42 protein-coding genes, 2 tRNA genes and 1 pseudogene (1 of these 45 running past the window's edge) are annotated in these 57,671 nt (G+C 38.0%); 30 read left to right on the forward strand and 15 right to left on the reverse strand.

Annotated elements, in window-relative coordinates; all coding sequences use genetic code 11:
• Positions 1–127 precede the first annotated feature (127 nt).
• Positions 128–203, reverse strand: a tRNA-Phe gene (locus ACFILU_RS06885).
• 397 nt (positions 204–600) lie between these two features.
• On the opposite strand from ACFILU_RS06885, the gene ACFILU_RS06890 reads away from it, so the two are divergent.
• The 3 genes from ACFILU_RS06890 to ACFILU_RS06900 all read left to right on the forward strand — a co-directional run bounded on the left by ACFILU_RS06890 (position 601) and on the right by ACFILU_RS06900 (position 5,096).
• On the forward strand, positions 601–1,764 hold the full coding sequence (locus ACFILU_RS06890) for a phosphoserine transaminase (RefSeq protein ID WP_375630981.1): 1,164 nt from the start codon (positions 601–603) through the stop codon (positions 1,762–1,764).
• 384 nt (positions 1,765–2,148) lie between these two features.
• On the forward strand, positions 2,149–3,438 hold the full coding sequence (locus ACFILU_RS06895) for an adenylosuccinate synthase (RefSeq protein WP_273790353.1): 1,290 nt from the start codon (positions 2,149–2,151) through the stop codon (positions 3,436–3,438).
• A gap of 236 nt (positions 3,439–3,674) precedes the next feature.
• Positions 3,675–5,096 (forward strand): hypothetical protein, encoded by a 1,422-nt coding sequence (locus tag ACFILU_RS06900; RefSeq protein WP_375654418.1) that lies wholly within the window; start codon positions 3,675–3,677, stop codon positions 5,094–5,096.
• 201 nt (positions 5,097–5,297) lie between these two features.
• Here the strand turns inward: ACFILU_RS06900 and rpoH are convergent, their stop codons facing one another.
• The 3 genes from rpoH to ACFILU_RS06915 form a co-directional block, all read right to left on the reverse strand.
• Positions 5,298–6,182, reverse strand: coding sequence for an RNA polymerase sigma factor RpoH (gene rpoH / locus ACFILU_RS06905; RefSeq protein ID WP_273790355.1), 885 nt, complete (start codon positions 6,180–6,182; stop codon positions 5,298–5,300).
• Positions 6,183–6,331: 149 nt separating this feature from the next.
• The gene (locus ACFILU_RS06910) at positions 6,332–7,336 is read right to left on the reverse strand and encodes an RluA family pseudouridine synthase (RefSeq protein ID WP_273790356.1); all 1,005 of its coding nucleotides are present in this window, start codon (positions 7,334–7,336) and stop codon (positions 6,332–6,334) included.
• A gap of 29 nt (positions 7,337–7,365) precedes the next feature.
• On the reverse strand, positions 7,366–8,796 hold the full coding sequence (locus tag ACFILU_RS06915; protein ID WP_375675355.1) for an aldehyde dehydrogenase family protein: 1,431 nt from the start codon (positions 8,794–8,796) through the stop codon (positions 7,366–7,368).
• 476 nt (positions 8,797–9,272) lie between these two features.
• Between ACFILU_RS06915 and ACFILU_RS06920 the strand changes: the two genes are divergently transcribed.
• Both ACFILU_RS06920 and ACFILU_RS06925 read left to right on the forward strand, forming a co-directional pair.
• Positions 9,273–11,846 (forward strand): DNA translocase FtsK, encoded by a 2,574-nt coding sequence (locus ACFILU_RS06920; RefSeq protein WP_375675356.1) that lies wholly within the window; start codon positions 9,273–9,275, stop codon positions 11,844–11,846.
• 828 nt (positions 11,847–12,674) lie between these two features.
• The gene (locus ACFILU_RS06925; RefSeq protein WP_375675358.1) at positions 12,675–14,381 is read left to right on the forward strand and encodes an ATP-binding protein; all 1,707 of its coding nucleotides are present in this window, start codon (positions 12,675–12,677) and stop codon (positions 14,379–14,381) included.
• Between the two features lie 18 nt (positions 14,382–14,399).
• On the opposite strand, the gene mscL is transcribed toward ACFILU_RS06925, so the two are convergent.
• Entirely contained in the window at positions 14,400–14,807 is a 408-nt protein-coding gene (gene mscL / locus ACFILU_RS06930) for a large conductance mechanosensitive channel protein MscL (RefSeq protein WP_375675360.1), read from the reverse strand.
• 1,206 nt (positions 14,808–16,013) lie between these two features.
• Here mscL and ACFILU_RS06935 point away from each other — a divergent pair.
• The 11 genes from ACFILU_RS06935 to ACFILU_RS06985 all read left to right on the forward strand — a co-directional run bounded on the left by ACFILU_RS06935 (position 16,014) and on the right by ACFILU_RS06985 (position 31,483).
• Positions 16,014–17,096 carry a quinone-dependent dihydroorotate dehydrogenase gene (locus ACFILU_RS06935; RefSeq protein ID WP_375630988.1) on the forward strand — a complete coding sequence of 361 codons (1,083 nt, stop codon included), beginning with the start codon at positions 16,014–16,016 and terminating at the stop codon, positions 17,094–17,096.
• Between the two features lie 137 nt (positions 17,097–17,233).
• Positions 17,234–17,310: transfer RNA gene (locus ACFILU_RS06940), tRNA-His, on the forward strand.
• Positions 17,311–17,711: 401 nt separating this feature from the next.
• Entirely contained in the window at positions 17,712–17,921 is a 210-nt protein-coding gene (locus ACFILU_RS06945; RefSeq protein WP_375675362.1) for a hypothetical protein, read from the forward strand.
• A 2,207-nt stretch (positions 17,922–20,128) separates the two neighbouring features.
• Complete coding sequence (locus ACFILU_RS06950; RefSeq protein WP_375675364.1) at positions 20,129–20,548, forward strand: hypothetical protein; 420 nt, start codon at positions 20,129–20,131, stop codon at positions 20,546–20,548.
• 813 nt (positions 20,549–21,361) lie between these two features.
• The gene (locus ACFILU_RS06955; RefSeq protein ID WP_375675366.1) at positions 21,362–21,490 is read left to right on the forward strand and encodes a DUF2924 domain-containing protein; all 129 of its coding nucleotides are present in this window, start codon (positions 21,362–21,364) and stop codon (positions 21,488–21,490) included.
• 328 nt (positions 21,491–21,818) lie between these two features.
• The gene (locus tag ACFILU_RS06960; protein WP_375675368.1) at positions 21,819–22,052 is read left to right on the forward strand and encodes a hypothetical protein; all 234 of its coding nucleotides are present in this window, start codon (positions 21,819–21,821) and stop codon (positions 22,050–22,052) included.
• Positions 22,053–22,480: 428 nt separating this feature from the next.
• Positions 22,481–24,418: a site-specific DNA-methyltransferase gene (locus ACFILU_RS06965; RefSeq protein ID WP_375675370.1), complete on the forward strand. Its 1,938-nt coding sequence runs from the start codon at positions 22,481–22,483 to the stop codon at positions 24,416–24,418.
• Positions 24,419–24,446: 28 nt separating this feature from the next.
• On the forward strand, positions 24,447–27,644 hold the full coding sequence (locus tag ACFILU_RS06970; protein WP_375675372.1) for a DEAD/DEAH box helicase family protein: 3,198 nt from the start codon (positions 24,447–24,449) through the stop codon (positions 27,642–27,644).
• Positions 27,645–27,959: 315 nt separating this feature from the next.
• A complete protein-coding gene (locus ACFILU_RS06975) occupies positions 27,960–29,210 on the forward strand; it encodes an MFS transporter (RefSeq protein WP_375675374.1) in 1,251 nt (416 codons plus the stop codon).
• A gap of 931 nt (positions 29,211–30,141) precedes the next feature.
• Entirely contained in the window at positions 30,142–30,570 is a 429-nt protein-coding gene (locus ACFILU_RS06980; protein WP_375675376.1) for an MATE family efflux transporter, read from the forward strand.
• Positions 30,563–31,483: an MATE family efflux transporter gene (locus ACFILU_RS06985; protein WP_375675378.1), complete on the forward strand. Its 921-nt coding sequence runs from the start codon at positions 30,563–30,565 to the stop codon at positions 31,481–31,483. The genes ACFILU_RS06980 and ACFILU_RS06985 overlap by 8 nt, the downstream gene beginning before the upstream one ends.
• A gap of 332 nt (positions 31,484–31,815) precedes the next feature.
• Here ACFILU_RS06985 and ACFILU_RS06990 read toward each other — a convergent pair whose 3' ends face one another.
• From ACFILU_RS06990 to ACFILU_RS07010, 5 genes are all read right to left on the reverse strand, one after another.
• Positions 31,816–31,962: a hypothetical protein gene (locus ACFILU_RS06990; RefSeq protein WP_375629819.1), complete on the reverse strand. Its 147-nt coding sequence runs from the start codon at positions 31,960–31,962 to the stop codon at positions 31,816–31,818.
• A 561-nt stretch (positions 31,963–32,523) separates the two neighbouring features.
• A complete protein-coding gene (locus ACFILU_RS06995; protein ID WP_375631524.1) occupies positions 32,524–32,646 on the reverse strand; it encodes a hypothetical protein in 123 nt (40 codons plus the stop codon).
• A gap of 96 nt (positions 32,647–32,742) precedes the next feature.
• Positions 32,743–33,963, reverse strand: coding sequence for an MFS transporter (locus ACFILU_RS07000; protein ID WP_375675380.1), 1,221 nt, complete (start codon positions 33,961–33,963; stop codon positions 32,743–32,745).
• A gap of 10 nt (positions 33,964–33,973) precedes the next feature.
• The gene (locus ACFILU_RS07005) at positions 33,974–34,795 is read right to left on the reverse strand and encodes a hypothetical protein (protein WP_375675382.1); all 822 of its coding nucleotides are present in this window, start codon (positions 34,793–34,795) and stop codon (positions 33,974–33,976) included.
• A gap of 217 nt (positions 34,796–35,012) precedes the next feature.
• Positions 35,013–35,384, reverse strand: coding sequence for a hypothetical protein (locus ACFILU_RS07010; RefSeq protein ID WP_375675384.1), 372 nt, complete (start codon positions 35,382–35,384; stop codon positions 35,013–35,015).
• 558 nt (positions 35,385–35,942) lie between these two features.
• Between ACFILU_RS07010 and ACFILU_RS07015 the strand changes: the two genes are divergently transcribed.
• The 7 genes from ACFILU_RS07015 (at position 35,943) to edd (ending at position 44,254) form a co-directional block, all read left to right on the forward strand.
• Positions 35,943–36,407, forward strand: a complete 465-nt coding sequence (locus ACFILU_RS07015; RefSeq protein WP_375675385.1) for a hypothetical protein — start codon at positions 35,943–35,945, stop codon at positions 36,405–36,407.
• A 196-nt stretch (positions 36,408–36,603) separates the two neighbouring features.
• On the forward strand, positions 36,604–36,840 hold the full coding sequence (locus ACFILU_RS07020; protein ID WP_273790442.1) for a class I SAM-dependent methyltransferase: 237 nt from the start codon (positions 36,604–36,606) through the stop codon (positions 36,838–36,840).
• Positions 36,841–37,295: 455 nt separating this feature from the next.
• Positions 37,296–38,723, forward strand: coding sequence for a glutamine synthetase family protein (locus ACFILU_RS07025; RefSeq protein WP_273790377.1), 1,428 nt, complete (start codon positions 37,296–37,298; stop codon positions 38,721–38,723).
• A gap of 11 nt (positions 38,724–38,734) precedes the next feature.
• Complete coding sequence (locus ACFILU_RS07030) at positions 38,735–40,018, forward strand: NAD(P)/FAD-dependent oxidoreductase (protein ID WP_375675422.1); 1,284 nt, start codon at positions 38,735–38,737, stop codon at positions 40,016–40,018.
• Positions 40,019–40,138: 120 nt separating this feature from the next.
• Positions 40,139–41,611, forward strand: coding sequence for a glucose-6-phosphate dehydrogenase (zwf, locus tag ACFILU_RS07035; protein ID WP_375675386.1), 1,473 nt, complete (start codon positions 40,139–40,141; stop codon positions 41,609–41,611).
• A gap of 10 nt (positions 41,612–41,621) precedes the next feature.
• A complete protein-coding gene (gene pgl, locus ACFILU_RS07040; protein ID WP_273790379.1) occupies positions 41,622–42,374 on the forward strand; it encodes a 6-phosphogluconolactonase in 753 nt (250 codons plus the stop codon).
• 56 nt (positions 42,375–42,430) lie between these two features.
• Entirely contained in the window at positions 42,431–44,254 is a 1,824-nt protein-coding gene (edd, locus tag ACFILU_RS07045; RefSeq protein WP_375675387.1) for a phosphogluconate dehydratase, read from the forward strand.
• A gap of 65 nt (positions 44,255–44,319) precedes the next feature.
• Here the strand turns inward: edd and folD are convergent, their stop codons facing one another.
• Positions 44,320–45,219 (reverse strand): bifunctional methylenetetrahydrofolate dehydrogenase/methenyltetrahydrofolate cyclohydrolase FolD, encoded by a 900-nt coding sequence (folD, locus tag ACFILU_RS07050; RefSeq protein ID WP_273790381.1) that lies wholly within the window; start codon positions 45,217–45,219, stop codon positions 44,320–44,322.
• Positions 45,220–45,541: 322 nt separating this feature from the next.
• Between folD and ACFILU_RS07055 the strand changes: the two genes are divergently transcribed.
• Entirely contained in the window at positions 45,542–47,422 is a 1,881-nt protein-coding gene (locus ACFILU_RS07055; RefSeq protein WP_375675388.1) for an AsmA family protein, read from the forward strand.
• A 315-nt stretch (positions 47,423–47,737) separates the two neighbouring features.
• On the opposite strand, the gene ACFILU_RS07060 is transcribed toward ACFILU_RS07055, so the two are convergent.
• Complete coding sequence (locus ACFILU_RS07060) at positions 47,738–47,881, reverse strand: hypothetical protein (protein WP_273790383.1); 144 nt, start codon at positions 47,879–47,881, stop codon at positions 47,738–47,740.
• A gap of 235 nt (positions 47,882–48,116) precedes the next feature.
• On the opposite strand from ACFILU_RS07060, the gene ACFILU_RS07065 reads away from it, so the two are divergent.
• A complete protein-coding gene (locus ACFILU_RS07065; RefSeq protein WP_375675390.1) occupies positions 48,117–48,860 on the forward strand; it encodes a 16S rRNA (uracil(1498)-N(3))-methyltransferase in 744 nt (247 codons plus the stop codon).
• Between the two features lie 68 nt (positions 48,861–48,928).
• Positions 48,929–50,302 (forward strand): glutamate--cysteine ligase, encoded by a 1,374-nt coding sequence (locus ACFILU_RS07070; RefSeq protein WP_375675391.1) that lies wholly within the window; start codon positions 48,929–48,931, stop codon positions 50,300–50,302.
• A 984-nt stretch (positions 50,303–51,286) separates the two neighbouring features.
• Here ACFILU_RS07070 and ACFILU_RS07075 read toward each other — a convergent pair.
• Positions 51,287–51,873: pseudogene (locus tag ACFILU_RS07075) on the reverse strand (type ISP restriction/modification enzyme); the annotation flags it as partial.
• A gap of 796 nt (positions 51,874–52,669) precedes the next feature.
• Between ACFILU_RS07075 and ACFILU_RS07080 the strand changes: the two are divergent.
• On the forward strand, positions 52,670–54,025 hold the full coding sequence (locus ACFILU_RS07080) for an L-cystine transporter (protein ID WP_375675393.1): 1,356 nt from the start codon (positions 52,670–52,672) through the stop codon (positions 54,023–54,025).
• 7 nt (positions 54,026–54,032) lie between these two features.
• On the opposite strand, the gene ACFILU_RS07085 is transcribed toward ACFILU_RS07080, so the two are convergent.
• On the reverse strand, positions 54,033–54,911 hold the full coding sequence (locus tag ACFILU_RS07085; RefSeq protein ID WP_375631010.1) for a methyltransferase: 879 nt from the start codon (positions 54,909–54,911) through the stop codon (positions 54,033–54,035).
• Between the two features lie 196 nt (positions 54,912–55,107).
• Between ACFILU_RS07085 and ACFILU_RS07090 the strand changes: the two genes are divergently transcribed.
• Positions 55,108–55,893 (forward strand): ComF family protein, encoded by a 786-nt coding sequence (locus tag ACFILU_RS07090; RefSeq protein ID WP_273790388.1) that lies wholly within the window; start codon positions 55,108–55,110, stop codon positions 55,891–55,893.
• A gap of 47 nt (positions 55,894–55,940) precedes the next feature.
• Positions 55,941–56,195 carry a glutaredoxin 3 gene (grxC, locus tag ACFILU_RS07095; protein ID WP_375675394.1) on the forward strand — a complete coding sequence of 85 codons (255 nt, stop codon included), beginning with the start codon at positions 55,941–55,943 and terminating at the stop codon, positions 56,193–56,195.
• A gap of 20 nt (positions 56,196–56,215) precedes the next feature.
• Here grxC and ubiG read toward each other — a convergent pair whose 3' ends face one another.
• Positions 56,216–56,959, reverse strand: coding sequence for a bifunctional 2-polyprenyl-6-hydroxyphenol methylase/3-demethylubiquinol 3-O-methyltransferase UbiG (gene ubiG / locus ACFILU_RS07100; protein ID WP_375675396.1), 744 nt, complete (start codon positions 56,957–56,959; stop codon positions 56,216–56,218).
• 189 nt (positions 56,960–57,148) lie between these two features.
• On the opposite strand from ubiG, the gene ACFILU_RS07105 reads away from it, so the two are divergent.
• On the forward strand, positions 57,149–57,671 hold the 5' end (the start) of the coding sequence (locus ACFILU_RS07105; protein WP_375631013.1) for an aspartate kinase. The gene runs 734 nt beyond the window's last position; only the first 523 of its 1,257 coding nucleotides appear in the window; the start codon lies at positions 57,149–57,151; its stop codon lies beyond the right edge, outside the window.

A 57,671-nucleotide genomic window follows, 5' to 3' on the forward strand; every position in this document is an offset into this window, starting at 1 on the left:
AAATAAGGAGCAAATAAGAACAAATTAGGTAAAATTATATAAACTGTAGAAGGTGGTCTAAAAGGTGGCCTTAAAATAGCTATTTAAAGAAAAAATCTATATATTTCAATATGTTCAACACAAAAAGTGGTGCCCAGACGCGGATTCGAACCACGGACACGCGGATTTTCAGTCCGCTGCTCTACCAACTGAGCTATCTGGGCATGCTTCATAAAAAACATAAAGCGTTTGCGGTTATAACATTAAAATTTTCTCTGTCCAGTCATCAAAAGAAAAATAATTGATTTTTTAATAAGTTTATCTCCCTATTCTAGAGCGTTATCAATGAATATTTATCATAAAATAAATTTGATAGGTATATTGGACACTTTAGTGTATTGTTATTAGAATGCTGTCTTATCGTGGTGGTGATACGAAAAAAAATTAAAAGAATCAATCGAGAAGCATGATTAAGAAAGATTTTTTTATAAAGTTTCCGTGAATTTTAAGCATACGAAATAATAGACAACATTTTTGACTTTTTCTAAAAAGATTGTTGATTAGTCTTTATAATAATTTGTTTTTCTTTATAAAGAAAAAAACATCTAAAAGGGGAGAATAATGATAATGTTACAAAAACCAAGTAGTCGTCCCAATAATACTAATTTTTCTTCAGGTCCTTGTAGTAAACGGCCTGGTTGGACTCTTGATGTTCTTAAAAATGCATTAGTTGGGCGTTCACATAGATCTAGAGAAGCAGAATTAAAACTTGCTGAAGTTGTTAATTTAACCCGTGAGATTCTTGAGGTTCCTTCTGATCATCGTATAGGAATTATGCCCGGTTCAGATACCGGTGCTGTTGAGGCTGCTCTATGGTCTCTATTAGGTGAGCGTGGCATTGATATGGCGGCGTGGGAAAGTTTTGGATTTGGGTGGAATAAAGATGTTGTCGAGCAATTAAAGCTTTCTGATGTGCGTCGTTTTGAAGCTCCTTATGGTGAAATACCAGATTTAACACAACTTGACTTTGATCGGGATGTTGTTTTTACATGGAATGGGACAACTTCTGGTGTGCGTATTCCTAATGCGGATTTCATTCCGCATAAACGGGCTGGATTGACCATTTGTGATGCAACATCGGCAGCTTTTGCGCAATATCTTGATTTTTCAAAATTAGATGTTGTTACTTTTTCATGGCAGAAAGTTTTGGGAGGTGAGGCTGCACATGGTATGGTGATTTTAAGTCCTCGTGCTGTTGAGAGGCTTGAGAATCATGTTCCAGCTTGGCCTATGCCTCAACTTTTCTATATGACAAAAAATGGAAAATTGAACGAAGATATTTTTAAAGGAAAGATAATCAATACACCTTCTATGCTTTGTGTTGAGGATTTTCTTGATGGGTTGAAGTGGGCAAAGTCTCTAGGAGGTGCAGCGGCATTAAGAGCACGGGTTGAGAAAAACTTTTCTGTACTTGATGCTTTTGTTCGCAAAACGCCATGGTTAGAATATTTGGCAAAAGATCCTGAAGTGCGTTCTAACACCGCTATTTGTTTAGATATTGTGGATCCAGTGATTACTGCTTTGGATACGGAAAAGCGAGTATCTTTTATAAAAGCGGTTGTGAAACGTCTTGATGAGGAAGGGGTTGCTTATGATATCGGTTCGTATCGCGATGCTCCTCCTGGGCTTCGAATTTGGGCGGGTATAACAATTGAGGCTTCCGATCTTGAAATTTTGACACAATGGCTTGAGTGGGCGTTCCAAGTTGAAAAAGCACAGCTTTAAATAATTACTGGTGATTTTCACAACGTATTTTTAAACAAAAAAGGATACGAGAGATTATGATGATCTTTCGTATTCTTGTATCAGACAGACAGCATCTAAATATTACGTGAATTGTAAAAGATTAAGAGAGAGAATGAATGCTCTGTCAGGTGTTGGATACGCACAAATTAAAATCTCTATTTTTTTTACTTTGTTGTAGCAAAAATAACAGATTTAAAATATTTTGGTATTTGCTTATCTTTATTATCATAAATTTGAAAATTTAATCACTTGAAGATTGAGAAAAATCTGAAATGAGGAGTCGCACTTGCTCTAAGGTTTCGTTATAAAGAAGTGTTTGTTTTTGAATGCTGGTTTTTTTAACCAAACACGACGGAGAAAGTTATGGCCAATGTAGTTGTTGTCGGTACACAATGGGGTGATGAAGGCAAAGGTAAAATTGTAGATTGGTTATCTGAGCGAGCAGATATCGTGGTGAGGTATCAGGGGGGGCATAATGCTGGCCACACATTGGTTGTTGATGGAGTCAGTTATAAATTATCACTTTTACCGTCTGGTTTAGTGCGTGGCAAGTTATCAATTATAGGCAATGGTGTTGTTGTTGACCCTCATCATTTTGTTGCAGAAGTAAAAAAACTATGTGATCAGGGTGTAAAAATCACACCAGAAATTTTGCGTATTGCTGAAAATGCTCCTTTGATTCTTTCTTTGCATCGTGATCTTGATGCAATTCGAGAAAGCGGTTTATCTGGTTTAAAAATTGGTACAACAAAGCGTGGTATTGGACCGGCTTATGAAGATAAGGTGGGACGTCGTGCTATCCGAGTGATGGATTTAGCAGAAAAAGATACACTTATGGCTAAGATTGAGCGGCTTTTGAGGCATCATAATGCCTTGCGTCGTGGGATGGGTGTTGCAGAGATTGATTCTCGAGCACTTTATGATGAATTGATGCAAGTTGCGGATAAAATTTTGCCCTTTATGGATTGTACGTGGCGTCTTTTAGATGAAGGTTATCGAGGAGGGAAACACATTCTTTTTGAAGGTGCGCAAGGTGCTTTATTAGATAATGATTTTGGAACTTATCCTTATGTAACGTCATCTAATACAGTTGCTGGGCAAGCATGTACAGGTTCGGGGATGGGACCTGATGCAATTCATTATGTTTTGGGTATTGCAAAAGCTTATACTACACGCGTTGGAGAAGGGCCGTTCCCGACAGAGCAGATAAATGATATTGGTGAATTTCTGGGAGTGCGTGGACATGAATTTGGTGTTGTAACGGGTCGAAAGCGTCGATGTGGTTGGTTTGATGCTGTCTTAGTACGTCAGATGGTAACAATTTGCGGTGTTCAAGGTATAGCATTGACAAAACTTGATGTTTTAGATGGTTTGGATGAAATAAAAATTTGTATTGGTTATGAGCTTGATGGTAAAAGAATTGATTATTTACCTTCTTCCATGGGAGCTCAGGATCGGGTGAAGCCTGTTTATGCAACATTAGAAGGTTGGAAGGAAGAAACAGCACATGCATTGAGGTGGGAAGATTTACCAGTGCAGGCTATTAAATATATACGCTATATTGAAGAACTGATTAATACAAAAGTGGCTTTATTATCCACAAGTCCAGAGCGTGAAGATACTATTCTTATTACGGATCCCTTTGTTAATTGATTATTATTTTTAGATTTCTATATATGTTCTCTGTGCGTTTTTGTCTCTTTTTACAAAAAAGTTTTTAAGAGCACGTGAGAGAAAGGTGCAAAATAGCATTGTTTATTTTTCATATTCATTTTACATTATTGCGATAGTTGTACCAATATTAAGTGGCAATCAATTTAGAAGGCTAAAATAAAGTTTTTTGGCTTTACTATTGATTTTTTCTCAGTTTAAGAGAGATTATAGAGGAAATGGTAGATTTCGTTGGAATCTTAAAAAAGACAATTAATGCACAAAATAATATTACACCACAAGTGCGTAAGCGGATTTATAAGCGTGCTACCGAAACACTAGAACATCAATTTTTAACAGCAAAAATACCACAAGCAATAGCGGATGAACAGAGAAAGATTCTTCAAAGTTCTATTGCAACTGTTGAAGGAGAATATTTAGCAGTTGAAAAGAAGCGGCTTTCTTCAGTTATTGGGTGGAATCCCACAAATATAAATGAAGATAAGAAATATACAAAAAAAACTATATTACCAAAGAATAATGAATTTTCAGAGATAAATATAAAAAGAAAACAGGATTTTGTTACGCGTTCAAAGGATAACAAGGTATTTGATGAGCTTTGTGTATCAGATATACCAGATGCAGAGCCTGTTAATATGGAGGCTGATGTGCCTTCTCAGCATGTTAATAGCAGTGTGTTAAAGATTTCTCCTTCGCAGGAAGATAATCCGCATATTGTTTCGCACATTTTTTCTCAGGCTTTACGTCGTGCTAATAAATCGTTAGTGCAAAGGCGTATTGTAATAAGTGCTGTTTCTGTTGTTAGTTTTGTTGTTTTAATTGTTGGTATTTTTTTTGTTGGTGAGCGTGTATTTGTATCAAATGATCATCAGTTTTTAGAAGAGAATCTTCAAGCTTCTCACAGAGTACCAAAGGCATTTCCAATTAAGAGAAAGTTAACACAACGCTTATTAGAGGATGGAAGTGAAATTGATGTTGGTTTAAAACAAGCGATAGATTCTTCGGATGAAGAAGTACTCTCAACAGTTGTTGATAGCAATTTGCAATCGCTTGAAAAATCAGGTGAAGCTGTTTTCTATCAAGCACGTACAAATTATGATGCAGAAAAGATAGCAACGGGAAGTGCTCGCTGGACGCTTATAAAAGAATCTCAAGTGAAGGGGGCTCCAGAAGAAACAACTATACAAGGTGATATAACAATTCCTGATGAAGGGGTATCATTACGGTTAATTTTACGTCGTAATACCGATCAGTCATTTCCTGCTGCATATATTATGGACCTTGTTTTTATTCTTTCTGATAAATTTTCAGGTAAAGCTATAAGCAATGTTCAAGCATTAACCTTTAAAGCAAGTGAACAATCCATTGGACAGGCTTTAACAAGAACCATTGCTGCAAAGATTAACGATGACTTTTTTCTTGTCGCATTGAGTGGTAATCATCCATTTCTTGATCGAAATTTACAATTGATGCGAGAATTAGATTGGATGCGTTTGGTGTTAACGGATAAAAACGGGCGTATAAGTGAATTAACCTTTGCAAAAGGACCAACAGGTAAGTCTATTTTTAATGAAGTTATTGGACAATGGCTTGCACAACAAGATAAGTTAACAGTTCTTGGTCAAAAAAATAAAACATAGATGCAAAAAAATAAACGGCTGTGAAGAATTTTCTACGACCGTCTTTATCAATTATATACCAAATATATTCAATAAAGCTTTACATATCAATAACTTAAAGAATTCGATAGGCTAATTTACAAGTATAAAGCCAAGGCATGCTTTTTTTCATTTTCACATTTAAAGAATGTGCAAACCATTGGCTTTATTTAACTCTAGGTTTTATACTTGACTTTGAGATAAAGTAGAATCTTTGATAGAGTTTTGCACTTTTTCAAATGCACGCATTTCAATTTGTCTTACTCGTTCTCGACTAATATTAAATTCACCAGAGAGTTCTTCTAGGGTTAGTGGTACATCGTTTAAACGACGCGCTTTAAATATACGCTTTTCGCGTTCATTGAGATTGTCCATGGCATTTATGAGCATGGAACGGCGATTTTCTAATTCACTTTTTTCAATTAAAATTTGTTCTTGATCGTTAGATTCATCCACCAACCAATCTTGCAACTCACTGTTTTCCCCTTCTTTTGTTCGAATTGGTGCGTTGAGTGAAGTATCACCACCAAGCCTACGATTCATTGATACAACTTCATCTTCTGTGACATTCAACTGGATTGCAATTTTTTTCACTTGTTCTGCATTGAGATCGCCACTATCAAGTGCTTGAAGTTTACTTTTTAACTTACGAAGGTTGAAAAACAAACGCTTTTGATTAGCTGTTGTCCCCATTTTCACCAAACTCCAAGAGCGCAATACATATTCTTGGATTGATGCTTTAATCCACCATATTGCATAGGTCGCAAGACGAAAACCCCGCTCTGGTTCGAAACGTTTAACAGCTTGCATGAGTCCAACATTGCCTTCTGAAATGACTTCCCCAATGGGAAGTCCGTAGCCCCGATATCCCATCGCGATTTTAGCTACGAGACGCAAATGGCTGGTTACTAGCCTATGCGCAGCTTTTAGATCATTATGCTCACGGTAACGCTGAGCTAACATATATTCTTCTTTTGGCTCAAGCATTGGAAAACGACGCACTTCTTCCAAGTAACGGTTTAAACCACCATCACCTGTCATTACTGATAATAAATTCATATGGGCCATATAGCACCCTCCTTTTGTTTGAATTCCCTGATAAGGCAAATTCTATGTTTTAGATAGCTAACTATCCTCATAACCTCACTCTAGCATATTTTTCAATTTTGTTCAAAAAAAGATATTTTATTGTGAAATCTTGCAGAAGGGGAAAAGTTTCAATTCATTTTTTTAAAAAGTTTAATAAGTTTAGCCATATCTTGAGGCAGTGGTGCGGAAAACGACATAACTTTACCGGTAGAAGGATGTTCAAAAGTAAGACTTGCAGCATGGAGTGCATGTCGGTTGAATTGATCGATTGCATTTCTAATAGTGGGGTTGAATGTGTTTGATTTTGTTTTAAAAGCGTTTCCATAAACTGTATCGCCTATGAGTGGATGCCCAATATGAGTCATATGAACACGGATTTGATGGGTGCGTCCAGTTTCCAAGCGACATTCCAGAAGGCTAGCAAAAGATGTTGAGTCTGCATGAGAGCCATATTTTTCAAGCAGAGAAACATGTGTAACAGCATGACGAGCATAAGGGTTTTGGTTATGGATGACAGCTTGCTTTGTCCGGTTATGGGGCGAACGGCCAAGTGATGCATCAATTGTCCAGACATTGCGCTGAGGTGTTCCCCAAATCAAGGCATGGTAGCGTCGATCTAATGCGCAGGTACGTCCATGATCAGAAAATTGAGCACTGAGACTTTTATGAGCTAGATCATTTTTTGCAACAACCATAACACCGCTTGTATTTTTATCAAGACGATGGACAATGCCAGGGCGTTTAACACCACCTATACCAGATAAACTATTCCCACAGTGGTAAATAAGGGCATTAACTAATGTACCGGTCCAATTGCCATTCCCAGGATGAACAACAAGACCAGCTGGTTTGTTAATAACAATGACATGATCATCTTCAAAAAGAATGTCCAATGCAATGGCTTCAGCGCTAGGTTCTGCATCACGAAGGTCAGGCATTTCCAATTCAATTATTTGGTTAGGTTTTAATTTTGTTTTTGGTTCCTTTATGAATTGACCATCAATTTTAAGACAGCCTTCACGGATGAGGGTTTGCAAACGCGAACGTGAGAGCACATCATGATATTGTTTTGCGAGCCACTGATCAAGACGTTGCCCAAGAGCACCTTCATCCGTTATTTTCTGTATTACCATACGATTCCTATTAAGTTTTTAATAAGATTTTACCAGTACGAAATTGCTTTACTATCAAGAAATTCTTTAATTCCCCAATGTCCTCCTTCACGAGCGCGCCCAGAAAATTTTACACCTCCAAAGTAGCTTCCACTGGGTAATCCATGTCCATTAACTTCTACCATACCAGAGCGTACTTGTGCCGCAATACGACGACATTTGTTGCGATCTTGCGATTGAATATAGTTTGTAAGACCATACTCAGTCTCATTCGCTAAAGCGACGGCTTCTTCTTCTGTACTAAAAGAAAGAATCGAGAGAACTGGACCAAAGATTTCTTCTTTAAAAATACGCATATGAGGTTTTACATCAGCAAAGACTGTTGGACGGACATAATAACCGCGTTCCATTCCTTTTGGTAAACCAGTCCCGCCTGCAACAAGAGTTGCACCTTCATCAATTCCCGATTGGATAAGATCTTGAATTTTATCATATTGTTTTTTTGAAACGACAGGTCCAATATGATTTCCTTCTTGGCAGTTTGGTCCTACTTTTGTTGTTTCTGCAATATCTTTGGCTATTTTTATGGCTTTGTCATAGATGCTCTGTTCCACAAGCATACGAGTCGGTGCATTACAACTTTGTCCACTATTATAAAAGCAATGTCGTGCACCACGTTGAATAGCATCTGAGTCGGCATCAGCAAAGATAATATTCGCTCCTTTTCCACCAAGTTCCAGACAGACTCTTTTTAAAGTAGCGCTGGCATTTTTAGAAATATCTTTTCCTGCTCTAGTTGAACCAGTAAAGCTGATCATTTCTAAATCTGGATGTGCAGAGAGGTAAGAGCCGACAGTCTCACCATCACCATTGATTAAATTAAAAACACCGGCTGGAAGTGCGGCTTCATCTAAAAATTCAGCAAAAAGCATAGCAGAAAGAGGCGCAATTTCAGAGGGCTTTAACACCATGGTACAGCCAGCCAAGAGAGCAGGAATAACTTTAAGAGTTACTTGATTCATGGGCCAATTCCATGGCGTAATTAATCCTACGACGCCGATAGGATCGTAGTGAAGGATTGCTTGCTCATTTCCCTTTATTAAAGTTTCTTGGAACGAAAACTCTTTATAAGCTTCGATAAAATTGCGAATATGGGAACTTCCGGTTGCAGTTTGCGCATTAAGCGCCATATCAATTGGTGCTCCCATTTCCATTGAAATGGTTTTTGCCATGTCTTTGGAACGTTTTTCGTAGATCTCTAGAATTTTTTCAACAAATCCAAGACGCTCATTTGGTGACGTTGTTTTCCATTTTTGAAACGCTTCTTTAGCCGCATTAATTGCTTTATCGGCATCTTTTGTACTTCCAAGGCTAATGACAGCACAAGCCTCCTCTGTTGATGGATTAATGACGTCAAAATCGTGAGGAATGCTTGGCTCATCCCATAGACCATTGATATAAAATTTCCGTTTATTAAACATAATTCACTCCCTTTTTTCTATTTGTATTTATGTAATTATGATTGTCTTAGTCTAAGCCTTTTTAAACGAGGATAACAAGGGTAATCTTATAAAAACGCGAGAAATTAGATTATATCGTGATAATTGAGCATGGAGAATTCAATAGAGCAATGCTCATTGTATTATTGAGACTAGGTATTATTGAGACTAGTTTCTCTTATGCAAAGGGAGAGAAAGAGAGGCATAGACAATTTTCTTGAAGCTTTTTTATCATGAAGTTTTCTTCAAAACAAATGAAATACAAGCTCTATGACACCATAAACTGAGCAATTTATATCGTAAATATGCAAAAGGCAGATTATGAATATGTATTATGGCATTATTTTTTTCATTAAAAAGTAACCATCAGCAAAAGGTTATTAACCTTCGTATGATAGTTTCTACGAATTCTTTTTGAAAAGGTTATTTTTCTCATTGCTATAAATTTGTTGGGTGCCATGCATAATTCGAAAACAAAATCTATTTCTACGTCTTCTTTTTCTGATGATAGTACGGAAGGTGCATCAAGAGAAGATTTATCTGTTAAGATTACTGAGATATTTCCTTATCCGGAAGTGTGGAAAAAGGCATTTGCCCTCGGAAAAAACGTCCGTTTCACGAGAACCCCAGAAGTTGAGATTTTGCGTCGTCGTATAGAAACAGATCCAGTTTTTGCAAAACAGTTTAAAATTTTTACGAAGCAAGATCAAAAAAAAATTACAGATGCAGATATTGTACGTTGTAACAAGAAAACAACCAATATTCTTTCGACAAAAAAAGTCATTAATCCTCAATCAATAGAGAATAAAACATCAGTTTGTCATTCAACGGTTCTGAAGCAGTTGTCACGACAAGCTATTCATATGCCGTCAGCAAATATTCCACTTGAGGAGGATGAACAAGAACGTAAATTACAAGTGGAAAATGTGCTACAAAAAATAAAACCTGCTTTGCATCTTTCCGATGATGCATTTTTTGAGTGTGAATCTTTGATATTTGAACATGTGGAGACTCAAACGTCAAAAGAGGATGGAATATCAATTGATACGACAAATGAAATTACACCGGATATTCCCACAGCCTTTGATGAGTCAATAACGGCTCTTTACCGTGTTCTTGAATTCCGCTTTCCACAACTCTATGATTCAATTACATCAGAATCTCCAGCGGAAAGGATGCGAGGCGTTGAGAAAATTTCTGATTTAATGCATACAAATAATGATACTACTAAAGAGAGTCATTCTAAGCTTTCTGTTGAAGATTCTGCTCATACGTTAAGTAATACAGGGGTGTTAAGCGATGCAGGGGCGAGTATAGAGACTGAAAATAGCAATAATACTGTCGCCAATAATACTGTTGATTGTATAAACAAAGCCGTCACAAAGAATTCAAAAGATTTTTCTGTGATGCAAGCAAACAGTAAAACTAAAACATTGCAATCTACTCGTATGCCATTAGGTAATTATGATTCTGCTTTTATGCAAAATATTCAATCTATTGACTGTGATGTTTATGAATTTCCTCCGATCAACTTATTACAGGAACCTGTTTTTCATGAAGGTACGATGATTCCTCAAGAAACATTAGAACGTGGTGCTGGACTTTTGGAAAGTGTTTTGGAAGATTTTGGCATTAAGGGTGAAGTTATCCATGTTCATCCAGGGCCAGTGGTAACAATGTATGAATTTGAACCCGCCGCGGGCGTAAAGTCATCGCGCGTTATTAATCTTTCTGATGATATTGCGCGTTCTATGTCTGCTATTTCTACACGCGTTGCTGTAATTCCTGGACGTAATGTTATCGGGATTGAGTTACCCAATGCGGTTCGTGAAACCGTTTATTTACGGGAATTAATCCAAACACGTTCTTTTCGTGAAAGTGAATTTAAACTTGCTCTTGCTTTGGGGAAGGGGATTAATGGTGAACCGGTCATTGCAGAATTAGCAAAAATGCCTCATTTATTGGTTGCAGGAACAACAGGATCAGGCAAGTCTGTTGCAATTAATACAATGATTTTGTCGATTCTTTATCGTATGACACCAAAGCAGTGTCGTTTGATCATGGTTGATCCTAAAATGTTAGAGCTTTCTGTTTATGATGGCATTCCACATCTTTTAACACCCGTTGTCACAGATCCCAAAAAAGCAGTAACAGCTTTAAAATGGGCGGTTCGTGAAATGGAAGAGCGTTATCGCAAAATGGCTAAGTTGGGTGTGCGTAATATTGATGGTTTTAATGCACGCGTTGCACTTGCAGCTCAAAAAGGCGAAACGATCATGTGTACTGTTCAGTCGGGTTTTGATAAGGAAACAGGGGAAATGCTTTATCATGAAGAAGCCATGGATCTCACGCAGCTTCCTTATATTGTTGTGATTGTTGATGAGATGGCTGATCTTATGATGGTGGCAGGGAAAGAGATAGAGAATGCCATTCAGCGCTTAGCGCAAATGGCGCGTGCGGCAGGTATTCATCTTATTATGGCAACGCAACGTCCTTCTGTTGATGTTATCACAGGTACAATTAAAGCAAACTTTCCTACCCGCATTTCTTTTCAAGTAACATCAAAAATTGATAGTCGTACGATCTTGGGTGAACAAGGTGCTGAAACGCTTTTAGGTCAGGGGGATATGCTTCATATGGCAGGTGGTGGACGCATTGTGCGCGTTCATGGACCTTTTGTCTCAGATGAAGAAGTTGAATCCATCGTTGCACATCTTAAAATGCAAGGAAAACCTGATTATTTGGCAACGGTAACGGATAATGAAGACGATAACAAAGAGGATACTTCTGCTGATTCAGCTGCTGAAATTTCTGAGGAAGAAAATTTTGATGAAGAGGGTGAGGAACTTTATAACCAAGCTGTAAAAATTGTTATGCGTGATAAAAAATGTTCAACATCTTATATTCAGCGCCGACTTTCAATCGGCTATAATAAAGCAGCTTCTCTCGTCGAGCGGATGGAAGAAAAAGGCATTGTTGGAGCCGCTAATCATGTTGGAAAACGTGAAATTTTACTCAATGAAGGAAAATAAACAAACGCATTTAAAAATATGCAATTTTTTAAATATCTGACAGTTATTATTTAAATGTGCTTGTTTTATTTTTTTATATAATATTAAAAATTTAAATGGAGAGTAATAAAGCAAAAGCGATCTTTTGTATTAAGACTTCTGATGAGGTAAACAAGCTGATATCAAAGGAGATTATGAGATATTTTAACATTTCTAAATGATCTGGAATATAAAGAAATTAAACAAATCTTTATATGAAGACAGATAATTTGTGTTCTCTTTTTTACAGAGAAAATTTTTAATAAAATAGTGCGGTGGTATATTTTTTGTTTGTTCTTTTGTAGCGATTCTAATGAAAGAAAGATCTTTGTATGAATGCCTTTAAATGCCAAGAACTATTGGGTAACATTAGGGGCTGAAATTAGTATAATGATGGTGCTAACCAGCTCTTTTATAAGTATAAAAATGGTAATGCACAATGCCTTGATATCCTCTATAGGGACTTTTACATTACACCATTTACAGATGACGTCGTAAAATAAGCTTGGGGATCTTGGGAGATGTCTTTTCAAAAAAGGCGCATGAATGTGTAAAATAAGTGTATTCTTTTTGAGTACTATTTATGCGAGGGAGATGTTACCATTATTGTAACAAGATTTATTACATAATGGGTGAATAAGCAACAAGAGCTGGAAGCTTCTTTTTATTCTTGTTTTGTTGATGAAACAGTCAAAATTTTGCTACAGACAATTTATATGAGATATCAAGTTATTTTAACCAGAACAGATAATTGTAAACAAATTAGCATTATTCATTTGAGAGTAAATCCAACACTTTTTAGTTTTAGTTATGCCATTAAAAGCAGATGAGTTAAAGTTAAATACAAATGAATTAAAATCTCAGCAAGAAGCTTTTCGTTTTACACCAGAGCTTTTGCCACGGCCTTTTACGTGGGAAATCGATCACAATGGTTTGTTTTGTGAAGTCTCAAAAGAGCTAGCTGAAGTTGTTGGCCCTCTCTCTTCCTCTATTTTAGGGTGTAGTTTTCATGAACTTGCTCATCAATTTAATGATGATCGATATCTGGTTCTCAGTCGTTTTATTGAAGCGGCTATGCCTTGGAGTAAAGAGATTGTTCAATGGCCTGTTGATGGTTGCTTACAATGGCTTGATGTTGAATTGTCGGCTTTGCCAATTTTTGATGTTAAAAAGCAGCTTAAGGGGTTTCGTGGCTTTGGTGTTTTAAAAATACAAAAAAAAGTCCAAGAAAAAAGAAATGAAAAGCTAGAAACAGAAATGCCATGTCTTACGGAGATAGAACGCTCAGCTTTTCGTGAAATTGCAGAGCAATTGCGTGATGAATTGAATTCATCGGTAAAAGAAGAAAATTTAGTTGAAGAAACAGCTATTCAGTTACCATATGCACAAACATTGCCGGTAAATGCTATAGAACAAGCTCTCGTAAAAGAGCCCGTTGCAGTTTTATCATTGTTGGATACAGCAACAGATGGTGTTTTATGGTTGGATGAAGAAGGCTTTATTCAATCAGCGAGTAGGGCAGCCTTAGCATTAATGGGTTATGAAATAAATGAACTGCGAGGACAGCCACTCTCTTCATTATTTACTTTTCAAAGCCGACTTTTGGTTGAAAAATATTTTAAATCAATCCGCATGGAGGGAAAAAATCAGGTTTTAAATCGCAGAGAAACAGCTGATTTAATGACGAAAAATCATAAAAATATAACCGTTTTGATAACGATTGTATTTTTGGCAAAGCAAGGAAATTATGCTGTTATGTTGCGTGATAGGACACAAACAGTTCCGTCAGGAGAAAAAAAAGCAGAAGAGGATAAAATCGTTGGAGTTGTTCATGAAATACGAACACCTTTGAATGCTCTTATTGGTTTTGCAGAAATTATGAGAGAAGGCCGTTTTGGTTCGATAGAAAATGAGCGCTATCATGGATATTTACGCGATATTATTTCCTCTGGAAAACATATATTATTGCTGATTAATCAATTACTAGAGTGCTCGAAGATAAATTATTCTGGTTCCGATAACCAGATTGATTCTTCCCTTATTTCTGAAACATTTGATGTGATATCTTGTTTACGTGCGACGATAGCTTTTCTTGAGACTCAAGCCAATCAGAACGGTATTATCATGCGTATTGTTGCTCCACCTCATGTTCCATTTATTCCTGTATCACAACAAGTGTTTCGCCAGATTATATGGAATCTTCTTTCCAATGCTATTCGTTTTACACCTTTGGGTGGACAGATTATTGTTCACGTTTCTTATAGAAAAGAACGTGTAAAAATTTCAGTGAGTGATAATGGTATAGGGATGAACGAAGAAGAGATTATACAGGCACTGCAACCTTATGGTCAAGTAGAGCGCAAGGATGGCCGATCTGGTGATAGCGCTTTTATGGGAACAGGTTTAGGGCTCCCAATATGTAAAGCAATGGTGGAAGAAAGAGGGGGACAATTTTTACTGTTCTCCAAACCCAATTACGGAACAACTGTGGAAATGTTTTTTCCTCGTGTTCCATGATGTAAATCTTGCATAAAATTATTTTTTCTTAGCCAAAAGATCTCTAATTTCTGTTAACAGTTGTTCTTCTGAAGACGTTTTTTGGGGGCTTGCTTCTTCTTTTCTACGGATTTTATTCATAGCTTTAACGAATAAAAAAAGCACCCAAGCAATAATGAGAAAATTGATAAGTAAAGTAATAAAGTGTCCATAGCTAATGGTTGCTCCAGTTGCTTTGGCGGCACTCAATGTTGCTTGTTTTTCGCCAGCAAGTTGAATAAACATATTAGAAAAATCAATTCCACCTGTAATCAATCCAATGATTGGCATAAAAATATCATTGACAATTGAGTTGACCAAGCTACCAAAAGCACCCCCTATAATCACACCGATAGCAAGATCAATCATATTACCTTTTAGGGCAAATTCTTTGAATTCTTTAAGCATTGCATTTTCCCCTTTATGTAAGTGATATACGGTAATTTATTTACCGCTTTTGATGAAAAAGGAAAGGGCAGATTTTGTTTTTATGATTATATTACAATATTAATATTATTTTCAAAGACTTTATAAGGTTTAATAAAGAGCTTTAGGGTTCTATTTGGATTTTAGGGCTTTATTTGAATGTACATAGAACTTTTCCTAGAAAAAAGCTTTTTTAATAAAAACTATATCTGCTTTTTCAACAGAAAGTAGAAAACTGTAGCTGAATTTATATAATTGCCTCAAGATTTTTATGTTAACATTAAAAAGAGAGATTTTTACACAATACCACAGTAAAACTTATAATTTAATTCCTCTTAATTTAGTAAGCGATAATAGAAATTAGGAGGGCATTATGGCTTATCTAAAAGCTATTTGTACTGGGTTGCATGAGCTAAAATGGAGATAATTCCGATGGAAGAAACACATTTCATCTGCTGGAAGATTGTATCAGTTTATAAATAGCAGAGCTCTAGGGTTTGCAAGATCATTTTGGTTTGGAAGTCGTTGGTATGATAGGTGTGAGTTCAACAATCAACTGTCATTACTTAAAATATATGTTAGACAGAGCACTTAATAGATGCAAAATTGTATTTAACGCATCAGAAATGGCAAAGGAAACAACGCAGATTCTTCAAAATTCTATCAATAGAGTACAAATTGATTGAACATTCTGTTGCTAATAAATGGTGCAACAATAGTATGAATTTAGATGTTTTTATGAACCATGTATCCTATAAATGCTAGGAAAAAAATAGCTTTATAGAACAAGCTTTGTTTCTGTTGGAAACAATATTACACAGAGGAACTTTGGGAATAGAGGGCATTTGCATGCATATTTAAGAGAATTATGAGCTTGCCTGCATAAGATGCCACAAAACCATGACTATGGTAAAGAGCCATTGATGTTTCAATTCATGCTGCATTTTATAAGATTAGGACTCATATTTTAATCTTTAAAAAATGTCGAAAAAGAGAAACATTTTTTAAGAATAAAAAGTTCTTTACACAGTATATATCAATATAAACATGTATGGCTATTATATGATGATTTTTCTTCTAGAAGGGGAATATTATTTGGATAATATGCTTTCTTTGATTGGAAATCTTTTGTGTTAAAAGATATAGGTGAGGTGCGATGGATCATTTTTATGTTGTGGAGAAGGATTAATGAGTTTTTTTCGTTGTATTGGCCGTTCTGCCTTATTTATGTTGGATCCAGAGCAAGCACACGGTTTAGCGATTCTCGGGCTGAAAAGTGGATTAAATGGTTGTCAAAAGGTTATCGACAAACGTTTGTGTGTAACTGTTGCTGGTCTTGAGTTTGAAAATTTTATTGGTCTTGCAGCGGGGTTTGATAAAAATGCAGAGGTTGTAGATGGTATTTTTCGTTTAGGATTTGGTTTTACTGAAATTGGGACAGTGACACCAAAGCCTCAGATTGGAAATCCTAAACCACGGCTTTTCCGTTTAAAAGAAGATGAAGCGATTATTAATAGAATGGGTTTTAATAATGACGGACATCAAGTTGTTTACAATAGATTGCGTGCGTGTAAAAAAACTGGTGTTATAGGAGTCAACATTGGAGCCAATAAGGATACGGTCGATAAGATTGATGATTATACTGTTGGTATTGTTCATTTTTATGATGTTGCTGATTATTTTACGGTTAATATTTCTTCTCCTAATACACCAGGTTTACGTGATTTACAGGCCCGTGACAGTTTGCATCTTTTGTTGAGTGCAGTTTCGAAAGCGCGAAATGAGCAAGAGAACAAGCATGGATTCTCCATTCCTATTTTTTTAAAAATTGCTCCCGATTTATCAGAGAAAGAATTAGATGATGTTGCTGAAGAAATAAAACTTTCTGATTTTAATGGACTGATTGTTTCTAACACAACTCTTTCACGCCAGGGGCTTAGCAATAGTCACTTCAGTAATGAACAGGGTGGGCTTTCTGGACGTCCACTTTTTGAGCGTTCTACTATTGTGCTTGCAAAAATGCGTAAAAAATTAGGGAAGGAGATTGCAATTATTGGTGTTGGCGGTGTAAAGGACGCACAAACCGCTTTGGAAAAAGTAAAAGCCGGTGCAGATTTAATTCAATTATATAGTGGGATGGTTTATGAAGGTCCAGATCTTGTCATAACTATTCTGCAAGAGATTTTGCAGATGATGCAACAAGATGGAGTTGATAACATAAAAAGCTATCGTGATCATAGTCTTGAGCATTGGGCAAAATTTCCTTTGTAAAAAACGCTTTTTTCTTCACAAAAAATTGCGAGATTTTTTTAAAGGGGCTTGCAAACTTTGTTGATCTTCCTTATGTCACATAAGCGTAAGAATAAATGTTTACGAAATCGTGAACAGTTATGATACATTTATTTTATGCGGTTGTAGCTCAGTTGGTTAGAGCGCTGGTTTGTGGCACCAGAGGTCGTAGGTTCAAATCCCACCAACCGTACCATTTATCTTGTTACAACTTTTCTAATTCTTATTTTTGGCGTTTTGTGAGGCGGTTAAAAGCCGTGCTTGGCGGGCTTTTTTGCGTTTGAGCCGTCACGGAGCAGAGACCTTGCGCGGGTGATTTTATGCGTTTTTTGCCAAAAATGGCCAATTTATCTAAAAGAGCGGAGACTTTGTTGCAGAAGGCATTGACTCATTTTCCCCTTTGTTTTCAAGCTGTTATAAAAATAGCCCTTTCTGAAGTTCGAATGCACCTCATGGGGAGCAGACAAGATACGAACCGACGAACTTCATTGAGAAGACATTATAAGTCGCATCTAATCCATTGTTTATTATGCACAAACTTGTTATTATGGCAGAATATAGCATCTTATATTTATTCTAGCGTAGGGGAGCGCCGATATGACGATTATAGCGGATGAGAAGAAGATAGAAGGCTTGAGCCAAAGCCCACAAGAGCAAGACGTAGATAAGTTAAAGACCGCCTTTCCGCAATGTTTTCGGGAGGGCAAGCTGGATATAGATCAGCTTTTAAACCTATGCGGTGAATATATCGACAATGATTTTGAGAAGTTTAAGTTTGAATGGAAAGGCAAGGGAACAAGTCTATAAAACTTGCGCAAAAGCCTTCCTTGGCAACGTTGCGGCCTAAGTTTGATGAAAGTGTAGACTTTGACAACACGCATAATGTCTATATCAAAGGCGATAATCTCGAAGTCTTAAAGCTTATCCAACGGGCTTATTTTCAAGATGTCAAGATGATTTATATTGACCCACCCTATATAATACGGGGAATGATTTTGTTTATGAAGATGATTTTAAAGCCCCCCTAGCAAGATATAAAGACGTGACGCGCCAAACGACAAAATCGAACCCCGAGACAATGGGGCGGTTTCACACGGCGTGGCTGAATATGATCTACCCCGCGGCTCAGATTAGCGCAGAGCCTCTTGCGTGATGATGGGGTAATCTTTATCTCGATTGATGATCATGAAGTGCATAATTTGCGCAAAGTCTGTGATGAAGTGTTCGGCGAAGAGTATTTTATTGCGCAATTGGTGTACCAAGAGCGACGTCATTTCTGCACTAATCGGTGGGTTTTGTGCCACTGGCCCCGTGCATATGGGAGCCTGAAAATATGCTATCATGCGACTTTCTAGTGTTCTCCATGAGATTGAAGCCGGGAATCTTGAGGCGGCGGTAACGCATTATTGCAAAGACAAACCCTGGTCAGGGTTTGGTCACCCGATTATGCAACGGGATGTCCGAGTTGATTTCTTTTTTTCACGCTTTCAGGTGCCTATGCGCCCCTTCAGTTCGCTTGCGCGATCTATTTCGGACAATACAGGACTGCAACCCAATGTCGATTTTCTAATTGCAAACATCGGGCTTCTCCTGAGCTGGGATTGTTGGCTTTTTTCGTTTGTCGTATGCCGATACTTCTCGCGCACTATCAAGCGCGGTTTAGTGCTCATTCCTTCGGTTTATCATCAAAGGATTTATGAAAAAAATATAAAAAGGTCCCCAAATTATGGCTATAAAGCATCACACCGAGCCAAATTTCTTGGGTATATGTCAGAGTATCACCTTAACCGCACCGATGCGTGCTTGCGGGCAAATCGATATTTCTCACTGGAATTTAGCCCATAACTATTTGAAACAGGGCTTGTTACTCGAAGCCTTGCATCAGTTTTCAGTTCGATTCGCCACCATGGTGGCTAAAAACTCGGATCTCACTTATCGCTATCTCCCTGTTATGGTTGAACAGTTTTTCTCTTCCACCCATTTTGATAGCGATCGGTTATGCGTTGAAGGACATATTGAACGCATTAATGAGGCCTATCGTATTCACTGTAAGGCTAGCACATATGACAATGGAAAGGCCGTTATTGCGCAGGCAATCATCATGGTCAGTAAGGTCTGCTTCCTTGGCTCGTGTTCTCAGAAAGTCGCTCTTCCATTACTAGGCGATTTATATAAGATTTCCTCCGTAACCGGAGATTCTTGTACTTTTTCCTTTAATGCGCATCACCCGCTTTTTGAGGAACATTTCCCCTCCCGCGCCGTATGTCCTGGTTCACTATTGATTGAGATGGTTCTGGCTTTAGCCACGCAGGGTAGGACGAAAAATATCGCATCTGTTGCGCTGAAAAAAGTAAAGTTCATTGAAGCAGTTTATCCGGGAGATACCTATCAGTTGACCATTAAACAGGATACAGAGTATGAACCGGGTGGCGTTTTTTATATTCATACGGAAACTAAAAAACGAAGCACTTGCGGTAAGTTTTCTATCAAATATAAAAAGGAGGATGCNGTCCGGCAGGGAGAACCCGTGATGATTACTAACATTCTGACAGTTATTGTCCTGTTTGTTAATTATTTCACTGGATGGTCTACACTTTTACTGAACTACCCCACAGTTTTTTGCTATCTGTCACTTGCTCTGGTTTCATTGATTAGCTTGCTGGTAAAGAAACCCTTTACCATTTTTTATGCCAGTGCTGGTGTTTCTGAAGAAAAACGCAAACATATCCTATTTTATCTCATCAATAAATATATTACATGGATTTGGGTAATCATCTTTTTTGCCAATGGCCTTCTAGTGGCTTTTTTTACATGGACCCCGCAGATTTGGTTGGTCACTATGGGTTTAATTTGTACTGGTATTCTTTTTTCTAAATATCTTCCTAACATCATGCAATATTTTTATCGCATCAAACATCATGGAGCATAATATGTCATTGTTTAACATTCTGACCGGAACCCCTTTATGAGCTTGGATTTTGCTTATTTTTCTCATTGCGAGGGGAATAATAGCATTGAAAGATAGGGAAATGGAGGTTAACCGCCTTTTTCTATTGCCGTTAGTCTTTCTTTTTTTGGGCGCAAGCGATGTGATTAACGAGCTGGCGTTCCCGCGCTGGGGAGCAGTCTCTATGTTGGCAGGGCTGATGATCGGCGTTGGCGTTGGCTGGTTGCTCTGGCGTGCCACTCCGCGTTTAAAAATCAAAGAGGGAACGGATTTAATTATTCGGCATGGTACGCCGTTGACGCTGATATTTATTCTTATCGCTTTTGTCATCAAATTCACATTGATTGTTTTTCTCAATATTGAACCTGATTTGAAATATGCATTTGATTTTAATCTTCTTTTTGGTCTTTTAAGTGGGTTCACTGATGGTGTGTTTTGGGGCGGTACATTAAATTTATATATAACATTTCGAAAAAATATAAATTAGTTCCTATATCCTTAGCTGTTGATGCTTCTGTCAAGTATTATGATACAGAAGCGTCCGCTATTTTACGTTGAAACTGCGGCTGCTATACGACTAAGTGGCCTTACGCCTGAGTATGCAAGAGCGGCAGAGTTTGTACAGTCTACGCCATAATATGTGGAGTACTCTTGCGGGAATGAGTGCATTATTATTGCGATATACATGTAACCCTCTAGCTAATATTATATTAGTAAGGCTGTTTTTTGAAGCCGCTTGTAATTACGGTGTGTTTTTAAAGAGAACGTTCGAACCGATGTATCGCTTGCAGTACCATTTCTCTTTATAAGACTATTATCATTTCTTTTAGAAATCTGCACTTCTCACCTTTTTTTGCGTATGATCGATAACGTAGTTAAGATCCTTGAGATAGTGAATTTTTATCTCTTTTGCTAAAAATGCCCAAACCATCTTATTTAGTCGAGACTTTGTTTAAGAAGGGATCTTCTAAATTTATTTTTTCAATAGGATATAAATTTCTCGTTTTGGGTGCGCGGTAAACTTATAGCAGCAATAAGCTTAGGTTTATTGGTTCTAAGCGTGGAGGGAGTTGAGCTATCCAATGCAAAAGAATAAATTGCACTTTTGTCTGACTTTGTGAACACACACTATTTTCTGGACTAATCGAGGAAATAGAACATTCATGTGTTTGAGAGGATTAGACAATGAGTTGTAAACAATTAGAGCAAGAAATAGCCACAGTAAAGTATACGTCAATGTAGGAGCCCAAAGCCTTATGGCACACTTATTTCAGTGACGATTATTTAGGACAAACCCATCATGTGCTTGTGGTGCCAAAAGGCTATCAATGAGGGCAAGATTTACAAAAGCTTGAAAGTTATTGCCAAGCATATTACCGGCATCAATTGGAATGGCCATTTGTTTTTTAGCCTTGTAAGGCGGGGATGAGAGGATGACAGGGGACAAGAAAGGTGCTTAAACAAGCGATAAAACCAATACGCGGCGCTATATATAGACGTAAAACGAAGAAGGTTTAAAGCAAGAGTTTAACTGACGGGACGACAAAAAGAAGCAGACGAAAGCTTTGTTAAAGCTTACCGTCATGAAGGTTGGCAATTAATACCAACGTTGCTGATAATGTAAAAATCATGCCGCAATATATTTAAGGAGCGAGTGCAAGAGATTAATACATTCCTATGGCAGATTGTAAAATCATGGTTTGTACATGAGCCTAATTATATGATTGATAAGGCAATACAAATCACTCAGGGACAAAATGATAAGAGCTATATTTTATTATGAATCTGACACACAGTATAAAACCTATAAAGGCAAAGCGTTTTATGGCATGGGAAGGATTTTCAGCCTGCTGGTGGGGGCGTTTGAGGGTGTTTTTATTTTACCTTCCGTAAAAGGTATTTTAGCAAATCTTGCTTGTGCGGACAAGGGAAAACTAGAAGTGGATGCTGACATAATCCCTTGTGAAATGGTTTTTATTGCGTCGAAATAAATGATGAAGAAATTTATGTTTTCGTTGGCAGTGATAGTACTTGGATGTGCTTGTGCCAATTGATAAGCTTATTGATAATATTTGTAAGTGCCATAATAGCACACAATAAAAATATAAAATCGCTGTCTTTATTATGCCAAACAGTGGCTAATTTAGAGCGCGAAATTATTGCTTTTGCAAAGTAAATCAAAGAAAAGCAAAATGATCAAAATGTGGTAATGCGAATTGATCTAGCTGATTTACGTAAGCAAAAAGAAATAAAACAAGCACAAGAAACTTTAAAAAATAAAGAGAACAGCTTATACGACATTTTTCATGAAAGTAAATTTGCAGAGGATATAGAAATAAATAGGATAAAAGGAATTGCGACGTACAAAAGAAATATTCATAGACATATTTTATACTAAGCGTAACGGAGAAGCGCAAAGATGAGTATAATAGCGGGTGAAGATAAAATAGAGGGCATGAGTCAAAGCCCTATTAATCCAGACATAGAAAAGTTAAAAGCAGTCTTTCCGCAATGTTTTGCTGAGGGAAAGCTGGATATAGATCAGCTTCTTAATCTATGCGGCGAATATATTGATAATGATTTTGAGAAGTTCAAATTTGAATGGAAGGGCAAAGGAGCAAGTTTAAAGCTTGCGCAAAAGCCATCACTTGCGACATTGCGCCCGAAGCGCGAGGAGAGCGTAAATTTTGATAATACACATAATCTTTATATTAAGGGCGATAATCTTGAAGTGTTAAAACTTATCCAGCGGGCTTATTTTGGCCAAGTGAAGATGATCTATATAGACCCGCCCTATAATACGGGGAATGATTTTATCTATGATGATGATTTTAAAGACCCATTGGCGCGATATAAGGAAGTGACCAAGCAGACAACGAAGTCAAACCCTGAGACAATGGGGCGGTTTCATACGGCGTGGCTCAATATGATTTATCCGCGCTTGCGTTTGGCACAGACCTTATTGCGTGACGATGGGGTGATATTTATCTCAATAGATGATCACGAGGTGCATAATTTGCGTAAGCTCTGTGATGAAGTGTTTGGCGAGGAGAATTTTGTCGCGCAATTGGTGTGGAGTTTGTCTAGCGGAACGCAAGCAGGGCATTTCACGCGGTCGCATGAATATATTCTTGTTTACGCAAGATATAAGACAGCCTTAAATTATTTTAAAGATTTAGACGGTGGAGTTATCAGTGATAGGGCAGTAAAAAAAATCTCGGCTGCAAATCCAGCGAGTGAAGTATTGTTTCCTAAAGGAAGCATTCAATTTGAAGGAACAGATGCAGAGTTTCCTGATGAGTTGGGGGGGTTAGAGAAGCAATATGTTGTTGCAGGTAAATTGCGCTTTGAGAATGGCTTATTAGCGGAAGATGTAACGATTAAAGCAGGGTGGGCTATGAGGAACCAACTTATGTCCTGGCTGGGCGGAAAAGAAACTTTTGATAGTAAGGGACAAAGAGTCACTCGATTTTATTTTAATGCGCAAGGTCGTGTTTGCTATGAAAAAGAAAGAGGTACGGTTCATCCAAAAACAGTGCTGCCTCTGGAGATTGGGAGTACCAAAAAAGGCTCTTCAGAATTGATTCAATTGTTGGGTGCGAAATTGTTGGAGTATCCAAAGCCTACTGCGCTGCTTGAGTATTTAATAAAGCACATTTGCACCAGCGACAACGACATCATTCTCGATTTTTTTGCTGGCTCTAGTACAACAGCGCATGCAGTGATGGCTTTGAATGCCGAAGATGGTGGAAATCGCAAATTCATCATGGTGCAATTGCCTGAATTGTGTGATGAGAAGAGCGAAGCTTATAAGGCTGGTTATAAAACTATCTGCGATATAGGTAGCGAACGTATTCGTCGCGCTGGTGCACAAATCAAGCAAAAGCATGAAGCAGAATTCACAAGCGAGAAGCCTCTAGACACCGGATTTCGCGTGCTAGAGCTCGATAGTTCCAACTTTTCTATATGGGACGATAGCCCGATTGATCCGAATGCATTTGATGTTAAAGAACAATTGCAAATGCGTTTGGATCATATTTTGCGGGGGGTGAATCCCGAGCGCTCTCATCAAGATATTATCTTCGAGATCATACTTAAATATGGTTGGCCATTGGATTTAAAAATTTATCCTTTATCAATCAATGGAAAAAAATTCTATTATATAGGCGAGAGCGAAGGCGATGTCTTAGTGATTATAGCCATAGACCCGCCCTTTGAACCCGAAGATGCGGAAGAGATGATAAAGTATTTGCCCGTAAAAATCGTAGCGCTTGATGCGGCTTTTAAAAGTGATGAGGCGCTTATTAATTGCGACTTTATCTTTAAGGACAATGAAGTAAGTTTTGATAAAATTTAAACTATAGAGAGACGATTGGGGCAGCGATATGAAACTTAAATTTAAACAACAAGAATTTCAAAATGATGCGGTTAAAAGCGTCATTGATTTGTTTAAAGGCCAACCACGACGGGATTCTTCTTTTTCTTTGCATTCAGAACAAGGACAATTAGCGTTAAATGAATTTGGTTATGGTAATCAATTATTGATCAGTGATGAAAGCATATTAGCAAATTTACAAGAGGTGCAACAGAACAATAAACTCGTGGCGAGTGAGACGCTAGAGCAAAAGCAGTTTTCTATTGAGATGGAAACGGGAACAGGCAAAACTTATGTCTATAGCAAGACGATTTTTGAGTTAAATCAACGCTATGGCTTTACCAAATTTATTATCGTCGTACCAAGTGTTGCTATTCGCGAAGGGGTGTATAAATCACTTCAGGTAACAAGGGAGCATTTTCAAGCAGAGTTTGATAATCTGCCCTATCGTTATTTTATTTATAATTCAAAAGATCTTTCGCAAATTCGCCAATTTGCAAGCTCTACCAATATTGAAATTATGATTATCAATATTGATGCATTTAAAAAAGCAGAAAATATTATCAACCTTCCGCAAGATAGACTGAATGGCGAAAGTGCTATGCGCTATATCCAAGATACAAATCCGATTGTGATCATAGATGAACCGCAATCGGTGGATAATACAGCAAAAGCGAAGGAGGCTATTGCGAGCCTTAATCCGCTTTGTGTTTTCCGCTATAGTGCCACGCATAAAGATGAGATTAATCTTTTATATCGTTTAACACCTGTTGATGCTTATAAAAAAGGACTGGTAAAGCAAATTTGTGTTTCTTCTAATCAGATAGAGCAAAATTTTAACCGTCCCTATATTGCCTTGAAATCCGTATCTCACAAACATGGCTTTAGGGCGCGCTTAGAGTTGGATATTGCGGGAAAGAATGGCACTGTGAGTCGCAAAACAGTTACAGTGAGACAAGGCGATGATCTGTATCGCGTTACGGGCGGGCGTGAGCTTTATAGGGGTTATATTGTTTCGGGTATCAATTGCATGGTGGGGGATGAAGCTGTTGAGTTTTCTGATACTGAAATTGTCAAATTTGGCCACGCCCTTGGTGATGTGAATACAATAGAGCTTAAACGCGCGCAAATTTATCGCACTATAGAAACACATTTAGATAAAGAATTGCGGCTTGCGCCTTTAGGGATTAAAGTTTTATCACTTTTTTTTATTGATGAGGTGGCTAAATATCGTAGCTCTGATGAAGAGCCAGCACTTTATGAGCGTATGTTTGAAGAATGTTATGAAGAGCTGTTGGCAAAAAAGAAATATGCCTCCTTGCGAACTAAGTTTGCGCAAAATGTTCGAAACGTGCACGGCGGTTATTTCTCGCAAGACAAAAAAGGCGTCTATAAGGATACAAAGGGCGACAGCCAAGCTGATGATGACACTTATAACACGATTATGCGTGATAAGGAGTGGTTATTATCTTTTGCATGCCCCTTGCGTTTTATCTTTTCGCATTCGGCCTTGAGAGAAGGCTGGGATAATCCGAATGTGTTTCAAGTGTGTATGTTGATTGAGCAAAAATCGAATTTTACCGTACGGCAAAAGATTGGTCGCGGTTTGCGCTTGTGCGTAAACCAACACGGTGAACAGGTAGAAGATAAAGATATAAATGTGCTGCATGTCATGGTGAATGAAAGCTTTGCTGAGTTTGTGAGTACATTGCAAAAAGAATTAGAGGCGGATATTGGTTATAAACTTGGTACATTGCAGATGGAGCATTTGGTTGGCCGTATTTATGAAGATGTAAAATATGTGGCCGCTAAAGTGGAAGTATCGCAAGCACAAAAAATTGTTAAAATACTTGTTGCAAAAGATTTTATTGATGAGGCAGGTGTCGTTAAAGTAGATCAAGATTTAGTAGCGAGCGAATTTGATGCTATAGGGGCGGAGGAAATGCCACGCGAATTGCGTCAAGAAATTGTGAAAAAAACTGATGAGGGCGCGCTTATTAATGTTGAGACGCTGCAAGATCTGATTTATATGACAGCTGTGACGGAAACAAAAATTCTGTCTTCGCAAGAGGCTGCTGATATATTGGTTGAGTTGCGTGAAAAAGCCTTGCTTACATTAGCAGGAAAAATCACAGATACATTAAAAGCGCAATGGGCGACTGGGACGTTAGATTTAAGTGAACGTTTTAGTAAAGGGCAGAAGCAGGCTGTGCTGCAGGCGCTAGAAGCGAGCCAAGCCATGCCGATTATTCGTAATGCTACGCGCGAGGTGCGGGTTAAGCTTAAAAAGCAAACAGTGGCTTCACCAGAGTTTTTGGCCTTGTGGGAAAAGATCAATAAAAAGACCACTTATCGTGCAAAGCTTGATCGCACAGAGTTTGTTGCCAAAGCAGTGGATGCAGTGGAAAAAATGGCGCCAGTTGCGCCCGCGCATTTGGTTTATCAGACAGCAGAGATAGAACTGGATAGTGCTGGTGTGATCTATGAAGAGCAGTTATTAAAGCAGAGTGCGCTTGATTATAGTTTTTGTGCACTGCCGAACATTGTACATTATTTGACCTTAAAGCTGAAATTAACCACAAAGACAATTATTGGTATTTTGACAAAGAGTGGCCGTGAGCATGAGTTTGTAAAAAATCCACAAGCTTTTTTAGAGCGCATAGAAGAAATACTCAATAAAACCCATGTTAATCTTACAATTGATGGCATTAAATATTTAAAGCTGGTCGGGAAAGAATATAGTGTGCAAGAGCTTTTTACCAGTGAAGAGCTTGTGGCAAATTTAGAGCGTACAGCTGTTGTGAGTGAGAAGAGTGTGTATGATCATGTGGTTTATGAAAGCAGTGTGGAGAAAGAGTTTGCACAAAGTCTTGAAAATGATCCTGAAGTCAGATTGTTTTTTAAACTACCAAGAAGTTTTAAAATAGCCACTCCCATTGGTTCTTATACGCCTGATTGGGCAGTTTTTTTAGAGCGAGATGGCGAACAAAAGCTTTACTTTGTGCTGGAGACAAAAGGGGCAAACAGCGAGTTTGATTTGCGACTTAAAGAAATACTGAAGATTAAATGCGGCAAAGCGCATTTTGCTGCACTGCAAACGAGCGTTGCGTTTAACGACCAGCCGGTGATAAATTGGCGTGAATATAAGCGTACTTTGCCCGAAGGGGCGCATGAGTTTCCAAGTGCTGCGGTGGTTGTTACAGAATGATTGGAGCATGAAATACTTAAGGGGGAGGGGAGAAAAGCTTTTTATATCAAAATAATAAATTGATAAAAGGTAGTTATAATGTACACTTCATGTTGAATTTAATTGTTTTCATTTAATACAGGAGGTAAAGTTATGAAAACTAAAGATATGTATAAACCACTGAAAAAAAATTAAACGGGTTGATGTTGCTGCGCTCAAAGTCCGAGCAAGTGAGCAGAAAATGGCTGCTTGAGGCGCTTCTATGAATTGAAGTTTTAAAATATACAAAGCTGGCGGCAAAAAAAGCTGCCAGCTTTATAGCTTTTGGATATATTAATGACGATAGATTATGAAGTTAAAAAGTTGCTCTATGGCTGTGGGGCAATGAGCGGGGTTCGGCTGATTACAGGTTCCTTCCATGCTTTTTTTTTCTTGTCTATGGGCGTTAGTATAGCACAGTTAGCCTTATTACAAATTGTATTTAGCGCGGCTATTTGTATTTTTGAAGTGCCTTGTGGAATTTTAGGAGATAAAATTGGCGTTAAAAAAAATGTTATCTTATCATGTTTCTTTTTTTCGCTCTTCTTCTTTTTATGTATTTACGCGCCTAATCTTTCTGTCTTAATTCCGGCAGAAATTATATATGCTTTAGGCTTTGCTTTATGCTCTGGCGCTGATAGTACATGGATTAAAGGCTTAATCGACGGCGGTGGATACAAGGGTAGTTTGATCTACCACCAAGTAAACGTTTATAAGCGGGAACTGACGGCATTCATGAATATGGTTGCTGGTGCGCTAGGTGTTCTTATTGTTTTGTGTATGGATAATTATCAGTCGGCATATTATTTTTGTTCTTTCGGGTTTCTCGTGCTTGTATTCTTGTTTAGTCGGGTGACGGGGATAGGTATTGCATCCGCTTCGGATAGTCAGTCAATAGACTCGGGTTCTTTGTTGCATGCAACAGAAGCTTTTACTTATTTAGTTACCTCAAAAATCGGATTATATTATATATTGATATGTGGTTTTATTGTTGCTGCATTGCAGCCAATATTTCATTTTTGGCAACCTTTTATTTTGGGACAGACAGGAGTATTAGACAATGCGACAGGAAAGACTAAAATTCTTATTCTTGGCCTGTGCTTTGTGTCTTATACTCTCGTAAAATACTTATTTAATCGCTTTGTAATTAAATATTTTATGCAAAAATATGCTCCTATGGCGATAACTTTGTGCTCACTCGTCCTAAGTGCTGTTGTTATGCTTGCTCTGCTTCTCGTTGCAAACAGTTGGGCTCCTATTATTTTATTCACCGTATTTCACAGTTTTTTTTCTGTTCCTATGACGCAGTTTGAAGCAGAGTTTTTTAAACATATTCAACAAAAGAATGCAAATACGGTTTTATCCATTGTTAGTTTTCTTGCGCGTATTTTTGGTATTTTAGCGCTTGTGCTGATTGGTTGGTTGGCAAATAATGTTTGTATAGAAGCAGCTTTTTGTTTTGCCTTGGTTTGTATATGTTCAATTATCCCGCTTAATTTGGCCTGGCTTTATACTGATAAAAAGTTAATAAAAAACGAAGAGGTCTGAGAGTGAAGATACAGTTGAATAGGGACTTGCCTATGACTTACATAAAGACACAGGAAAAAATAGTGTGTGGGTCATCTTATATGGATTGAGTCGAAATTAATAGCTGTCCATCGTTTTTAGTAGAGATGCTTATCGATTTGAATACACCAAATGATTGTGCTGCTATTAGCCAGAAATATCGCGAACGAGCATATCAAGAGGATATGATATTGATGTGTTGTTAAATGAATACTTCAGATTGGATTCGGAGGTGGACAAAATTATTATTTTTGGAGAGGGCAATCATTCATATGAAGTCTCTATAGTTTTGTGATGTGGACATGGTGCGTATAGTTATAGAATGCTCTCCTAGTGAGTGCTAGATGGTGCTTTTGCGTCCGTAAAACATTGTGCGTTGGTTGTTGAACTAAAGTTTCATAATTTTAGATCGTAGAGCGGTGGGGCATCGAGGTGCCTTATGTATCATAAACGCTCTTTTTTAATTGGTGTATAGGCACAATGGATTGTAAAAATGCTAATGCCTGTGTTTTTTGACAACTTGGTCGGCTTTGTTTTTTTACGTATGTAAGCAGCGAGTAAGCAAAGGTTAGCACAGGTGTATTACTTGCAGTACCAAAAAGTTTGATTAAAAATACTAAAAATGGATATACAAGACGAACAAACGGCTCGCTGAGGATCTTTTATCAATGACTGTAGTTGCTTGGGGGCATAATATTGTACAAAAAAACGCATGGCATAAAGTCCAAAAAACCAATAAAGGTGCATTGCGCTTCTTTTTTAAGAACTGGGCATCTCCTCTTACCTTAATGCGTTCTCATTATGCATCCTTTACACAAGACTTGCGATGGAAAGACTTTACGGAAAAAATCAATGTGTTTTGTTTAAAAGATCCGAGCTTAATATGTCCTTCAATATGGAAGGGTATTTCACAATGTTTGTTGTGATGAAGCAATTGCTCTCTCTTGGCATGCCACTGGCTATTGGGTTTATCTCTCAGATGATGATTTCCTTCACAGATGCAGCGCTTGTAGCGCATTTAGGCGTGCAAGCCTTGAGTGGTACAATGTTAGCTCTGAGTATATTTAGTTTTGTTATGTTGTTTGGGCTAGGTATTATTACCGCGGTTGCACCAAAACTTGCGGAAAGTTTTCGTAGACAAGATAGATATGCATTAAAGGCATGGTTTGATCAAGGAATATGGCTTTCCCTTGTGATTGGAATGATGAGTGCGATCATTTTACTCAACACGAGGAATATTTTGTGTCTTCTCGGCCAAGATGGGACAATTGCCAATATAGCACAGGAATATAATAGTGGCGCTGCTATAGGAGTGGTGTTTTTTTTATCTTTATGTGAATAGCCGGGGATTACTGTCAGCAATTGGTAATCCAAAGCCCTTAACCTGGGTTATGCTTGCGGCTATCCTCGTAAATTTTCTTATCTCTTGGCTGCTTATTTTTGGTATAGGTTCTGCAAGCGGATTAGGTGTCTTTGGTGCAGGAATTGCGAGCAGTTTGATCCGTATTTTAATTGTTATTGCAGCAGCAATAATATTGTCCCGCAATTCTGCTTTTCATTCTTTTCGCTTTAATTATTTGAGACCAAAGTTAGAGATTTCACGAATAATAAAATTGCTGCGAGTAGGGCTACCCATTGGTATACGTATTCTTATTGCGGAGGGTTTTCCTTCTGTTATTGCATTTATGATTACGGCTTATGGGGTCGAATCTTTGGCCGCGCATACGATAGGGATGCGTCTCGATATGCTTATTTCTGTGGTGGCTTTGGGGATTTCCAGCGCAGCTGCGACAATAGCAGCGTGGTATAGAGCAGATAGGAATAATATGGCTCTAAAACAATTGCGTATGAGTGTCACAGTTTTTGCTGTAGCGTATGTCTTGTTTTTATCAGGGATTGTTTATCTCTCTTATGGATTCATCCTTACAACCATCTTTAATATTTCTTCAGAACGCGTTGTTGTTTTCTCTTGGAAGTTGCTTCCGTTCATTTTATTGTCTTTTGCTTTTGGCACTTTAGGAGCTATGCTCAATGGCATACTTGTGGGCTTGCTTGATACGTTTTGGTCAACAATTGTTGTAGCAATAAGTTATTGGGGGTTAGGCCTATTTGGGGGAGCGCTAATGGCGCATTTTTTTGAATATGGCTTTATTGGCTATTGGCTTGGCATGATTGGTGCAAGCTTAATCGTTTCTCTCTTTAATTATATGCGCGTGGGTTATTTAATAAAATGCAATCCTATGGGGGCAGAGTGAGTGTTATAAAAGCGCTTGTAAAGCACTAGCTGTGAAGGCTTAGCTACTCACCATCCATAGAGGCTGTTTTTACTTCTATGGAGATAACAATATAGGTTACAAAACTTTCTTAATATTGAAAAGAAGTGTCTTTGATTTGCGCCTTAAAGAAATGCTGAAGATTAAATGCGGCAAGGCGCATTTTACCGCCTTGAGACTGGTGTGGTGTTTAACGAGGCACCGGTGATGAGTTGGCGCGATTCTAAGCGGGGGATGGTGGTAGAGAGAGTGGGGGGGGCTGTGGTAGGAGTGGGCGGCACGAATGACGCTGTCTTTAGTTGCGTACCGCCAAGCTAATTTTGTGCTTTGCGAAATTCGCCAAGGCTTTTGGACGTACCGCGTTTACCGCGTAATAAAATCTTATGAATATCATGCAGAAGGCGCGCAGAAATGGGGGATTGCGTGTCTAGCTTCCCAATGCCGTAATTAAGTACAGCCACAAATGAGATAGCTCTTCAATATCATCAGTCGCACTGATACTTGTTCTTTATTTTCAAACAATAATAGGTCAGATGGTAACGATAATGTTCTTTCTATCTGAGAAAAGAGTAGCACAGCTTGCGTATATGCACGAGTAAAAGTCAATCAACATTGGTCTGAGGTAAAAACAGCCAATTATTTCTAATACACCTAAGGATTTCATAGCTTGCTCTAACGGTTTATATAAATCCGCCCTTTTAAAAGGTGGATTGGGTGGAAAATTTATTGGGATATAGGCTTTATGAATCTCTCGAACTAAGCTTCCTACTATGCAGGCCCTAAGGCGTGATTGCATATATGGTCACATCTGTTGCTCGTTGTGTAGGCAGAGATCCTAAATTAGGAAAGGAGGGCTGGTCTTTTAATTACAAAGGAAGAATACGGCGCGTAAGTGCAACAAAATGTATTTTGAGGAGCAGTAAAGGGGTGAGGCATTTGATGTCCAGCAGGTGACGGATTAACTGGAGTATAAGTGGGTATTGCTAAGGCGGAGTTTTTGGTTAAGAATTGCACTTCGTACGCTATAAGCTCTCTGCATCCTTCATATAGGCGTTGAGATCATCGCCCAATGCAACGTAAAGGGGCTGTTTTGTCTTTAGCGCTTGTTTGGCTGCTTCTATAGTGCCGCTGGCTCTATCAGCCATTATGGTTATAATTTCCTCGTCCAAAGAACAGATCAATCGATTGCGTAATAGGGTATGTGTGCCTTTTTTGACCGTGTCTTTTTTAAAAAGCAGCTGTTACCTCGTGGCAGGATTGGGTGTGTTTATATGATCAGCCTGCCAAAGAAATGGAAGCGTTATCGCGATAGCCACCAATAGTAGTCCAGCGATAAAGGCGGCAGCAAACTGCAATGATATAAAAGAACCAAGGACGCCGACCAAAAAGCTTCCGACCGGCATTCCAGCATAGCCTATCACCCGAAAAGCAGAATTAGCTCGCCCGAGAAGTTGCTTTGGTGTGAGGCGCTGCCTGAAGGCGGTAACACCAATAAACCATAAGCTTGCTCCAACGCCAGCGATAAAGGTGACGCCCCATACGATGACAGCACTTTTTGAAAAGGCTGGAATCAGCAGCAAGACAACAGTTCCTAAACCGTCAGTGAGAACAGCTAGGCGCACCGGTGCATAGCGTATACGCGGTGCAAATAGGGCACCTGCCATTGTACCAAGCGCGTAGGCTGCAAACATCACGCCATATTGGCTGCTATGTAGGCCCAGATACCGACCGTCGGTAACGAAGAAGATGAACGAGGTTAGGAATGCTCCAAATACCACCGATAGAAAGAATGTGAGTAATGTAAGGGAGGTAAGATGCCGATTTGAAAAAATGAAACGAAAGCCGGCAATGATATAACGGAAAGTGATGTTTTCTTTATCAGGTGTTGGCGATGTTGGAACAGCACGGCGAGAGGTAAAAATCAATGTGATAAAAAGCACGATTAACAGGCTAAGAAATAGCAGTGTACTATGCCCTAAAATGCTGCTTGTTATAACAGGGGCAAGAAAATAGGAGACCCCGAAATCTAAAAACAAGACAATTGAGTAGAAGGTCATCAATCGCTCTCCCTCCATGATAAGTGGTGGAATCGTCATTATATAAGCTTCGGCAGAAACGACGATGAATCCAGCAATGGTTGCATAGAAGAAAATTTGTTCGGCTGGAGCAATCTGTATCATGAGCAGTACGAACAGGACAATATGCAGTAGCATGAAGATGAGGAGAGCTGTGGTGGCAAGTTTTATTTTGTCGCAGCGATCAAGTAAAGCGCCTGCAAGGATGCCGAAAATTGGCCACGCTAATGAGAAGAGACCTTGCGCCCAACTTACTCCGACTACGCCATATCCAGATTGTCTTGCTAATAGCGGGATGGCAGTGCGCAAAGCACCGCTGAGTAAGGCGAGCAGACTAACGGTTAGGCAAAAATAGCGTATGTTCTTGTTGGCAAAAAGCGTGAACATTCTTTTCTCCTTAAGATACCACACAGGTTTCCGCTGTTCCATCAAGTACGGCGGTTGTATTAAGCACGTTTGCGACATAGCCGTCCAAGATATTCCTATCTGCCTGAGGTAGAAGAAAATACATAAGGTTGGAATACCATTGCCAACCACGCTGAGTCAGCTGAAGATCGTTATCACTTTCTACGATGAGACCTGCACCTATGAGCTGTTGTAGGTTATTGTAAACGAAATAGGGGAGTGCGGTCCAGTCAATTCTTTCTTTTTTGGCATAACCGTTATAAGGTAGCCGCATACACAAAGCCTTGGAGGCTTTTTGCTCCGCTGATACCCAATTGTAGTATACTTTGGATTTTCCTTTAAGTTGTATGTCGGTAATGTATCCGCTTCGGCTGGGATTGGCTCGTGTGACGAGTGAGCCCAGAATCGACAGTGCTGACGCCCCAAAGCCAACCACATAATCGTCATGATAACCATGCAAATATTTGTGATAGCGGAAATAATTAGCTGAACTCGTTTTAGCGAGCGTTAGAGGAGTGTTATTGGCAATTTTGATATAGGAATGCCCATTACACGGCGCATAGCCGCAGCTGCGCATAACGATATCGCTAAATAATCGAAGCATTTGTCGATGCTGTAGGCTGGACGGTTTTAGCCCTTTTTGTGCGTAAGATTTATGCAGTTGCGACGTGATAGCCAGATTGTTGATTGCATAGAGGTTGATGGTTTCAGGATGCTTGCTCAAATCGTATAATCGTTCTTCGGCTTGCTGGCTGTGCTGCCATATAGTAGGTCGAAACCGACATGTCCCAATTATCTCTTGTGACCAAGCCACGGTATTGTTGATTTGTTAACGTGTTGAGGTGAGGTTAAACAATGATCGGAAACGCTCAATGAAACTCTGTATACCGAAGCTGATCCGGTTGACGCCGATCTCACGGGCAGCATAAAGTTTATCACGTGTGACGCTCTTCGGTTCGCTTTCCAGTGTAAACTTGGTTAAGGAAGAGAGCTCAAATTCGGCATGCAATACTTTTCCGATGTGTCGGATATTATCTGCGGACAAAAGCGACGGTGTGCTGCCCCCCTATATAGATGCTGCGGATGGGCCCTCTAAGCGAGCGAATGAAATTTCCTTTGGTTCTGATCTCTGTGGTAAGCGCTGACATATAAGATTCGATTTGCTTAACGTGCTTGTAGGCCTCTTTCTGAAAGGGACAGAAGGAACAGATGGTTTTGCAAAAGGGGATATGCAAATAAAGAGAAATGGTACGCGCTTGTGGAATCTGCTGACTTTGCGCTAGTTTATTAAAGTCTAGGTAATCGTAAAATTCATTTGAAATAGTGCGAAATAACGGATATGTGAAGTTGTAAATCGGCTTGAGTTGATCGAACTTCACAAAAGGATGATCCACGAGTTGCATAACTTACCTCCTCCAATTTCTTAATTCGCACTATATTATTGACGGGCGACTGGTGATCCAATCACCCGAGTGTATTACCAAAGATTTTCACGGAACATAATGAATCCTCCTTTTGTAGAAGTTATATGTATTATACATATAACTTCTTATATGAACAGGCGAGCTTGTTTAAGAGGCAATGTAAAGATAAAAATATAAAAGAACTTTCTCTTGCAGCCTTATGGTCTGATATTGTAATTGGTATCCTGTTTTACGTGGTCGGGCTATGAATGCCTAGAGCGAGAAAAAGCAGGGTATTTTAATGGACGGGCGGGGCATCATTGTTATGTTGCTGGGACTTGGAATTTGCATCTGGTTATGAAATATCATTAGCGCAAAAAGATGGTTTTAAAGGTAGAGATATATTTTTAAATATCCATGTAAAACTTCGAGAAGAGATAGAATTATCTATTAGAAAACATATAAATGTCCAGTGTGATAATATTATCGAATTACATGACATCATCGCTCTTGCCCGCCATTTTGACATATTGCCTAAAATTTCATTGAGATTGTGCCATGTACTGGCAAACGGGGGATAGATCGCGTTTTGGTATGACTGCGGCGGAGTCACGTGTCGCATTATCTTTGCTAGAATCCAATAGGATTAGGCTTAATGGGGTGCCTTTGCATGTGGGCTCTAATTTGAATTCGACTGAGTTAATAGTATCCACCTTAACTAAGGCTGGAAAGGATATTTACGCATTGAAGGATCAAAAAAATTTTATCAGTCTAGGCGGGGGATATTCGACTTCCACAGCGTTCTGCGATGCCATGACGATCAATGACGAATACCCTCGTAAAATTTATGAGGCATTATCACAATTGGGTTGTGATTTACATAAGCTTACGGTAATTATTGAATCTAGGCGTATTATATCTGAAGATTATGGTTATTTATTTTCTATAAAAGAGCAGAGTGGTACGAACTTAATTACAATCTGGGCTCTGGGGATGTGTACTCAATCTGCACAGTATCACTAGGTCATAAGTCAAAGTATGTGAAAGCAACTGATACAAAAAAAATTTACGATGGTGGAAGATCGACGATGAAGGACGTTAGTTCAAAGGAAATTGGTCTTATTGTGTTCTCATATCCTGATTTTTTGGTTTTTTAGATATAAATAACACACCTCCTAGTGGGCTGGAGACTATCAAATGTTGGATCACGCATGGCGCAATTAGCAAAAATTCCTATCTATTGGATTTGGTATGCTCTACTGGATTCTCAGCTCTAAATATTGTGTGCGAAGTGCAATGTCAAGCGGTGGAAATTGATATAAGTGCAGAGTTTGTACCATTCGCTCAGAACAAGGTTGATAGCTCTGTTATGCAGGCGATGGTTAAGTTTCATGTCGGAAATGCTGAGCGTATGTCTTATCCTGAAAATACATTTACGCATATTATGGCGGGGTGAGTGTTTGTAAGCACAGCTGTAAAGGCTACTCACCATGCCTAGGGTGTTTACTTCTATGTGGATAACAATAGAGTTACAAAACTTGCTTCATATTAAAAGAAAAGTTTCCTTTCTTTTAATTAAGCATTGCGACAACCAAAAGGAAATTAAATATCTCGCCTTTATTATTCTCACCAATGTTTGCTTATATATGATTATTTGAATCGGAATTAGGTTACGTACAATATGGTATTTCTCGCTGTTTTATATAAGGAGAAGGTTAGCACCGATGTATCGCGTGCAATATCATTTTTTTAACTATGGTGATAGGATAGCTTGTTGAGCGTAAAGTTCTTTTACCTTGATGGATCTTATAGTATTATTCAAAATATCAGTTGATAAATTTTTTTCGTGTCGTTTATGCATGGGCTGATACAATAAGAATAGGACTTGATTGTTTTTAAAGTTGGTATGTTATGGATGTAAAAAATGGTAAACAAACGAAAAGTAAGAATTTTAAACCTGTTTCTCGTTTTCTCAAAAGTTTACGTGGTGTGCACAATTGGGAACAAGTTTCACAATGGCTTGCTTTCCGTAAGGTAGAGGATATTGAATGTATTACGCCTGATCAAGCAGGGGTACCACGGGGCAAGATGATGCTTTCTAAAAAATTTACATCGGAAACATCATTGGCATTGCCTTCAGCAGTTTTTATGGCAACAATTTCAGGGGATTATCCGGAAGATGGTCATGGTTTTGAATATCCTAAAGCAGATGGTGATTTACGCCTTGAGCCTGATCTTTCTACGTTAAGCATTGTTCCATGGGAAGATGCTCCTACGGCACAGGTGATTTGTGATCTTGTGTATCAAAATGGTCAGGTTGTAGATTACACACCACGCAATGTTTTACGAACGGTGGTTCACTTTTACACAAAAATGGGTTTAAGCCCTGTTGTTTCACCAGAAATTGAGTTTTATTTGGTACAAAAAAATCCCGATCCTGATTATCCGTTAGTTCCACCGGTTGGTCGTTCTGGGCGTTCAATTGGTGGTGGACAGGGGTATTCCATTGCTGGTGTGAATGAATTTGATGATTTGATTGATGATATTTATCAATTTTCAGAGGCACAAGGATTGGAAATTGATACCCTCATTCATGAAGAAGGAGCAGGTCAGTTTGAAATTAATTTACGTCATGGTGATCCTATTGAATTAGCGGATCAAGTTTTTATGTTTAAACGAACAATTCGTGAAGCAGCACTAAAACATAATATGTATGCAACTTTTATGGCAAAACCCATTCAAGGGCAGCCGGGTTCTGCTATGCATATTCACCAATCGGTTGTTGATAAGAAAACCGGTATGAATATTTTTACACAGGAAAATGGTGAAGAAAGTATCTGTTTTCGCCATTTTATTGGTGGATTGCAAAAACATATGCCAGGGGTACTTGTGATGCTTGCACCTTATGTGAATTCTTATCGACGCCTTGTCCCTGATAATTCGGCTCCTGTTAATTTGCGATGGGGATATGATAATCGTACTACAGCTTTTCGAGTTCCCCGTTCTGCTCCTCAAGCGCGGCGTGTTGAGAATAGACTTCCTTCATCAGATGCGAATCCTTATTTAGCCCTTGCAGCTTCTTTAGCGTGTGGTCTTATTGGTTTGCAACAAAAAATTGAGCCGGATGAGCCAGCGACAAATAATGTAAACGCTGATAATATTGAGTTGCCGCGTGGACTCATTGAGGCAGTCAATTTGTTTGAACAAGATACAGTGATACGTGCTATTTTAGGGGATGTGTTTGTCAGTACTTATGCTGCAATCAAACGCCAAGAGTTTGAAACTTTTATGGAAGTAATCAGTCCGTGGGAGCGTGAATATCTCCTGCTGAATGTTTAAATTTTATGACGATGATTGATTATAATTCAATTTCTCCAGGAATTTCTTGGTATGAAGATGCTTTAAGAGAACGTCCATCGTATCCTTCTTTTTGTGAAAACAGACAGTGTGATGTGGTCATTATTGGAGGCGGATTTACGGGTCTTTCGGCTGCTTATCATTTAGCCAAAGCTGGAGTAGATGTTGTTTTATTTGAAGCATCACGTTTTGGTGATGGTGCTTCAGGGCGCAATGGTGGACAGCTGGGAACAGGGCAACGGCAATGGGTAGAAACATTAGAAAAAAAGTATGGTTTTGAGCGAAGTAAGGCTCTGTTTGATTTGGCAGAAGAAGCTAAAAGAGATATTTTAGCTTTATGCGCAATGCCTAATTGTCCGTGTGATTTGATAGGAGGACAACTTTCTGTAACTCATAAAAGGCGTGAGCTTCTCTCTTATCAACGGCATATTGAGGCGATGCAGTGTTATGGCTATCACGCGCTTACTTTTATGGATAAGGCTGAAACATTTGAGCGACTTGGATCAACTTTTTATTGTGGTGGTATTTATGATGCGGATACCGGTCATATAAATCCCTTAAAATTGATTATTGGGTTGGCAAAAAGAGCACAAGATGCTGGTGCTAAGCTTTATGAGAAGTCACAGGTAACGACCGTAAGGCGCAAGGGAGCACATTGGAAAGTAATAACAGAAAAAGGCAGTGTAACAGCAGAGCATGTTTTACTTGCAACAAATGGGTATAAACTTGGTCTGGAGCGTTTTATTGAAAAAAATATTGTTTCTATTCGCTCTTATATTGGAGCAACGGACCCATTACCAAAGCATAGTTCAATTCTTATAGGGGGGGAATCGGTTGATGATTCCCGTTTTATGGTTCGCTATTTTCGCAAAAGCATTGATAATCGTCTCTTATTTGGTGGTGTAGAAAGTTATGATAATAAGCATCCTCTAAATTTAGATGAACGTATAAAACGGCAAATTGTTGAAATTTATCCTCAATTACATTCTATCAATTTAAGCCATCGGTGGGGAGCAACGGTTGCCATCACAGTTGAACGCATGCCCTATGTTCGCCAAATTTTTTCAAGGATGACTTATTGTGGTGGTTATTCAGGGCATGGCGTTATGCTGGCTCCTTTCGTGGGAAAATTATACGCAGAATGGTTAACTGGAAAATATGAACGTTTTTCCTATTTCCAAGACTTAAAGATTTCATCTTTTCCGGGGGGAAGAGTTTTGCGTTATCCGCTTATATTTTTAGCAATGCGTTGGTTTTCTTTATTGGATCGCCTTTAATGGAAACATTGCTTGAAATGAAGAAAATTAATGGCTTATTTAGTATCTGTCTGCTTTAATGATGAAAGCTTTTATAAGTGATATGGGATTTCATAATCGAATAGAAAAATAAACAAGTTCATGGTGCGTAAAATTATTCCAGTTTCTTCCTTTGATTGTATTGTTTTTGGTGGCAATGGTGATCTGGCGTTGCGCAAGCTTTTGCCGGCTTTGTATCATTGTCAGTGTGCTGGGCAATTCAGTGAGCCAACACGTATTATTGGGGTTTCGCGCACTTTCTTAAGTCGTGAAGAATATCAAAATTCTATCCGTCTTTCTTTAGAAAAACATATCCATCCAAAAGATCTAAATTCAACAGAACTCAATCGTTTTCTTGCACGTTTAACTTACGTTTCTGTTGATGTTTCCTCAAATCGAGGGTGGGAGGATTTAGCTCTCCTTCTGTCACAAGATTCAGCGGATATTCGAGCTTTTTATTTGGCTGTTGGTTCGTCACTTTTTGCTGATATTGCGATGAAGTTGGAAAAAAATGATTTGGTGACACCACAAACACGGATTATCATTGAAAAACCAATTGGTTGCGATGTAAAAACAGCGGTTTCACTTAATGATGTATTTGCAAGCGCCTTTAATGAAGAGCAGATCTTTCGTATTGATCATTATCTTGGGAAGGAAACTGTTCAAAATTTAATGGCATTGCGGTTTGTTAATACACTTTATGAACCGCTATGGAACTCCAATTATATTGATCATGTTCAAATAACCGTTGCTGAATCTTTAGGGTTAGAAGGGCGTACAGAATATTATGAAAGCACTGGTGCTTTACGCGATATGGTTCAAAACCATATGCTACAATTACTTTGTTTGGTTGCGATGGAAATACCATTTACCAACAGTGCTAATGCTGTGCGTGACGAAAAACTTAAAGTTTTACATTCTTTAACACCGCTTGATGTCCATAATGTAGGGCAGCGTACTGTACGTGGGCAGTATCTTTCTGGTCTATCAAATGGTATATCTGTAGAGTCTTATTTTGATGATTTGGGAAGAGTGAGTAAGAGCGAAACATTTGTAGCCCTTAAGGTTAAGATTGATAACTGGCGTTGGGCTAATACGCCTTTTTATTTACGAACAGGTAAGCGCATGTTCACGAGAATGTCTGAAATTGTTGTGGTTTTTAAACCTATTCCTCATAATATTTTTAATGTGGATTTAGATGAAATTTTTTCTAATCGGCTTGTAATTCGTCTCCAACCTGATGAAGGTGTAAAACAATGGTTGATGATTAAGGATCCAAGTTATGGCGGTATGCGGTTTCGTCACATTCCATTAGACATGAGTTTTGCTTCCGCATTTTCTGAACGTAATCCTGATGCTTATGAACGTTTATTAATGGATGTTATTCGTGGAGATCAAACACTGTTTATGCGTCGTGATGAAGTTGAGGCTGCTTGGCATTGGATTGATCCAATCATTGAGGGGTGGGAAGCAATAAAACAGCCTGTTCACAGTTATAATGCTGGTTCGTGGGGGCCGTCTGCTTCGATGAGCCTCATGGAACGTGATGGGCGTATATGGAACAATTTAGTTTAGAGCAATAAGTATGTATAGAATGAATATTGACCGTTTAGATTTTGAAACCCCTCAGACTTTAGCCTTGGCATTGGCAGATCGAGTAGCCGCAGAGCTTAGTGTATCTGTTCTTGAGCGCAAGAGAGCAGTTTTAGCGGTGTCTGGTGGTAAAACACCAGCATTGTTTTTTCATTATTTGTCAAAAGCGGATATTGATTGGCAAAATATTATTATCACTTTGGTCGATGAACGTTTTGTCCCTACACACGATGAACGTTCAAATGAACATATGGTACGGTGTCATTTGTTACAAAATTTTGCCGAAAAAGCACGTTTTGTAGGGCTTTATCATAAAGCAATTACTGCTGAACTTGCTGCTTTTTCAGCGGCGAGTCGTGTTAATACTTTGCCTAAACCCTTTGATGTTGTTGTTTTAGGAATGGGGCAGGATGGACATACGGCTTCTTTTTTTCCTGATGCTGATCGTTTAAAGCAAGCGCTTGATTTACGAACACAAGCACTTGTTTTACCCCTTCATGCTAAGAGTGCTGTTGAGCCAAGACTCTCACTAACTTTGCCAGTTATTATGCAATCTCGTTGTATTATTCTCCATTTTGAAGGTTTTCAGAAACGCGATTGTTTTGAAGAGGCTTGTCAAGACGGGTCTGAAATAGAAATGCCTATTCGGGCAATTTTGCGTAATTCCCCTCATCTCGTTCAGGTTTATTGGTCGCCTGCAGAAAATGAAATAAGTGAATCAAAATATGCGACACAAGGTGAATAAAAACGTAATCTCTCTCAATGAATGAGGGGCAGCAACAATGAAAGGGGGAGAGAAATATGGCACTTTCCAAGACAATTGCCACAGTTACACGAAGGATTTATGAACGGTCTCAATCAACACGAGAAATTTACTTAGATCGTATTGCAAAAGCACAAGTTCATCGCCCCAAACGAAGTTTTTTAGGATGTGCCAATCAGGCGCATGGCTTTGCTGCTTGTGGTGCAATAGATAAAGAGCGTTTGAAGGGAAATATTGTTGGGAATATTGGCATTATCACGGCATATAACGATATACTTTCAGCGCATCAACCTTTTGAAAAATTTCCTCACTTAATTAAAGAGTCGGCCCGTATGGTTGGTGGTGTTGCACAGGTTGCAGGTGGTGTTCCCGCGATGTGCGATGGTGTTACGCAGGGAAATGCGGGGATGGAGCTTTCCCTTTTTTCGCGTGAAGTAATTGCAATGGCGACAGCTATAAGCTTATCACACGATGTCTTTGATGCAGCATTGTATCTTGGGGTGTGTGATAAAATTGTGCCAGGTTTATTGATTGGTGCACTAACATTTGGTCATTTACCAGGAATTTTTATAGCAGCTGGTCCCATGACGAGTGGTCAAGATAATGATGAAAAAGCGAAGATACGTCAACTTTACGCGGAAAATAAAATAGATCGCCAAACACTTCTAGCATCAGAAGCACGTTCTTATCATGGGCCAGGAACATGTACATTTTATGGAACAGCTAACTCTAATCAGGTGATACTGGAGATGATGGGGCTTCATATGCCTGGAGCTTCTTTTATTAATGCTAATACACCGTTGCGTGATGCTTTAACAAAAGAAGCTACGAAACGTGTACTTGAAATGACAGATCTTGGTGATCATTATAGTCCACTTGGTAGGATCATTGATGAGCGTTCTTTTGTGAATGCCATTGTAGGATTAAATGCAACAGGAGGTTCTACCAATCATGCGATTCATTTGATTGCTATGGCTGCTGTTTGCGGTATTAAATTGACATGGCATGATATTGCAGAAATTTCATCCGTTGTGCCTCTTTTAGCGCGCATTTATCCTAACGGTTTAGCAGATATTAATCATTTTTATGCTGCGGGGGGAATGGGATTTATTATTCGCGAGTTTATCGAGGCAGGCTTGGTCCATGAAGATGTTTCTACGGTTTTTGGTAAAGATCTCAATGCTTATGCAATTGAAGCAAAGCTTTCTGCTGATGGTCATGTGGTGCGTGAAGCGGCTCTTAAGAAAAGTGGTGATCATAAGGTGTTAGCAGGGTGGAGAAAGCCATTTCAGTCTGATGGTGGTCTTCGTGTTTTATCAGGAGATTTGGGAACAGCTATTATAAAAGTTTCCTCTGTTAAACCAGAGTATTGGCAGATTAAAGCACCAGTCTTTGTTTTTAATGATCAAGAGGAACTACAAAAATCTTTTAAATCTGGAGTGTTGCATAATAAAGACTTTATCGCTGTCATTCGCTATCAAGGACCAAAAGCCAATGGTATGCCAGAGCTTCATAAATTAACGACCATTTTAGGCGTTTTACAAGATCGCGGTCAAAAGGTAGCATTGATAACCGATGGGCGTATGTCAGGGGCGTCAGGAAAAATTCCTGCTGCCCTCCATGTGACACCAGAAGCAGTGGATAATGGCCCCATTGCACGTTTGCAGGATGGTGATATTGTTTTTCTTGATGCTCATGAGGGTAAATTAACTCTTTTGGAGGATTTAGCAAAATTTAACGCGCGACAAATCATACCTCCAGATCTTTCAAAAAACGAACATGGTGTTGGACGCGAACTTTTTCATGTTTTTCGTCAATCCGTTAATCGTGCAGATCAAGGGGCATCTGTTTTTATGACATGAAAAGTGCAAAAATAATAAGCTGAATCATATACAATGAAACCATATACAAGGAATTGTTACAATTCTTAGAATTTTGGTATAGGCAGATTGTGTGATCGCGCAGCAGCTTTGAGTGTATTAACCATAAGCATGGCAATTGTCATTGGTCCAACGCCTCCTGGAACAGGGGTGATCGCAGCAGCTTTTTCTTTTACGTTTTCAAAATCGACATCACCAACAAGACGTGTTTTCCCTATACCTTTTTCTGGTGCAGCAACGCGGTTAATACCGACATCAATAACAATTGCACCATCTTTTATCCAGTCTTTTTTAATCATTTGTGGACGGCCTACAGCTGCTACTAGAATATCAGCGCTTCGACACACATCATCAAGGTCACGGGTACGACTATGGGCAATTGTCACAGTAGCATTTGCTGCTGTTAAAAGGGCAGCCATAGGTTTTCCAACAATATTAGAGCGTCCAACAACGACAGCATCAAGTCCAGATAAATCTTGCCCACAATGTTGTTCAATCATCATCATGGCACCAGCTGGAGTGCAGGGAATAATTGCATCTTCAAGTGCATTTGCCGCGAGTTTTCCTACATTAATATAATGAAAACCATCAACATCTTTTTGGAAAGCAACGGCTTGTGTTATGCGATTTGTATTCATATGAGCAGGGAGAGGCAGCTGTACCAAAATACCATGAATTTTGGGATCAGAATTTAATGTTGCAATAAGTTGAAGGAGTTCTTTTTCTTGTGTTTCTTTGGAAACGGCATGTTTGATTGAAAGAAACCCACATTCTTCGGCTTTTTTATTTTTTGAGGCGACATATACTTGACTTGCAGGATCATCTCCAACGATAATAACAGCGATACTAGGTTGTATATTATAGTGATGGCGGAGCTTTGCTGTTTCGGCCTTAACTTTCACAATAATCTCTTCAGCAAGTTTTTTTCCGTCGATAATATTATTCATTCAGAGATCCTTTCGGTAAGGCTGTTTGTTTTTTTTGTAAAGCATTTTCTAATAATACGATAGAGTTTTATAGCAATATTCATATGAGAACAGTAAGAATGGTTTTATAATGTTGTGGATTTATAGTTTTGAAGACTTTTAAATAATTGCTTTATAAAGAAGCAGCAACATTGCTGTTTGAATAAATTTTGGATAAAGAACAAAAATAATGAAGATACAAAGTGGATATAGTGAATTATAGGGTTATAAAAACTTTTTATGATCATTTAAGTTTGTTTTTAATCTGTTATAGGGGGATAAGTATTAAGTATAGAGGGATATTGTGCGCATCAGAATAATAAAACTTTTGAGCGGAATTTTTATTACAATTATCTTTTTATTGGGAGTGGGGATTCTCGTTTTACCTTATCTTATCTCTACAGATGCGATTCGTATTCGTTTAGCGCAGGATTTGAGTGCATGGACGGGTTACAATGTGCAATTGCGTGATCCACCGCGATTACATCTTTTTCCTTATCCTAAAGCATTTCTTTCTGGCGTTACTTTAACATCAAAAATGGATGATGTTGCGCCATTAATGGAAGCTGAATCAATAGAAGTTGATCTTTCTGTCGTCGATCTTCTTTGGGGACATATTTCTTTTTCAGAGACGCGGATTATGCGTCCTCAATTTGTTATGGAAAAGCCTGTTAAAACAATAGCAGATTTTTTTGATCGGTTTTCTCGCTCACAAGGTGCATTAGGGGTGGCAATACGTAATACGCGTGAAATATTAAAACATAATCCTGAGCATCCAGAGATAGAGCAACTTTTAAAACAACCTTTTGGGCGGATTGTCATTAAAAATGGTGTTCTTGTGTATCACGATAGTTTTTCAGGAGCAGCAGAAAAAATAACAGGATTAAATGCAACTTTAGATTGTCCTAAATCAACTCAGGAAGTACGGTTACGCGCAGATGCGCGTTGGCGTGGAGAATTTACAAAGTTATCAATTGATGCTTCTCAAGCATTGTTGCTTCTTGCAGGAGGCAAAAGTCATATTAGGGCAAGTCTCAATTCTGTACGTGGGGGAATAACTTTTACAGGAAAGGCTCGGTTATCTGAATATTATATTTTTGACGGAAAAGTATCGATGCGTTCTCCTGAATGGAATCAGACATTGTCTTGGGTTGGTGGAAATCAGTTTTGGGGACATAAATTAAAAATACCCATTGTATGGGAATCTCATTTTTTAGCGCAGCCAATGCATATCCAAATGAACAATGTTACATTTACGATGGGAAAAGCCAATGCGCGAGGAGCTTTAAAACTCGATTTTCAAGATTATGTACCAAATGTCATGGGCTCTTTAGCTTTTGATAACCTAGACCTTAGCCTCTTGAGTTCAATATTTTTTTCAGGCAAAAAGAAAAATGCCTGCTTTGACATGAGAACTTTTGATCGTATTGGCGTGGATATACGACTTTCTGCGCCACAAGCTAAAATAGGAAATATTTCACTCACAAATTTAGCTGCTGCAATACAAATAAGAGATGGGCATGGTATTTTTGATCTTGGACATGCTAATATTTTTGGTGGATCCGTGCAAAGTAATATTGAAGTTACGTCAGCTGGACGGAGAGTGCGTATTGGAGGAAATATTTCAGGCGCTTCTATTGATATGCAGGAGACTTTAGAAACCTTGGGATTTATTCCATTTATACAAAGCAAAACGAATTTTACTGCAACGGTACGAACACTTGCTGATTCTTGGCCAGAAATTTTCACGAAAATGCAGGGTGAATTAACACTGAAGATGTCTTCTGGTCGGCTATTAGGGTATGATCTGAATGAATTACAAACAAGACTTTCAAATAAACAACAATTTCTTTTAATGAATAATGATACTTTTTCAACAACATTTGATCACTGGGATATTCAGACAAGCTTTTCAGAAGGTATGATGAAGGTGACAGAGTCATTAATGCGTACAGCAGACTTGAGCTTATCCATTCAAGGAACCATTGCAGCTGCTATTGCGCAAGGGAAGCAAAATGAACTGATATTACAGGCACAACTAGACAAAAACTATAGATCAGAAACTTTATGTAAAGACGTCCAATGTCTTGCTAATAGCCTTGCATGGCCTTTTACATTTTCTCTAAGCTCTAAAGGACAAAATCATGGTAATTTTTGGGTTACAAAAGACATTGACGCAGATTGAGTATCGTTTTTCATCTGTATAATATTCTATCCTATAATGGTAATTCGTTTTTTTGCAACTTAAAATTGTCTTTTAAATTTAAATCAGAACTCCCATTATCGAAAGATTTTCTCATTTTAAGTCCATTCGTCGTGAAGCAGTAAAAACCGTCCTCTCCGTCATAATAAGTGTGGTTGATATAGATAAATGACTGAAGAGAAGAATAAAAATCCTTCTTATGGAATCTCTCAAATACAAGAGATTCATAATATTGATGCAAATCTTAGAAAAGTTGCTAAAAAACATTAAAATTTTAAGGAGGATGTTGGCCAGTGCTTATTGAATCGCAGAAGAAATACCATAGCCATCTTTGGTAATTGTATGCTTCCCGTCTGCTCCAACAGAACCAATTCCCACTGTAATCAAAATAAAGGCTAAGAGGGTTGTAATCGTAATAATTGTAGCTTTTTTAGCAGACATATTTTTCCTCCACGGATGCATCAATGACTGAATGCAAAGATGAATGGTGCATTATTTAAACTTTTATGAAAGCAGAATCACTTAAGGATCTATAAGTTCCTATCATTATCTCATAAAGCTAAAAAAACTCTCCAATTCTTTAATATATTATAGTTCTATAGATATAATTTTTTCTTTTTGCTATATATTTTTCTTCATTTTCTCGATGACGATAGTGAGCTTTGGCAAAATTTTTATGCGCATAAATTATAAACTTAAAAGATTATTTATCAGACAGACATTAGCTTTGAATGAAGAAATAAAGATAGAGGGGGCACAAGCTTCTTATCTTGTGCATGTTTTGCGTATGAAAGAAGGAGCAGAAATTTTACTTTTTAATGGACAGGATGGTGAGTGGCTTGCTAAACTTAGCGCTATTAAGAAGAAACTTGTTGTGGTTCAGCTTATCCATCAAGAAAGATTACAAACGACGCATTCCAATCTTATTTATTGCTTTTCTCCACTCAAAAACGCGCGGTTGGATTATATGGTGCAGAAAGCTGTTGAAATGGGGGTATCGATTTTGCAGCCTGTTATGACGCATCATACGCAGGTTACGCGTATCAATATGGCGCGTATGGAAGCCAATGTTATTGAAGCTTCTGAACAGTGTGGAATTTTATCTCTTCCTGAATGCGTCTCTGCTCTATCATTAGCAGAACTTTTAGCACGGTGGGATAAGACACAGCCTTTATTCTTTTGTGATGAAGAGCATAAATCGCATAATCCATTAGCTTCTTTTAAAAAACGTGACGTTACAACACCTGGTATTCTTATTGGACCGGAAGGTGGCTTTAGTGAAGAAGAGCGGAGCTTTTTAAAAAAAAATCCTTTTGTGGTTCCAATATCATTAGGTCCGCGTATTTTACGCGCTGACACTGCCGCTGTTGCTGCTTTGGCTCTTCTTAATGCTACCGTGGGGGATTGGGCAATGGATTGAGAAATCTGTAAAATCATTCTAAACAATTCATTTAAGATGATGATACCAATTATAGGATACGATGAGTTATGGCGCTTGATATAACTGATGAAAGTGAAATTTATAACTTAGATTCTTTGGTTAGCTATTTCCAAGGGGGGTATAAAGCAGAAGATGATTGGCGCATTGGTACAGAACATGAAAAATTTCCGTTTTATAGAGATGGTTTTCACCCTGTTCCTTATGAAGGAGAGAGGGGAATCCGAGCGCTTTTAGAGAGGATGCAAAGCGCCTTAGGATGGAAACCTATTTTAGATGAAGAGAATATTATTGGGCTCGTAGGATCAGTTGATCAGGGAGCCATTTCTTTGGAACCTGGGGGGCAATTTGAATTATCTGGTGCACCATTAAAATCAGTAGGCCATACATATTACGAGTTGATGGAGCATTTAACTCTTCTCAAAAAAATTGCAGAACCATTGGGTATAGGTTTTCTAGGTCTTGGAGCTAGTCCAAAGTGGACTTTAGCTGAAACGCCGCGAATGCCTAAATCACGTTATCAGATTATGACTGATTATATGCCTAAAGTGGGGTATAATGGTCTTAATATGATGTATCGCACATCAACAGTTCAGGTTAATCTTGATTTTTCATCTGAAAGTGATATGCGGCGAAAAATGCAAGTGTCCATGAAGCTACAGTCCATTGCAACAGCATTATTTGCAAGTTCACCTTTTACAGAAGGGCGCCCAAATGGCTTTTTGTCGTGGCGTTCTGAAATTTGGCGTAATACGGATAATCAGAGGACAGGCGTTCTTCCCTTTATATTTTCTGAGCGTTTTGGTTTTGTTGATTATGTTGAATGGGCCCTTGATGTTCCAATGTATTTTGTTGTGCGTGATGGTCGTTACTATGATTGTACACACATAACGTTTCGTCAGTTTATGAATGGAGCATTAAAAGGACAAGTTGCAAATTCAATTCCAAACATGGGAGATTGGATTAATCACTTATCAACGTTATTTCCTGAAGTCCGCTTAAAAAGATTTTTAGAAATGAGGGGAGCTGATTGCGGTTCTTGGAAGCGCATTTGTGCGTTGTCGGCTTTTTGGGTTGGGCTTCTTTATGATAGGGAAGCACTTAATGAGGCAGAGGCTTTGACAAAAGATTGGTGTTTTGAAGAAGTTTTAGAGTTGCGCCAACGCGTTCCTAAAGAAGGGTTAAGAACTCCTTTTCGTCAAACTATTCTTTTAGAGTTAGCACGTCAATCTCTCGCTATTGCTCGCAAAGGCTTAAAAAATCGCAAACAGTATGATACGAATGGTTTTGATGAAACAAATTTTCTTAATCCTCTAGAAGAGGTTGTTGTAATGGGACAAACAGATGCTGAAAAATTTTTGTCCCATTACTATTCTATTTGGAATGAGTCGGTAGAACCTTTATTTTTAGAATGTGCCTATTAAATTTGAAGCAAAGATACTTCCTGCTTTTTTAAAAATGCATATAACCGTGGTGGTTCATTCACTCATTTGCTCTAGAGAGCATATCCTACCTTGCTTTTAACATTTTTCATAACGGAAAGGATACAATACAAAAATCTCTTGGGCAGTGTGATTTTATACCCAATAATATCACGATATTTCCGTAATCGTAATGTTGTCCCTTTGTACTAAAGATAGTTCATAAGAGATAAAGCTTATTATCAAACATTTTTTATTCACTTGGCTCATCTACTTATGAATAGGTCTGAAAATAATATTTTTCACTTTTAAAAGGGATAAAAAAATATAATTTGCGGTTAATAGTCAATTATTATAATTCAATATACGATGCTTATATGAAAGAGCATTTTATTATACAAAAATTATGATATCAATCTTTCAGTGCGCTAAAAAGACAGTAGAAAAAATACCGATAGATCTATGTATGTATAACTCAAGCTTATTTTTATAGAAAAAAGAAATATATTATATAAATAGATAGAAATAAAGATGATAATATATAGAATGAATGTGTTAATTACATCATTAAATATTAATAAATAAAAATATTATCTTCATAGGGTTATATGAAATTATAAGCTATTCATAGATAAGAAATAACTATTTGTATGCAAAGGGGTTATTATATTAAAATACTATTATTCTTGATAAAGATGAAAGAGATAAAGAGATTGAGCTTGTAACGAATGAGTGTTTGAATACGCATAAAAATTCAAAAAAGAACAACATTTCTATAGCAGAATAATTTTTATCAGTATGAGCGCAATTTATTATAGACGATTAATTATCCCCCATATATTGTAAATTTACTTTAAAGCTTCTTTTAATGCTTTATAACTGTACTATTCATAAAATTTATAATATTTGTAGGCTTAAAGCCTCTCATTTTAATCATATACCCTCAGTCTTTTCCATTGTTTTCATTATCTAGAAATTTGTAACCGCCTTTGTTATGCTCTCACTAGGATAAGCAGCTTTAAAGTGCATCCGTAATGGCATCACGCCTCTGTAAACCAGCTGTTGTGTTTTCTTCTGTAGAATTTGTAAATAAAAGGGACTGTTTCTCATCACGATCAGTTACAGAGATTCAACGTTTTTATAAAGATACCGTGGAAAGCATTGACCTGTATCTATTGCATCTAGATTAGGTAAATTCTTAGCTATCAACACAGAAAAAACGCTTCGTGCTCCTATGCCTATAATTTGTATTACTCTATTTTCTACTACTGGCACCATAGGGAATATATGTGGTATCTGATAAACTCCATCATTGAAGATACAACTATAATAAAGCCATTGTCGTGTAAAAGGGCGATACGAACTTTGCGTGAGGCATGCCTCTTCAAATTCAAAAACCTTCCTCTTATTAGTCCTTGCTTAACATTATAACTCCAACTTATCTTTTTTTGTATCTAAAATGACAAAATTATCTACAGCACGTGCACGTGTTGTTCGATCAGCATATGAATAGGTATCGTTAAAAGTTTTACTGCGCTATTATAAAAAGCAATCATATTATTTATATTTGCTGCTCAAGCTCCGCCCTTCAATGTTTCGACAACTCTTGCATTAAGACGTTTCATAAGAGGTATTTCTACTCCTTTCTTATACATTTTTATCCACATATCTGCCCTGCTTGTGACGTGCAAGCAAATGATTTTGATTGATTCAAGATAAACAGGTTTGAAATGAGAGAATCTTATGTGATTCGGGACTCTCATTTAATATGCAAACAGTAAATTATGACTATAAATCAACATGTTGTCTTTAAAAACCTTTTTATGACTATAAAAAGAATTTTGAAAAATAAAAAAGCTTTCATTGAGAGCAAAGAAAGAATGTATAAAAGGTATTTTCAATAAAATAATTATACTTGAAGTGCTGATCAAAGCTATTGAGAGTGCAGTCCATAAAATGAGCAGAAGTAGCTTGTTGGTGTATTTTCTAGAAAAATCATGAATGTTCGATTGTTAATTCATCTTTTCTTGGAAAGCTCGCTTCAGTTCAAATAGCAAAAGAGAGTGGTAAGGACATTTATAGGATAAGATACGCTGGAATTATTCAGTATTAAGATGCAATGAATGTTGTTTATATTTTTCTTATTTAACTATTTTATAAGAGCATAAATTTAAAGAATAAGAAAATAATTTTATTTATTTTCTTTAAACAGTTATTAGTAGATAAAAAATTCTCTTTTAATCTATAAATTAAAAAAATAATGATTTTGTAAAAGCCTTGTAAGCTTTATAGGTTAATTTTAAATATCATGCGTTGATTTTGAGTTATGCAGATTATTTATGTCAACCATAATAATAGTGAGCATAAACAATGACATTTAATTTTTTCGTCAATTTATTTCTATTTGTTATTTTTTTATTATTGGTTTCTCAAAGTAAGAAAATGCAATGGAGTCTTTCACTACGTGTTATGCTATGGCTTATCCTTGGCTTGATTTTTGGAAGTGTTTTGCAGTTTATTTATGGAGAGGGTGAAAGCACTTTATTGAAATCCGTTGAATGGTTTAACATTGTCGGTGAAGGCTATATTTTATTGTTGCAAATGATTGTTATGCCACTGGTTTTTATTTCTATCGTTTCAGCAGTTGCTCATTTACATTCTGTTTATGCTGTTGGAAAGATGAGTATAATAACAATTTCAATATTGCTTTTTACAACGGCTCTTTCAGCATTGGTTGGTGTGCTTGTGGTTAATTTTTTTGGATTAACAACCGAGGGTTTGGTGCATGAAGGGCAAAATGTTTCTGCTCTTCTTGAAGGTCATATTTCTAAACTTGGAGATATGAATATACCAAAGATGATTTTGTCTATGATTCCTAAAAATCCATTTGCTGAGTTGAGTGGAGCTAAACGTACGTCAATTATCAGTGTTGTTATTTTTGCGTCATTTTTAGGTGCATCGGTTCTTCTTTTAAAGAAAGATGAGCCAGAAAAAGGAGAAAAAGCGCTTTTATTTATTCAAGTGGCACAAGCTTGGATTATGCGGTTAGTCCGTATTGTGATTGCTTTGACGCCTTATGGTATTTTTGCACTTATGACGAAAGTAGGAGCAATATCGCGTATTGCAGATATTTTAAATTTACTGGTTTTTATTATTGCTTCTTATGTCGGTATTATTTTAATTTTTGGAATTCATGGTGTATTGCTTGGTATTTCTGGGATTAATCCCTTTCGTTTTTTCAAAAAGGTTTTACCAGTTTTAACATTTGCTTTTAGCAGTCGTTCAAGTGCTGCAAGTATTCCTTTGAATATTGAAGCGCAAACACAGTGGATAGGTGTACCACAATCCATTGCGAGTTTTGCAGCTTCTTTTGGGGCAACAATTGGACAAAATGGTTGTGCTGGTCTTTATCCAGCGATGCTTGCGACCATGATTGCACCCTCTATGGGTATTAATCCTCTTGATCCTACTTGGAGTGCTACGCTTATTGGTGTTGTAACATTGAGTTCTATTGGTGTTGCTGGTGTGGGGGGAGGTGCTATTTTCGCTGCATTGATTGTGTTACCAATTATGGGGCTTCCTGTTACTTTGGTTGCTGTACTTATCTCTATTGAACCGCTAATTGATATGGGACGGACTGCTCTAAACGTGAGCGATTCAATGATAGCTGGAACGGTCACTAGTCAAATATTACGGACAACAGATAAAAGTATTTTTAAAAAATAATTTTAGGTTATATTTTTTTGGGCTGTAAAACATCTGTAAGAGATATTTGCGCTGAACCAGGTTGTAGGGGTTTTTGTTGGTTGGGATGAGGAGCCCAACCAGAGAGCCAGATGAAAGAAAAATGTGCACGAATACGTCCATCAGGATCACTAAATTGTTGTGCATAGATTTCAGCTGCGCGGAGAAAAAAACGTTTGGAGACAGGGCGTCGTGAACGATTGATGAGTGCATTTTGCATTCCCATAGCTTTAAGATCGTGCATAAGGTCAAACATTGTATTATAACGTATTGTGATATCTTCAACGTCTGCTACAGGCAGGGCAAAGCCAACACGCTGTAAAAGAGCGCCTGCATCACGAATGTCGGCAAAAGGGTAGATCCTAGGGCTTGCTCCACCATAAATTTCACTTTCAGCTTGCAGCAGGCTTTCCCGCAATTCTCTTAATGTACCAGCTCCTGCCATAACAGCAAGAAATAAGCCATCTGGTTTAAGGGTATTTTTTATCTGGCTTAGAACACCAGGGGTATCATTGGTCAATTGTAATGAAAGAAGTGAAACAATAAGGTCACAGTAACTTTGAGGTAAATCAAGAAATTCTCGATGACGTAAATAGAATTTTTTATCATGGCTTTGATAAAGCGTATCGGTTTCAATGCGTTCTATGGAACAAACTTTTCCAGATTTCATTAAAGCTTGCGCAGCAAGGTCTGTATGGCTGTGTAAATCAAGAGCTAATGTAAAGAGGCGATCAACAGTGCTAAGGCGTTTATAGAGATCTTCTGCCATGTGAGAGAGTAAAAAGTCACATCCTTTTTTTGCTTTTTGAAAGGCACGTTTTCGGAATTGTTCAATGCGGTTATGATCAAAAATTAAAGGATGCGACATATTGTGGAACACTTTCGATCTATGAAAGAATATATTTTGAAAAGGTTCATTATTTGTGCAAGCTCTGTCAAGTTTATAATATGAAAGAAAATAAATTTATAGAAGGTAAGAGTTTTTAAAGGAATTAAAATTATAAATTGAGGAAATACAAAGGAACTTTTGTTCTGAGGGAAACTTGTAAAAGCCTAAATTTATAATGTTGTATTTTCGAGAAGCGGCGTTAAATAGTGGGGATATACTAAGTAAGTTCGTTGAACGCTTGAAAACGATGCTTTATCCACCAATTTGTCCTGGATGTAAGCAAAATGTTTCTACTTATGGTACGATTTGCTCCGAATGTTGGAAAGACCTTCAATTTATCACGAAACCTTATTGTCCTGTTATGGGGACTCCTTTTGTTTGTGATATGGGGGATGGTTTTCTTAGTGGTGAAGCACTCCGTAATACTCATCCTTTTTCACGTGTTCGCTCAGTCATTGTTCATAAAGGGCTTGCACGAACTTTAGTAACGCGCTTAAAATATGGTGATCATATAGAATTGGCATCATTTATGGCCAATTGGATGATGTTTGCTGGACGCGAGGTTATTGATGATTGTGATGTTATTATTCCCATTCCATTGCATTTTCGTCGTTTTTGGGAGAGGCGTTATAATCAATCTGCTGAGCTTGCACGTTACATTGCAGCATCACAAAAAAAGCTTTTAAAACCGAGTTGGCTTGTTCGTTGTCGGCATACCCGTCCGCAGGTTAGTCTTTCTTCAAGAGAGAGAAAACTTAACGTAAAAAATGCTTTTAAGGTTTCGCATAAAGTTAAAAAATATCTCAAAGGATGTTCTGTTTTGCTGATTGATGATGTATTTACAACGGGTGCAACAGTTACAGCAGCTGCTGCTGCATTAAAAGATGCAGGTGCACGACAGGTTGATGTGCTAACATTTTCGCGTGTTCTCAAAGAAGATTCTATTTTTCCCTCTTCTTAAGAGGAATTTAAAATGAATATTATTAAAAAATATTGGAGGATAATACTATGAAAGAGATAATAATTTATACACGCCCTAACTGTCCTTATTGTACAAAAGCACGTGATTTTCTTAATAAAAAAGGCGTAAAGTATACAGATATTGATGCTTCCACATCCCTTCGCCAAGAAATGGTACAGCGTGCAAATGGACGTAATACATTTCCACAAATTTTCATAGGTGATTATCACGTTGGCGGTTGTGATGATCTTTATGCTTTAGAGGCTGAGGGAAAGCTGAATTCTTTATTACAAGGCATATAATATTTGTAAATTACATATCCTTACGACCTTTTTGCGAGAAGGAGATAGTTAACACCCATGTCTTTTGAGCGATTCCAGCTGTCGTTTAAAGGGTTATAAGTAATACCTATCTCATCAATGACAGTCAGAGCGTTTTTTGATAAGAAATTTTTAAGTTCTAGAGGTTTTAGGAATTTTTTATAATCGTGGGTTCCTTTAGGAAGCCAACGTAGAATATATTCAGCGCCTACAATAGCAAGCCCCCATGCTTTCCATGTGCGGTTGAGTGTTGAGACAAACATCAACCCTTGTGGTTTCAACATTTTTGCTGTAGCTGCTATGAAGAGATTAACGTCAGCGACATGTTCAACAACTTCCATATTAAGGATAATATCAAATTTTTCTCCTTCATTGGCAAGTACTTCTGCTGTCGTCGTGCGGTAATCAATGGAAAGGTCATTTTGAGCAGCATGGGTTTTTGCGACTTCAATATTTGTTTGTGCAGCATCAACGCCTACAACCATAGCACCAAGACGTGCCATTGGTTCAGATAACAAGCCTCCTCCACAGCCAATATCAAGAATTTTAAAATTGTGAAAGGGCGTAAGTGAAGAAGGGTCACGATTAAACTCTAAACAGATTTTTTCTCTGATGTAAGCAAGGCGTGTTGGGTTAAATTGGTGAAGAGGTCGAAATTTTCCTTGTGGATTCCACCATTCTGTAGCAATACGTGAAAAGTGATCAATTTCACTTTGATCAATAGTTGTTTGTGTTTCATCGATCATGTTGCCTTCCTTTTATTTTTAATGATCAGGTCAAGTAGATTTTATACAAAGTCAAGAGAAATTAATATAATCATAATGAAACTTGCACAAATGATAGATATTCGCTATGTCGAGAAAATGGTTAGTTGATACAGCATCTAATTCTCATTACTGTTTGAGATAAGAGATGTAAAGGTAAGAGTGTTATTAATGGCGCGCATTGTCATGAAATTTGGTGGAACATCTGTAGCAAACATTGAATGTATTCATAATGTTGCACGGCATGTCAAAAGAGAGGTTGATGCAGGCAATGAGGTTGCCGTTGTCGTATCTGCGATGGCTGGTAAAACAAATGAACTTGTTCAGTGGACGAGTGATGCTTCCTCCATGCATAGAGATGCTCGTGAATATGATGTTGTGGTTGCTTCTGGTGAACAGGTTACTTCAGGATTGTTGGCTTTGACACTTCAAGAAATGGGGGTGAATGCACGTTCATGGCTTGGTTGGCAAATTCCTATTCATACAGACAATGCGCATGGCCGTGCACGTATTACTAATATTGATGGATCTTTTTTAATCGAGTGTTTTCAGGAAGGTCAGGTTGCCGTTATTGCTGGTTTTCAGGGGTTAGCTCCGGATAACCGGATTTCTACCTTAGGGCGTGGGGGATCAGATACAAGTGCTGTTGCTATAGCCGCTGCTGTACAAGCTGATCGCTGTGATATTTATACGG

It is taken from the genome of Bartonella sp. CL100XZDX, assembly GCF_042195375.1.
GTDB lineage: Bacteria > Pseudomonadota > Alphaproteobacteria > Rhizobiales > Rhizobiaceae > Bartonella.

Coding starts and splice junctions, on each gene's coding strand:
- edd (WP_375675387.1), top strand. CDS start 42,431: ATGGCACTTTCCAAGACAATTGCCACAGTTACACGAAGGATTTATGAA.
- ACFILU_RS07000 (WP_375675380.1), bottom strand. CDS start 33,963: ATGTTCACGCTTTTTGCCAACAAGAACATACGCTATTTTTGCCTAACC.
- ACFILU_RS06890 (WP_375630981.1), top strand. CDS start 601: ATGATAATGTTACAAAAACCAAGTAGTCGTCCCAATAATACTAATTTT.
- ACFILU_RS06960 (WP_375675368.1), top strand. CDS start 21,819: ATGATAAGAGCTATATTTTATTATGAATCTGACACACAGTATAAAACC.
- ACFILU_RS07065 (WP_375675390.1), top strand. CDS start 48,117: ATGCGCATAAATTATAAACTTAAAAGATTATTTATCAGACAGACATTA.
- ACFILU_RS07015 (WP_375675385.1), top strand. CDS start 35,943: ATGTACTGGCAAACGGGGGATAGATCGCGTTTTGGTATGACTGCGGCG.
- folD (WP_273790381.1), bottom strand. CDS start 45,219: ATGAATAATATTATCGACGGAAAAAAACTTGCTGAAGAGATTATTGTG.
- ACFILU_RS07010 (WP_375675384.1), bottom strand. CDS start 35,384: ATGCAACTCGTGGATCATCCTTTTGTGAAGTTCGATCAACTCAAGCCG.
- ACFILU_RS06925 (WP_375675358.1), top strand. CDS start 12,675: ATGCCATTAAAAGCAGATGAGTTAAAGTTAAATACAAATGAATTAAAA.
- ACFILU_RS06965 (WP_375675370.1), top strand. CDS start 22,481: ATGAGTATAATAGCGGGTGAAGATAAAATAGAGGGCATGAGTCAAAGC.
- mscL (WP_375675360.1), bottom strand. CDS start 14,807: ATGCTTAAAGAATTCAAAGAATTTGCCCTAAAAGGTAATATGATTGAT.
- ubiG (WP_375675396.1), bottom strand. CDS start 56,959: ATGATCGATGAAACACAAACAACTATTGATCAAAGTGAAATTGATCAC.
- ACFILU_RS06975 (WP_375675374.1), top strand. CDS start 27,960: ATGACGATAGATTATGAAGTTAAAAAGTTGCTCTATGGCTGTGGGGCA.
- ACFILU_RS06920 (WP_375675356.1), top strand. CDS start 9,273: ATGCATAATTCGAAAACAAAATCTATTTCTACGTCTTCTTTTTCTGAT.
- ACFILU_RS07080 (WP_375675393.1), top strand. CDS start 52,670: ATGACATTTAATTTTTTCGTCAATTTATTTCTATTTGTTATTTTTTTA.
- ACFILU_RS07060 (WP_273790383.1), bottom strand. CDS start 47,881: ATGTCTGCTAAAAAAGCTACAATTATTACGATTACAACCCTCTTAGCC.
- ACFILU_RS06915 (WP_375675355.1), bottom strand. CDS start 8,796: ATGTTTAATAAACGGAAATTTTATATCAATGGTCTATGGGATGAGCCA.
- ACFILU_RS07090 (WP_273790388.1), top strand. CDS start 55,108: ATGTTGTATTTTCGAGAAGCGGCGTTAAATAGTGGGGATATACTAAGT.
- ACFILU_RS06995 (WP_375631524.1), bottom strand. CDS start 32,646: ATGGCTGATAGAGCCAGCGGCACTATAGAAGCAGCCAAACAAGCGCTA.
- ACFILU_RS06980 (WP_375675376.1), top strand. CDS start 30,142: ATGTTTGTTGTGATGAAGCAATTGCTCTCTCTTGGCATGCCACTGGCT.
- ACFILU_RS06945 (WP_375675362.1), top strand. CDS start 17,712: ATGACGATTATAGCGGATGAGAAGAAGATAGAAGGCTTGAGCCAAAGC.
- ACFILU_RS07085 (WP_375631010.1), bottom strand. CDS start 54,911: ATGTCGCATCCTTTAATTTTTGATCATAACCGCATTGAACAATTCCGA.
- ACFILU_RS06910 (WP_273790356.1), bottom strand. CDS start 7,336: ATGGTAATACAGAAAATAACGGATGAAGGTGCTCTTGGGCAACGTCTT.
- ACFILU_RS06955 (WP_375675366.1), top strand. CDS start 21,362: ATGTGCTTGTGGTGCCAAAAGGCTATCAATGAGGGCAAGATTTACAAA.
- ACFILU_RS06970 (WP_375675372.1), top strand. CDS start 24,447: ATGAAACTTAAATTTAAACAACAAGAATTTCAAAATGATGCGGTTAAA.
- ACFILU_RS06895 (WP_273790353.1), top strand. CDS start 2,149: ATGGCCAATGTAGTTGTTGTCGGTACACAATGGGGTGATGAAGGCAAA.
- ACFILU_RS07025 (WP_273790377.1), top strand. CDS start 37,296: ATGGATGTAAAAAATGGTAAACAAACGAAAAGTAAGAATTTTAAACCT.
- pgl (WP_273790379.1), top strand. CDS start 41,622: ATGTATAGAATGAATATTGACCGTTTAGATTTTGAAACCCCTCAGACT.
- grxC (WP_375675394.1), top strand. CDS start 55,941: ATGAAAGAGATAATAATTTATACACGCCCTAACTGTCCTTATTGTACA.
- ACFILU_RS07030 (WP_375675422.1), top strand. CDS start 38,735: ATGATTGATTATAATTCAATTTCTCCAGGAATTTCTTGGTATGAAGAT.
- ACFILU_RS07070 (WP_375675391.1), top strand. CDS start 48,929: ATGGCGCTTGATATAACTGATGAAAGTGAAATTTATAACTTAGATTCT.
- rpoH (WP_273790355.1), bottom strand. CDS start 6,182: ATGGCCCATATGAATTTATTATCAGTAATGACAGGTGATGGTGGTTTA.
- ACFILU_RS06900 (WP_375654418.1), top strand. CDS start 3,675: ATGGTAGATTTCGTTGGAATCTTAAAAAAGACAATTAATGCACAAAAT.
- ACFILU_RS06935 (WP_375630988.1), top strand. CDS start 16,014: ATGAGTTTTTTTCGTTGTATTGGCCGTTCTGCCTTATTTATGTTGGAT.
- zwf (WP_375675386.1), top strand. CDS start 40,139: ATGGTGCGTAAAATTATTCCAGTTTCTTCCTTTGATTGTATTGTTTTT.